Below are 57,671 nucleotides of genomic sequence, written 5' to 3' on the forward strand. Positions count from 1 at the left end.
TGCTACTTACTTAGGAACTACACCTGCGACATTCAGCCGTTGCTTAAAGTTACTGTTGCGTGAAAAGAAATAGTTTTTTACAAATACCCAAACCGGAAAAGTGCCAGCCCATACTTTCCCCTTCAAGCTCAAAAAAAATAGGGTGATTGCATCAAATTGTAAGTTGCGTTAAGAGTGTTACTAAAAAGTCATCATTTCTGGCTGCTCGTTTACGTTTTCTTCTCAGGCTCATTTTGGACGGTTCTCGTTGTAGTAAGGCAAGGGCCGTCTTTCGTATTGTTGTCAGGTTTCTTGGTGCATGATCCTGTCGACAGCTAGATCTGTCTTCGTAAAAAGTTAAGTCTAAGTGCCAGTGTTGCTGGTTTTCTATACCCCAATGGTTGCGTACATATTCCCCCATCTCCCTAGCAGTCTTCCCTGTTAAAGAGCTGATAAAGTACCTTTTATCGAACTGAATCTTTCCATGTATCCATCTTGTGGACGCCACACATACAACACTCTTTAAGCCCGTCCACTCCTCGTGCGCATCGATGAACCGTAAATTTTCATTTACCCACACTTCCCGCTTTTCTCCTCGCCCGTGCCCCATATCATGACTAATATCCGCTTCCAAATTCTTATGAATAAACTCAAACCAATCCTGCACTTGTAAATAAAGATCCGACTGGTTTTGCTTTAGCCCTATCAAATAATCCGCCTTTCGCTCAATAATCGTGTCAACAATCTTCTTTTGACAGCCTATCGCATCGATACTGATAATACTATCCTCTATATCAATAACTTGTAATAATTCTGGTATGGCATTTATTTCATTAGTTTTATCCGCTACTTGCTGTTGGCCCAGGCACAATCGATCCTTTTGTGCCCATACACTTACAATTTGAACATTGGCTTGCTTATTGCCTGCCTTGATTGTTCCCCGCAATTGTTTACCATCAACAGCCAACTGCTTTTTTGCCAAAAGTCCTATTATTTCAGAACCCCAGTCAGTTAAACATTTCTCTAATTCTGTTGGACAAATATGCCGAAACACGCGGTTAAGAGTGTCGTGGGAAGGAATACCGCCCGGTAAAGAAAGAAAAGTAGACAAAATCGCCTCCTTCTCACACGCATAGTCATATATATCCTCAAATGTATCACAATCAGCTAGATACCCACAAAGAACCAACATTATTATATCGCTTAAGTCGTGAAAACACCGGCCCTCTTCTCGATAATCATTAACCTCTCCAAAAAAATCTGACACATCCATCTCACAAAGATCGCTAACTTTATATTTGATGCAATCACCCTACAAAAAAAAGGATTTTACCGGGAAAGCTAAAAAAAGTTTGTATAACTCGACATATCTTGAGTTGAACGAAAAAGGGAAACAAAATAAAAAAAAAGGGAATGTTGTGCGAGCAACTAAATATTTAGTTGCTTTATTTTCTTTATAAAGCAATTGATGAAAGGTACAGTCTTTGAGAATTGAATGTTATAACTATTTTTCATAAATTTGAATCATTATTTTGTTAATGTTATAACATTATGAAAGCTAATATCATAAATATTGGAAATAGCCAGGGAATAATTATTCCTTCTACACTATTAAAAAAGTTGAATTTGTCATTTAAGTCGAGTGTTCAGCTGGAAGTGGAGAATGGGTCGATTGTTATCAAACCTGCTCCCCGGCAAGGTTGGGCAGAAGCGGCATTGGAAATGCATGCAGCTGGGGATGCATGCAGCTGGGGATGACAGGCCTTTATTGGATGAAAGTATGACTTCTTTTGATAAAGAAGAATGGACGTGGTAGTAAAGCAGTATGAGGTGTATTGGATTTCACTTGATCCGACACAGAGTAGTGAATTCTGTTCTGTGTCCTATGTTATTTTTATAAGCAGGAGTGAATTACGCTTTGAGATAATTCATTATTACTCTGAAAGTGTAAAGAACTGAATTTCAGTCAATTAGGTAGATGGCAAACACAAAAGAGTTTAGTAGACTTTATCACGACTTTTTTAATTTTGCAATCGGCAGTCGTACCTATCGGATTATCTTTGATCCGACTTCAGGAAATTAATTCCTCCGCAGTGGAGACGAACCCAGACGGCAGGCTCAGACCAAAGGCAGGCTTTGCTCCATCGCAAACCTTTAATACCAAGCAGGCAGTGATAGCCTCGGCATTGATTCCGACAGTACCCATCGGAGCAAGCAACGGAAAATCACCATAACCTGTTCGGCTGGATGCCAGCGTACCGCCAAATCGGAACTGGATGTGCTCCCCCAGGCACTGATCAGTATCACCTAATCTTATTTTGATGGCATTTCATAATTACGCAGGCTGGCGTAAACTTCATCTATTCGCCACAAAACGCCCCGAATTACTTCAGGGCTCTTTGCATGCCTCATTGGCTATGGGTTGTAAAAGGTCCCATCGATTTTTTGCACTTATCAATTTATCGATGTTATCGTCAAGGTTGCGATGGGTCTTTTGCAAGAAAGTTTAAAAGCAAATTCCCTGCTTAATCGACATATCCCTTGTCAAAACCAGAAAATATATACTAACTTTGATGCTTTAAAGAGTTCTTTTCTATATTTTCCAATTGGAAAAGGTTTTACTTTTTAGTGAATTAATAGGGAATCGTGTGAGAATCACGAACTGTCGCGCAACTGTAAGTAACCATTAAAGTTTAGATCGACATATATCCACTGTTTCAATCGAGATGGGAAGGATGATCTAAATGTTACAAGTCAGGAGACCTGCCTTTTTATATTGACCATGCTCTCGCGGAATGGAGTTGAGTCGGATTTGGAATAACCAGTGTATGGGCACAGCCCCTATACTGTCAGGGCCTTGCGTCCAGCTCCCAACCACTTACCTCCCCCGTTTGACATAGAAAATTTGTCTTGGACTTTTAACTCATTTAAAAAAAGTTAAAAGCAATGCAATTTATGACCTACCGATGCCCGCGAACTGGCACAGGTAAATTTATCGCTATGAACAACATTCGGCTTGTTGTTTTCTTTTCTATCTTTTTGTTACACAGTCATTTACTAATGGCCCATCATAAAGGTAAAGTTGTTGGGACTGTAGTGGATGAGTTTCAGGCACCTTTGGTGGGCTTGAGTATCCGGCTCATGGGGACAGATAAGTTGGCTACAACCAATGAGAAAGGTTTTTTTGCCATTCAAGGTTTGCCCGATGGAATATATGATCTGGAGGTGTCCGGTATAGGCTTTGACGCCACAAATGAGCGAATCGAAATCAAAGATGGCATTACAGTTATCCTGTCTTACCAGCTGCTTTCGAGCACACATCAACTCACGGAGGTAGTAGTAAGTATGCGGCCTTTGGAGGCTGTGATTTCTCTTAATAAATTAGATATTCCGTTGCGCAATCTACCGCTGTCTGCATCAATTGTTTCGGCCAAAATACTTCAAGAAAGAGGGGCTGACGATCTGGGAGATGCCCTTAAAAATGTAAGTGGTATTCGTGCCAATAATACCTACGGAGGTTTTCAGTATTTTACAATTCGTGGTTTCTCCAATTTTGTATTACTGGTGGATGGGGTACGCGATGAGCGGCACAATTTGTCTAATAGTGCGCCCAGTACCAATCTGGCCAATGTAGCTTCCGTTGAGGTATTAAAAGGCCCTGCATCTGTATTATATGGGCATTCGGCGTTGGGTGGTGTTATCAATATCATCAGGAAAAAGCCAACAGATGTCTTCGAAGCCGATTTTTCGGCCTCTTTTGGAAGTTTTCATACCAGGAGACTTAGGGCTGGTGCCGGAGGAGCCCTTTGTTCCAAACTTCGCTATCGGGTCGATTTTGGCCTTTCCCAAACGGAGGGGTACCGCCGTTCGGGATCGCAAACACAGAGTGCTTACTTATCTCTGGATTACAGGCCCACTGACAAGGATCAGATAGTATTATCATTTGGCGGTAATCAGGATTGGTATGATACAGATGCTGGAATTCCGATGCTCGAAGGTGGCAGATTAGTGCCGGGCATGAAGCCTGATAGTCGTTATAATGACCCTCAGGATTTTCTGAAGAATAATCAGTATAATTTCCAAATTCTTTATACGCATCAATTTAATAAGGGGCTCAAGCTGAGTAATCAACTCTCGTATTATGATGATAATATCGATTACTTTTCTACAGAGGAGCTCAGCTTTACAAGCCAGCAGGATTCATTAAAAAGGAGCTTCCCCTATTTTTTTAATCACCTTACAAAGCCTATACAGAACCAGTTGGAACTCAGTTTTTTAACCAAAACGGGTACAGTTGCCCATCGAATACTGGCTGGCTATTCTTTGGGGATTATGGGCCGGAAGACTTATAATGGGAAGGTGGTAGGCCCAGCGCTGCATGCGAGTGTGCCTGTTGTCTCTCCCCAATTAAATCAAGGCTTTTTAAGTTATGAAACCCAAAATTATAAGGCCACGGAGGAAAATGTTCATGGAATATATCTCCAAGATTTTGTTGAAATAAATCCATATTTAAAGGTCCTAATAGGTCTTCGTTACGACATTTTTGACGGAAACTATTATACCGATCGGGTGGATAAGGATAGAAAGGTCATAGAAAAGGGAGAGGTAACCAGTATTACAAGTGCAGCGCTTACCTATCGCCTTGGGCTCGTATATCAACCTTGGAATACTTTTTCGATTTATGGTTCTTATTCCACCTATTTTAAACCTACTCGCCGCTTTTCCAATAACGGACAGACCTTCGACCCGGAGACAGGTTTACAGGCAGAGTTGGGTGCAAAGGTAGAAGTGGGTCGTAAGTGGACGGGCACTGCTGCCCTGTATTATATGCGTAAAAATAACCAATTAGAATCTTTGCCCGGTGGGGTATTAATGCCTATTGGTTCGGCAAGTTCCAAGGGTTTCGAATTGGAGGTTCAGGGGCAACCGCTCCAGGGACTTCAGATTATGGCCGGCTATACATTCTCCAAAGCCACTTATCTGGACTATCGGGGCATTGAGAACAACCCGATTGCGGGCAATCAAGTTGCATTTGCTCCAAAACAATTGGCCAATCTGTGGGTTACCTACGAAATGTCCAGAGGCTTTCTCAGGAACTTCAGCCTCAGTCTAGGCGGTAATTATATGGACAAAACCTTTACCAGCACGAAGAATTCCTTCAATTTGCCTGCTTACACCTTGTTAGATGCGGCCTTAGCATATCGCTTTGGTAGAGTTGGGTTGAGGCTTAATGTCAATAATCTTTTGGATGAGAAATACTATGCCAATGCGATTTATACCAACCAGTTCTCAGCAGGGCCGGTAAGGAATTATTTGTTGACAATGAAATATACATACTAAGGTGAAAGTTTTGGTGCAAATATATCGCTTACTTGGAGTAAATATTGTGGTTGAGACCCTAGATCCGAATGTGATATTAGAATGGATACTTGCTATGCCAAAGGCCATAGGCATTGAGTCTAAGACGCTCCTCCAAACGTATGATGACTATCATTATGCGAAGGGTTACACCAGACAATTTCCAGCAAAACAAACTATAATATGACCAAGGCTCATTTTCTTATTTCCGCACCTTCCAGCAATTCGGGAAAGACCACCCTTACCTTGGGAATCCTACGTGCCTTACGACTAAAGGGGTTAGCGGTTCAGCCATTTAAATGCGGCCCTGACTATATAGATCCCTTGCACCATGAAGCAGCCTGTGGCCGTCAGAGTGTCAATTTAGACACTTTTATGGCTTCACAGGATCATGTACAGCAGGTATATCAGCGACTTGCCAAGTCAGCAGCGGTTTCGGTAACGGAAGGCGTTATGGGCTTGTTCGATGGGGCTGTCAAAATGGAAGGCAGCAGTGCTTCGATAGCGGAGTTACTTGGTCTGCCTGTGATATTGGTGGTAGATGCCCGTTCTATGGCTTATTCAGCGGCCCCTTTATTATATGGATATAATAATTTTTATAAGGGTATTAAGGTTGCCGGTGTAATTTTCAATTTTGTTAATACCCCATCTCATTATAGCTTTCTAGAGGATGCTTGTAAAGATGTGGGCGTGGAGGCTTTGGGCTATTTGCCTAAAACACCAGCATTTGCTATTCCTTCTCGTCATTTGGGATTACAACTACCGGAAGAAAGAGACTTTGATAAAGGTTTGGATCTATTGGCAGAGCAGATTTGCCAAACCATAGACCTGGATAGACTTTTGGAAATTACGAGTCTAAAGTTATCTGACGAAAGTGATGCTCTGGATGCTACCTGCATTCATACTACTAAGGATGCGGATTTAAATAGTCCTGTAAACCTTAGGATAGCAGTAGCCAGAGATGCTGCTTTTAGTTTTACTTACCAGCAAAATATAGAAGCACTGTCACGATTAGGAACCATATATTGGTTCAGTCCGCTGACAGATGACCGCCTGCCGGAGGTCGATTTTCTTTACTTACCAGGTGGATATCCCGAGCTTTACGCCAAGGAACTTTCTGAGAATCGATCTATGACCCAAAGTGTCTTTGATTATTGTGATGGAGGAGGTGTCGTTTGGGCCGAATGTGGGGGGATGATGTATTTGGGACAAAGCTTGGTCGATCAAGGGGGAGGCCTCTTTCCTATGTCTAGGGTCTTCAATTTTAGTACAAGCATGGAGCGAGCCAAACTAAGCCTGGGCTATCGTAAACTCGTAATGGAGGATATGCAGATAAGAGGGCATGAGTTCCATTATTCCAATCTAATAGAAGATATGGAGGAAGCTTCCAATGCCATGTTGGATCTGCAAGTTTTTACCGCCCGAGACAGGGAAGTCTCAACTTCTCTTTATCAGCACAAAAATACTTATGCAAGTTATTTACATCTCTACTGGGGCGAAAATGATGATTTTTTAAAATATCTAATTTCAAGGAGCAGCAGCACTCAGGTAGCTAGGAATTCCAAAACAATAACTACAGGATGAAGAGACAGCGAATCATACGCTCGGACGGGAAATCCATCAATTTGGTGCAACGAAGAGGACATTTATCTTATTGCTATAACGCTTGTTGCTGTGGCAGAGTCGACAGGGGCTATGCACCTGTGCCTGTGGAGCTATATAAAAATGAGTGGCTGAAAAGGAAATTACGCAATAAGGTTCATCTTACCAAAGGGGGATGTTTGGGGCCCTGTACCCTAGCCAACGTGGTAACCCTATTATTTGATGGACACTCCATATGGTTTCATTCCATCAATAGCGATTGGCAGATTATGGCCATTTTCGACTATATCGATAGTATGGTAGAAGCCGATTCTTATTTGGTTCCTCCGGCCGACTTGGCGGAGTATGTATTTCAGTTTTATACTTGGAAAGGCTCTGAAGCTGCTACAGAGGCTGGGGTAACCGCTTTACCTACCGATGGGATTGTTTTTTTAACGCACGCCGACACTGATTTGTTGGCCCTTAATCGCGCTATGGAGCTGCTGCCTGAGGGGTTTCCCAAGACTACAGGAATCAGTCTGTTGGCCATTAAGAGTGAGGCGCAGATGCAGCAACTGATGGGGAGAGAGCTTGCTGAGGCCAAAATTATTGTCATACGTATTCACGGCAGACTGAGCAGTATTCCAGGCTTTGGTGCATTCTTGCAAATGACCAAAGAGCGAAAGCAACACTTGGTGGTGGTGAGTGGAACAGGAGATCTCAATCCTGATTTTGCTGCCGTCTCCAGTGTGTCTGCAAGCATTCTTCAAGATACTTTAGCATACTTACAGGCGGGAGGTTTTGCCAATCTGAATTCCTTATTACGCTATCTATCCGATCATCTGTTGATGACTGGCTTTGGAGCAGATCCTGCTCAGGAGTTGCCCGATCATGGCATTTACCATCCCAATTTGCCCGAAGAAGCAGATTGGGATGACTGGAAACAGTATCAACAAAATAATCGGGCTACGATAGGCATTACCTTTTACAGGGCCCATTGGATCAGTGGCAACACGCGCTTTATTGACGCAATCATCACCGCCCTGGAAGAACGAGCGTTTAATGTCTTACCCATTTATACTTCTTCATTGAAGGCCGTAAATGCCGAAACCGGCCGTCCTTTTGCTTTTGACTATTTTATGGATGCGGGTATCGATGTCTTAATCAATACCATTTCTTTCGCCATAACGGATATACAGCCAGCAGGGGTCCCCGGAAAACCGGTGGCGTCTTTGATCAATCTGGATGTGCCTATACTACAGGCCATCAGCAGTGGCATGGGACTTGGGCCTTGGGAAAATAGTTCTCGCGGGCTCAATCCACTGGATACGGCCATGAATGTAGCCATTCCAGAGTTTGATGGACGGATTATAACGGTTCCTGTCTCCTTTAAGGAGAAGGGGAAAGAAGCCCGAGGGTATCAGCCTTTGGCCGACCGGGTGGAAAGGGTGGCAGGGATTGCACAGCGCTTTTCCCGGCTCAGGAGATTGGCAAATGCCGAAAAGAAAATAGCTTTCGTTTTTACTAATTCTAATACGAAAGCTGCACAGGTTGGTAATGCCGTAGGGTTGGATTCGCCCGCCTCACTAATGAATATTCTGTATGCCATGCAAGCAGAGGGCTATGTCATCAAGGACATGCCTCCATCAGGGGATGTTCTGATTCAGTCTCTGATCGATCGGTGCTCGTACGATGTCAATTATCTTACTCCAGAGCAGCTCAATCAGGCAGCTGGGAGGGTAGGGCTGTACCAATATGCTGCTTGGTTTGAAGAGCTTCCGATCCTAATAAAAGAAAAAATTACTAAACAATGGGGCCCAGCACCAGGGGAGACCTATGTTCATGGCGATCACATTGCGCTGGCAGGACTTCCCTTGGGCAATGTTTTTGTAGCCTTACAGCCACCACGCGGTTATGGGATGGATCCTGATGCCATATACCACCAGCCGGATCTTCCACCGACGCACCACTATTATGCATTTTATCGTTGGCTGCGTGATGAATGGGGGGCCGACGCAATCGTCCATGTAGGCAAGCACGGCACCTTGGAATGGTTGCCAGGCAAAGGAATAGGGCTATCGGAGAACTGTTTTCCGGATGCCTTGCTGGGTGATATCCCATTGTTTTATCCGTTTATCATCAACGATCCAGGAGAAGGTTCTCAGGCCAAACGCCGGGCGCATGCTGTGGTGGTCGATCACCTTACTCCGCCTATGACCTCTGCCGATACGTATGGCGAGCTGGCCCAACTCACACAACTCGTTGACGAGTACTATCAGGTGGAGAGTCTGGATCCTACTAAACTCCCCTTGTTACAAAGGCAAATTTGGGAGCTGATACAACAAACCAATTTAGATACTGATTTAGCTGCTATGCTAAGCCGGGACCATGGAGATCATAAGCATGATTGGGATGAGGAAATGACACCGGAAGGTGTGCCGGTGAGTCTTTCGGAAATGGACGGGAAAGACATAGCCCATCTTATTGAAGATATTGACGGTTATCTCTGCGAACTTGGAGCGGCTCAGATCCGGAATGGCCTTCATACACTCGGTGAGATGCCCGAGGGGAAGGCCCTAGTAGATATGTTACAAGCCCTTACAAGGCTTCCAAATGCGGGTCTGCCAGGTCTGCAGGACGAGTTAGGAAAGGTCTTTGATTTGAATGTCCAGATGCTTCATAAGGAAAAAGGACAAAGATTGAAAGAGTCGAACAAGTCACTTGAAATGCTTGTCGGCAGACCTATTATTACCCATTCCGATGCGCTGGAAGCGCTGGACGCTTTGGCCATAGCTATTTTTTCAGAACTTGAAAGTAGGCGTTTTATAATGGAGGCAATCGATTTTGCCATTTTTAAAGTCCTGAACCTTGATGCAGATGTCCTTGCAGGAAAAGGTGTAAAGAAGATACTGGACTACGTTTGCCTGCATTTGGTGCCCAATTTATGTCAAACGGAAAATGAAATCAACCACCTGTTGCATGGTTTGTCGGGAGGGTATATCCCTGCGGGCCCTAGTGGCGCTCCTACAAGAGGGATGGCTCATATTCTGCCTACAGGAAGAAATTTTTATGCGGTCGATCCACGACTGCTGCCTTCCAAAGCAGCTTGGGAAGTAGGTAAGCAGCTGGCCAGAGAGGTTCTAGATCGGCACATGAAAGAGACGGGAAGATATCCGGAAAGTGTTGGCATCAGCATCTGGGGGACCAGTGCAATGCGAACACACGGAGATGATGTGGCAGAAGTATTGGCCCTCTTAGGCGTGCGTCCTTTATGGCAGGCTGAGAGTCGGCGGATTACTGGCATAGAGGTCATCGGACTCGAGGAGTTGGGCAGGCCCCGTGTCGATGTAACAACCAGGATAAGTGGGTTTTTTAGGGATGCGTTCCCCCATTTAATTGAACTCATGGATGATGCCGTACAAGAAGTGATCGCACTGGATGAGCCTTTGGAGCAAAATTTTATCCGTAAACACTTTCTTCAAGAACTGCAAGCGTTGAATAAGAATCAGGAATTGTCGCCTGAACAAGCACATGAGAAAGCGTCATACCGAATTTTTGGTGCCGCTCCCGGCGCCTACGGAGCAGGCATTCTCCCGCTGATCGACGAGAAAAACTGGGAGACAGATGCTGACTTCGCTAGGGCGTATGTCAACTGGGGAGGTTATGCCTATTCGAGAACTGCACAGGGAGTAGATGCCCGAAAGGAGTTTGAACAATGTCTTTCAGGAGTAGAAATCGCCCTGCACAACCAGGATAATCGTGAGCATGATATTTTCGATAGTGACGATTATCTTCAGTTTCACGGGGGCATGATCGCTACCATCAGAAACCTTACTGGGCAGCAGCCCAAGCATTATTTCGGAGATTCTCAGAATCCAGCCAATCCAGTTGTTCGTGATCTTAAGGAGGAGACATTGAGAGTCTTTAGGTCTAGGGTAGTTAACCCCAAGTGGCTGGAAAGCATCAAGAAACATGGGTATAAAGGAGGGCTTGAGCTTACTGCTACGGTAGACTATCTGTTCGGTTATGACGCTACGGCAGGCAATGTCGATGATTGGATGTATGAACAGGTGGCACAGAATTATGCATTGGACGCCAATATGCAGACATTCTTTCAAACTAGTAATCCCTGGGCCATGCAAGCGATAACAGAACGTCTGCTGGAGGCAGTACAAAGAGGGATGTGGGCTGAGCCTTCTCCAGAGACCCTGGACGGATTACGGGCTCTGTACTTTCAAAGTGAAGCAATGATGGAAGTCCGATCGGAGTAACTAAGAAATGTAGAGGCCAGGTACTACATATTAAGTATTGCACCTAATTAAGAAAATTAACCCATGCATACCTATCCATTTTCGGCCATTGTGGGCCAAAATAAATTAAAGCAAGCACTACTTCTCTGTGCCATCAATCCTTCGATCGGTGGCTTGCTGATCCGAGGCGAAAAGGGAACGGCCAAAAGCACTGCTGTTAGAAGCTTATCAGCCTTGATGCCCGACCTGGAACGGGTCAACGGTTCCGTTTTTAATTTGTCACTAGAAGAATATACTAATAAATATGGGAAATATTCTTCCGCCGATACGGAGCAGATTCCGGTTCCTATGGTCAACCTGCCCCTGGGCGTATCCGAAGACCGGGTACTGGGGAGCCTGGACCTTGAGTCTATCCTGACAGAGAAAAAGAAGGTGCTTCTTCCTGGCCTTTTGGCTGAGGCCCATCGAGGGATATTATACATCGATGAGGTGAATTTATTGGCCGATCATCTGGTAGATGTACTGCTAGATGTATCCGCTTCAGGAGTGAATATCGTTCAGAGGGAGGGCTTATCAGAAGCGCATCCGGCCCGTTTTATATTGATCGGTACCATGAATCCAGAAGAAGGAAATTTGCGCCCTCAGTTTTTGGATAGGTTCGCTTTAATGGTGGAGGTAGAAGACCAAATGGAGGTCCAGGAGAGGACCGAAGTCGTTCGAAGGCGAATTGCATTCGAACAGGAGCCAAAAAGTTTTATCGAAAGCTATGCTGATACCCAGATCAGTATAAAAAACAAGATCATGAAGGCGCGTAAACTTTTGCCACATGTGGCATTACCGGAGGGTCTCTTGACGTTCATTAGTCAGTTATGTATCGACTGGTCAGTATCGAGTCTACGTGCGGATATTGTGCTCTATAAAACAGCTATTGCCTTGGCGGCATGGCATGGCCGAACATTAGTCCATGCAGATGATATCAGGCAAGCTGCGGAGCTGGTGCTGGTTCACCGTCAAGGAAAACCACGGAAAAATGCGAAAGCCCGGGAAAGCTCCGGGAATCAAGGTACTGGTACAGAGAATAATTCTTCGGATACGAAAAGTGAAGAAGATCATACGCCTCATTCAATACCACCGTCCGTTACTGAAAAACCCCTTGGACCTGAAGAAGAGGCAGAGACAAAAAATAACGATGAAATGGAAGTGCCGCTAAAGGCGACCTCGGGAAAATTTCAAGAGACAGTTTTTGCTTCCAAGGATATTTCCGCGCTACCCCTTATTCCTTCCGGAGCGATACCGAAAACGAAGCCTAAAATGATCGGGCGGAGACTGAAAATGGAAAACGCTCCCAGGGGAATGGAGGTTTCGGCCGGGAGTAACGAAATTGTTAAGTCCCTGGACATTTCGAATACAGTGCAGCAATCTTTAGTTCGCGATGCCGACGACCTTCATATCCGAGCAACTGACCTTCGGTTTAAGAAAAGAAATGGAAAAACGGGTCACTATATCCTTTTCGTCGTGGATGCCTCCGGGTCCATGGCGGCCCTCAAAAGAATGGAGATGGTGAAAGGTACGGTCTTGTCTTTATTGGAGGAGGCATATCAGAAAAGAGATCGGGTGGGGGTTATTTCCTTCAGGGGAGTTGAGGCAGAGTGGATATTAAAACCAACTTCTCAATATGACAAAGCCCTACAGGCATTAGTTGATCTGCCCACCGGTGGGCGAACCCCTTTGCCCCATGCACTTCATCTGGCCTATGATTCTTTATCGGCAAATACCAGTAAATCAGAGTCATTTTTAGTGTGTTTGAGTGATGGAAAAGCCAATGTAGCCCTTCCCGGAAGCATTGATGCCTGGGCCCAGGCATTAAATGCAGCCCGACAAATTGCATCCCTAAATATATCATCTTTGGTAATAGATACGGATCATGGCTATTTGAGAATGGGGAAAGCTAATCAATTAGCGCAGGCGCTTAATGCCGAATGCGTGTCTATTGATGCAATAGATGAATCAGGAATGCAGCAGCATATTCAACAGCTATTTAAACATAACGTTTGTTAATAAATGCATCTTAACATGCAACGATTAAAACCAATTATGCTGGTAGGAACTGGCTCCGATGTGGGGAAAAGCGTTCTGGCTGCTGGCCTCTGTCGGATATTCAAACAGGATGGGTATTGCCCAGCTCCATTTAAGGGGCAAAATATGTCTCTTAACAGCTATGTTACCGCAGAGGGGTTGGAAATGGGACGGGCACAGGTAGTACAGGCAGAGGCTGCGGGTGTGCCATGCCATACGGATATGAATCCTGTTTTACTTAAACCTACCAGCGATCAAGCTTCGCAAGTGATCGTCAATGGAAAAGCCATTGGCCAGCAATCAGCGCATGACTACTTTAAAGAGAATGATAGAAGTGCTCTGTTAGATACCGTTAAGCAGGCTTTCGACCGATTGAAGGTTTCTTACTCGCCAATCGTGATGGAAGGAGCTGGAAGTATTTCAGAGCTGAATCTGAAACACAGGGACATTACCAATATGCGTATGGCCATACATGCTGGTGCGGCGACTTACCTTGTAGCTGATATTGACAAGGGTGGTGTGTTCGGCAGTGTATATGGCACCATAGCCTTGCTAACCCCTGAAGAGAGGGCCTGCATGAAAGGGATAATTATCAATAAATTCCGGGGTGACGCCAGGCTCTTTATCGATGGTCGACGTATTTTAGAAGATCTGACAGGGCTGCCTGTGGTTGGCGTTATACCTTATTTTTCGAATATTTATATAGAGCAGGAAGATAGTGTTGCTTTGGAGTCCAAATTCCGGAAAGCTGCAGAGGGACGGGTTAACGTGGCTGTCGTTCGCCTCCGAAGATTATCTAACTTTACTGACTTCGATCGGCTCGAAAGCGACCCTCGCGTTAATCTTTATTATAGCAATGAGCCTTCTGAACTGGCACGGGCTGCTGTGATTCTTATACCAGGCAGTAAGAATACCTTGGCCGATATGCTCGATTTAAGAAATAATGGAGCGGCAAGGGCGATCGTACAGGCGCATAAGGCGGGGACAACAGTCGTGGGCATCTGCGGTGGTTACCAGATGATGGGTGAGACAATTGCCGATCCCCTAGGAGTAGAAGGTGATATTGAATCCATTCCAGGCCTGGGTCTCCTGCCTATCCAAACTACATTGCTGCCAGAGAAAACAACGAGACAACGAGCGTTTACATTTCGGGAGTTTCCTGAACCTTGTGAGGGCTATGAGATTCATATGGGCCAGACTGTTTTTACTGCTCCACCTTCCCCTGTAGCCATCATGGACGATCAGTCAATGGATGGTTATTGGTTAAATAATAATACCTGGGGAACCTACCTGCACGGGATTTTGGATAATGATCGGGTGATCAATTACTTACTGGCTCCATATGCTAATGCTACTTCGGCCAAGGACTTAAGTTTTTCTGAATTTAAATCCGCTCAGTTCGATCGGCTGGCAGAAATAATGAGAGAAAACCTGGATATTAAAACAATCTACCAAACTTTAAAATTCTGAATAATGCTACATGGTCATGGAAATGATGGGTATCAATATAGTCGGGAGATATGGGCAGACTTCAGTACCAATGTATGGTATGGAAAGGAGCCTGAGGGAATGAAGGAATATATTTTCGACCAATGGAATACGATTAATAGTTATCCGGAAGTTATTGGAGAATCTTTTGCAGACAAAATTTCCCGGCATTATGGACTGAACTCCCGGCAGGTTCTAGTGGTAAATGGAACAACAGAAAGTATTTATCTACTGGCTCAGCTATATGCAGGCAAGAAAACTACTATTCTAACCCCGACATTTTCAGAATATGAGGATGCTTGTATGGCATTTCACCACACGATTACTTATATGCCTTGGCCATCCGACCTGGCAAGTCAACCTTTGGATGCAGACTTGGTTTTTATTTGTAACCCTAATAATCCCACTGGCAAAATAATTTCCATATTACAGTTGGAAAAAACGATTCGAAAACATCCAAACTGTCTGTTTGCCATCGATGAGGCCTTCATAGAGTTTACTTTATTTAATGAGTCTGCCTTAAAGTTATTGAGCCGATATGATAATTTATTGATTATGCGCTCCATGACCAAAGCATATGCCATTCCTGGACTGCGATTAGGATATATTTTAGCAGGTGAGCAAAAGATGGAACGATTGAAAAGTATTAAACAACCCTGGACCATTAACACCATGGCTCTGGCGGCAGGTCATTTCGTATTCGACAATTTTCTAAAAGTTCACCCCCCCATTGAAGACTTACTTACCGATAAGGAACAGTTTGTTAATCAACTCAAATCCTTAGGCTTTGTCAATATATTTGAGAGTTGTACCCATTTCTTTCTCTGCCAAATAGTACATCCGGATGCCTATGACCTTAAACGTTTTTTGCTGGAAAGTTTTAGTATTTTAATAAGGGATGCCAGTAATTTTCGTGGCTTAGGCCCTGGATATTTCCGTCTAGCTACTCAGAGGCCCGAAAAGAATGGATTATTAATAAACGCGCTGAAAGAATGGAAAATGCTTTCTTATTAGTACTCCCATTACTGCTGGGTTACTTCCTGGACCTTTGCTTAGGAGATCCCGATGGTTGGCCGCATCCGGTTCGGGTGTTTGGATCTGCCATTCAGCAAGCGGAAAAAAAGTGGAATAATGGAAAATACAGGAAATTGAAAGGAAGTTTAGTGGCTTTTTGCCTGGTCTTAGCTACTTGCTTTTTCTTCTATACCATTCAGTTGGCGCTGGTGGGTACTCCAGCACTATGGCTTATTTTTAATGCGGTAATGGTGTATTATGGATTAGCGAACCGGGGTTTAATCGATGAAGGACGCAAGGTTTTTACAGCGTTAGAAAATAAAGGACTGGTAGATGCTAGGCAACAACTGTCAAGAATTGTCGGAAGGGATACAACTCAGCTCTCGGCTCAGCAGATTCGAATTGCCACACTTGAAACTTTATCTGAGAATTTAAGTGATGGGGTAGTGGCCCCCTTATTTTATTATCTGCTTGGTGGAGTTCCTGCCATGATGGCATATAAGATGATTAATACCCTGGATTCTATGATCGGGTATCGCAATGATCGCTACGAGTTGTTTGGGAAATTCGCTGCCCGTTTAGATGATGTAGCCAATTATATTCCCGCTCGACTTACGGCTCTTTTGATGGTATTGGCTTCCTTCAATAGCAGAGCGATCGTATTTATTCGGCTTTATGCTCATCAACATACGAGTCCAAATGCCGGTTATCCGGAAGCGGCTTTAGCAGGTATTCTTAATTGTCGATTCGGAGGACCCAATATCTATCATGGAGTCAGGAAAGAGAAGCCATTTATTGGTCGCTTCGAGAGAGAAATTCAGCCGCAGGAAATCCAAACAGTCATTCGGATCAATCATACCGTGTGTTTGGTCATGGTGCTATTGAATGTAATTATTTTATACATTTATCACTGGAATATAGGTTTATTATAGATGTCTAATACAAATACGAATCAAAGGATTATTATTACAGGAGGTCCCGGATCCGGGAAAACAAGTTTACTGGATGCCTTAATAGCTAAGGGCTATGCGGGAATGCCCGAAGTATCAAGGAGACTGATCCGTGAGCAGGTGTCCCTGCAGTCAGACGCCCTGCCCTGGCAGAACCTGCCAGCCTTCGCCAATCTTTGTTTAGAGGCCATGTTGGACGACTACCGAAAAGCAACAACCTGTGCTTTCTATGACCGGGCTATTCCTGATATATTGGGGTATCTCCGCGCAGCAGGAATAACTCCTGAACAAGATCTGAACTCGGCGGCAAGGGCTTTTCCTTACTGTCCTATGGTATTTATTGCTCCTCCCTGGAAAAATATTTACAGGCAAGATGAGGAGCGCTGGCAAACCTTTGAAGAATCTGCAATTCTGTACAGACATATACAGGGGGTATATGTTTCCTTAGGATATCGGTTGATTGAACTTCCATTCGCTTCAGTGGCCGACAGAATTTCTTTTGTCGAAGAGAAGATTAAGCGCTGGAAAGCCAAGTTAGAGGAGAATCTTTGTGGTGTATAGCGTTGCTCTCAATTATGTTCGTAGCTTTGTATTCATAATGGTTTGGGCCCGGATAATCTTAAATTTCTGGCCCGATGAAAAGGGAATACCGGTGAAAATCCGGAACAGTCTCCGCTGCTGTAACCTCTATATAATTGTTTTGGTCGATTAGCCACTGTTTGAATAAATGGGAAGGTGATCAAAATGAGGGGGAAGTCAGAAGACCTGCCATATTATTTTTTTTAATTCATTGCTTTCGGAAGAAAAGCTGAAAAAATTATGCATTCAGGAATCAAAAGACTTGGATCGGCGGTATGCCGCATCCGAACCTCAATTTTATTATCACATATTGTTCCTATTCTGTTGTATGGATCCCTAATTTCGGGCTGCAGCAGTACAGCGAGCCGTAAAGAGGGACCCGACAGACCTCTGTTCCATAATGACTTATTCGCTCATAAGACCAGCATTGATTATGCCAAGGGCTTTACTTTGAGCTATCATGGGAATTATAAGGTAATTCAGATATTTAATCCTTTCGAACAGACGGCCGATACGGCCACATTCGTCCTTTTACAGAGAGGCACCAAACGTCCCCCGGGCTTCGAAAGTGCCCAAGTCATCGATATTCCAATCCGTTCCCTTGTCACCATGTCCTCGATGCACGTAGGATTAGCAGGTTTCCTAGAAGCTGAAGATATTATTGTAGGTATGGGCAACCTGAAATATGTTTCCTCTCCCAAGGTTTTGGAAAAAATTGCTAAGAAGGAAATTGTTGAAGTTGGTAAGAATCAGATGCTCAATGAAGAACTCTTAATCAGTCTACATCCGGACCTTATTATGGCGATGGGGAGTCCTGTTTCTCCAATTAACCGGTACCCCGCACTTCAGGAGGCGAAAGTGCCTGTGCTGGTCAATTCGGAATGGGTGGAGACCAGCCCACTGGCCAGGGCCGAATGGGTAAAATTAATGGCCGTTTTATTAAATAAAGAAGAGCAGGTCAATGTCCGGTTTGGAAAAGTGGAGAGGGAATATAAACGACTCAAAGCCTTGACAAGTACCCTTACCATAAGACCTGAGGTGCTCTGTGGCCTTAATTCCAAGGATACCTGGTATGTGCCTAGCGGCGATGGCTATGTTCATAAATTTATTCAGGATGCTGGAGGAAGCTACCACTGGGCGGAAACTCGCTCTATCGGTAATCTTCCCTTAAACTTTGAACAGGTATATCCAGTAGGACTCCGGGCTGATTTCTGGATTAACCTTAACATGGGCGAGAGGGAAACCAAATCGGAGCTCCTGGCCAAAGATCAACGTTACTCCGATTTTAAAGCATTCCAGAAGGGGCAGGTTTACGCCTTTACCAAGCGGCTCAACCGGCAAGGCGCCAATGACTACTGGGAGTCCGGAGCTGTGAATCCTCAGGAGATACTAGCCGATCTCATCAGGATTCTCCACCCGGAACTATTGCCTAATCATGATTTGAAATATTATAAACCAATCCTGTAGAATCAGTGATTATCATCTCAATAAAAATTTATTAGCCATGAAAATTTACACTAAAAAGGGAGACAAAGGTACCACGGGTCTCTTTGGAGGAAGCCGCGTATCAAAAGATGACGTACGGATCGAATGCATAGGAACCCTGGATGAGGCCAATTCTACCATTGGTCTCATGCGAGTGAAACTTGGTGCCGATCATGTTTGGCAGCAAAACTTGCAAAAAGTACAGAAGGACCTGATGGACATGATGTCGCATTTGGCTCGTCCTTCGGATGCCAAAAAGGAAAATAAAAATCCAATGCCTGTTGATGGCGCAGTTTTCTGTGAGGAATGGATTGACAGTCTCGAACAGGAAATGACCTCTCCCTCCGATTATTTTCTGTTGCCTGGAGGCAACGAGGTGTCGGCTCTTTGCCATCTGGCACGCACGCAAATGCGCAGGGGAGAGAGGAGACTCGTCTCCCTGATGAAAATTGACACCGTTCATGAGGCCATACCCGCCTATATCAACCGATTGTCCGATTTGTTTTTTACCCTTGCCCGGGCCGAAATGGACAAAGCCGGGGTGGCTGAGGAGAAGTGGCAGCTGTTTCTGTACAAGCGATTCAAGCAACCTGAGGCATGATCATCTATATCAGTGGTGGGGCGCGAAGCGGTAAAAGTGCCCATGCTCAGACCCTTGCTTTGGCTCTGAGCCCGGCACCGGTCTACGTCGCCACGGCGCGAATCTGGGATGAAGATTTTGCAGAAAGGGTGATCCGGCATCGTCAGGAACGTGGTCCGGAATGGACCCTTTTCGAACAGGAAACGGATCTGCACACGCTCCCGCTGGCCGGCAGGGTGGTGGTGATCGACTGTGTTACCCTCTGGTTGACCAACCTGCTGATGCAGACTGAAGAAAATATCGATGCGTGCCTCCTGAAGTTTAAGGCGGAAATAGACGGATTATTGGCCCTAGAGGGTACCTATATCATCATTTCCAACGAGCTAGGAATGGGCATGCATCCGGAAACTTCCTTAGGGCGAAAATTTGTGGATCTGCAGGGCTGGGCTAATCAATATGTTGCCCAAAAGGCAGAGAAAGCCGTTTTTCTCGTTTCGGGTATTCCAATAACCATAAAATAGATTTCATTAAGATTGTTCATGCCATAATAAATTAAAACCATATGAATTCGCTAGCGCAACAACTACAGGACAAGATAGACCGTAAGACTAAGCCCCTGGGGTCTTTGGGTGTTCTGGAAACGGTGGCATTTCAGATTGCTTCGGTACAGAATAGCCTCGACCCCGAGCTGAAGAGTCCACATATTCTGGTTTTTGCAGGAAGTCATGGACTGGCGTCTTCCGCTATTAGTGCCTATCCAACGGAGGTAACTCCTCAAATGGTACTGAACTTTTTGAATGGAGGTGCAGCAATCAATGTCTTTTGCCGTCAACACGGAATTAGTTTGAAAATTATAGATGCAGGAGTCGATTTCGATTTTGGTTCCAGATCAAACCTGATAGATGCCAAAATAGCTATGGGGACCCGCAATAGCTTAATGGAGCAGGCCATGAGCAGCTGGGAATATGCCTTAGGCTTAAAGCGTGGTGCCGACCTGGTTTCCAAGGTAGCCTTGCAAGGCAGTAATGTGATCGGTTTTGGAGAAATGGGGATAGGCAATACCTCTGCTGCTGCATTAATAATGAGTAAATTATTAAACATCCCAATCGAGGAATGTGTGGGCCGAGGCACAGGTCTCTCCTCTCAGCAAATGAATGAGAAGGTTTCAATCCTACGAAGAGTAATCGGGAGACATCAAGCCGTGCCTGCCACCGCTCCAGAAGTAATGCAGGCCTTTGGAGGCTACGAAATGCTGATGATTTGTGGAGGTATGCTCGAGGCTGCCCGTCAGAATATGCTGATATTAGTAGACGGATTTATCTCCAGTGTTTCCTATTTATGTGCTCTGAATATCATGCCCGAGGTGGCCAATAATGCTATATTCTGTCATCAGTCCGACGAAAAAGGGCATAAGAGGTTATTGGAATACCTTCAGGCCACTCCCCTGTTGAACATGGGTATGCGGCTTGGCGAAGGTACGGGTTGTGCCATAGCGTACCCGCTACTTCAGAGTGCTGTGGCATTTATGAATGAGATGGCCAGCTTCGAAAGCGCTGGAGTAAGTACCCAGGTATCATGATTAGGAGGCAGCTGACCCTACTACTGGTAGCACTACAGTTTTACACACGAATTCCGGTTCCGGGATGGGTGCCCTATGCACCCGAATATCTAAGCAAGGCCACTCGCTTTCTTCCTCTAATTGGTTGGCTTATAGGACTCATTACGGCTGGAGTGTGGCTGGCGTTTGAGCCGATAACCAATGGCAGCGTGGCGGTTATCCTGGCCATGTGCGCTTCGGTGCTCACCACAGGAGCCTTTCATGAAGACGGTTTTGCCGATACCTGCGACGGTTTCGGTGGGGGCTGGACCCGCGACAAAATCCTGCTCATCATGAAAGATAGCCGGATCGGTACCTATGGGAGTGTGGGGCTGCTAATGGTGCTGGGGCTGAAATTTACTTCTTTACAATTGCTTGCTGAGCGGGTCGAAGGGAGTGCAACACTACTGCTGCTGGGTCTTATGTCGGCCCATGCTCTGAGCAGGCTCATGGCTGCCCTACTGATTTTTACCCTTCCTTACGCCAGAGATACCGACGACAGTAAGTCCAAGCCCGTAGCGGAGGCACTAGAGAGATCCACGATTTCGACAGCTGTGATTTTCGCTATACTTCCCCTCATGGGATTGTATTATTCCAGTGGGTTTGTTTGCGTTTTCGCCGTGCTGCCTTGCTTGGTTATCATTACACTGGCAATGGGCCGGTATTTTAAAAAGTGGATAGGGGGCTACAGTGGCGACTGCCTAGGGGCAGTACAGCAAGTCACCGAAGTCGTATTTTACTTGTTTATGATCGTTCTATGGAAATATATCTGATACGCCATACCCTGCCTAAGCTGACGCCAGGGCTCATCTATGGGCATCTGGATATCCCACTGGCCGAAGGCTACGCCGAAGAATTTGATCGTATCAAGGCCCTACTTCCCGAACGACTCCAGACAGTATATAGCAGTCCGTCGACCCGGTGCAGGCAGCTGGCTGAGCACCTGGATCCGCATTATCGCATCGACGAGCGCCTCCGTGAACTGCATTTCGGAGACTGGGAGGGGCAGACCTGGGACAGTGTGGATCAGGTTAAGCTCAAGATCTGGATGGACGACTTCGTAAACGAGCCCGTGCCCGGTGGAGAGCATCTGCTGGATCTGCAGAAAAGAGTGCTACAGTTCTGGAAGGAACTCCAGCTCCTAGAAACCCAAAATTCCATCGCCATCATCACCCACGCCGGGGTAATAAGGCTTCTGCTGGCCATGGAACGGCAAGTGGCATTAAAGGATATGTTTTCGATTTCGGTAGGGTATGGGGAGGTGGTGATGGTAGAGGGGAGCGATTATAATCAAAGAAATTAAATTGCGTTATATTTAGAAATGTGAAGAAACATGTAACTTTAACTATGAATAAGTAGTTTAAGCTTATGCTAGAAAGGGGGGAATTCCAGTAGCATTATAATGTTTGCGATGTCGGAATCATAAAAACGCCCTGGGAATGTTCCTAATAAAGAAACTATTAAGGTTATTAAAGAGCTTAAAGAGAGTAAGGAGTTGATTGCTAAATGGAGAGAATTTCATGGAAACTGAAGTGAGAAAAGTTTGGTTTCAGGATGATAGTATATTTATCCAAACCGTGTCTGGTGAAGAGCGTAGCCACCCTATGAAGTGGTTTCCAAGATGATTAAATGCTTCCAAAGACGAAAGAGAAAATTTCGAATTGTCACTATATGGTATTCACTGGATAGCGCTTGATGAAGACTTAAGCTTTGAAGGTTTCTTTTCCTTTTCGAAGCAGCATACTTAAAATAATCCTAAAGATAAGATCATGGAAACAATAATAGTTAAGGTAGAAGGGGAAAATTTAAGGGCGCTTAAGGCATTCTTGTCCGCTTTGAATATAAAATTTGAAAAGGATGACGAAACTTCTTATGAATTCTCGGAGGAGTTGGAAAATAAGATCAAAAAAGCCCGAGCGGAAAGGCAAAGGGGTGAGGTTATTACGGTAACGTCAGAGAATTTATGGGAAAGTATATAATTCAATTATCAAAGGACGCTAAGTTCGATTTGCAGGCAATTAAGCGATCTGGACGAAAATCAGATATTGAAAAAATAAGTATATTCTTTGGGGAACTTGAGAATGACCCAAGATCAGGAACGGGAATGCCTGAAAGACTGAAACATTACAATGGAGAGGTGTGGAGCCGCAGGATAAATAAGAAGGATAGGTTAATTTATGAAATTTTGGAGACCGAAATGCTGGTTTTAGTCGTATCCGTTCTTGCGCACTATTCTGATAAATAAGGCCCTAAATAGAAAATTTGAAATTTTATGAAAGAGTTATATTTTAGGACGTTATATAGTCTCTTGGAATCAGGGAATTACAGGCGCAGGATTGTAGGACGTTATTGGAACTTGCCAGATGTTGTTAACTCAATAAAACAAGAAAAATCGTTGAATGACAATAATGAGCGTTCCTCATTATTTTGCCAGTTTCTATCTAGTACTTCGGATCTTTTAGAATTGCAAGATGATTTTGATCAGAAACGGGTATTAGCTGATCAATATGATTTACTTGTCGATCATAATATGGAAGCTTGGAAAAATCTGAAGAAGATAGCAGATCAGGCGGAAGTTAAGTATATGATTGCACTTTTGGAAGCAAAGATAATAAGCGAATGATATTATACAGATCCAGAACGTGAGGTCAATAGCAAGTTAATGATTTATTGGGTAGAAAGGGGTGTCATGGCAGTTTAAAAGAGTTGTGGGCGATGGATATTCAGTTAACGAGTTCGAAGAAAACCCAGTAGTAATTAATAGGTATCAATTCCTGTAGTAATTACAGTCAAGCCATGATCTGCCTACTCAAGATCAAAATCTTTGTGCACCTCGTGGTTAAAACTTAACCAGAAAGGACACGGAGAAGGCAAAAAGGACGCTAGAGGATTTAATGGGTACTGCTTTTCAGTTTCTTCATAGCGAAATGATCAATTGTAAAAGCCGAGACATCTTATGACACTTTGGCTAAAACTAGCTAACCGTTATCTGGCAAATCCACATTTTCTCTCACAACCCCTCAGTAATTGACTGAGAGGGGATTGCGAGAAAAATGTTCGAGGCAACTTGGAAGATTTGGTGTTGACTAATTCCAACCTGTCCGACAAATCAAGTCTTGGCTAATTCAGATCAATGTAGAACGCAGTACCTCGATGCCTTGCCTTTCACAACCTTTTAGTTTCTAAATATTCTGCTATTGCCTGCAAATAGAGGCTGTTAAAACGTCTGCTCGAAAAGGGATTCTGGCTGGTAACTAAATTCCGATCCTTGATGGCATAATTTGCTTTCGGCAAGCCGCTTTTATATTTCAGTCCTAGCTTTTTTAATTGTTTGGCAATTTTTCTGTTTTTAGGTTGGCCTTTCATGATGAATCTTTCAATTACGAATTCTTCAAGAGGGGATACCGCATTCACTTTATATCCGATATACGGGTTTTCTCCGGGAGGAATTGATAAAATAAGGCTTGGTGCGTGGCATATAAGTCCCGTTGGCTTATGTGACCTGGCAAATTGTTTTAACAGTATAGGAATATTTTTATCTTCTATTAAATCGATCATTAGTCCTTGGCCTCCCGGAATAATGATTCCCAGATAGTTGTCGAAGTTCTCAATCGCTGATTCTAAGGTAAGTGGATGATTAAATGTCTTGTCCTCTTTGACAAATTTTAAGGCTTGATTCTTACTGTCCATATTGTCTTTCCAATAGCTATCCTGAATACTTTCAATATCGATTGTCGCGACCTTCCCGTTTGGTGTGGCAAATTCAACGCCATATCCATTTACTAAAACGGATTGATATGCCAGATAAAATTCATTCAAAAAGACTCCAGTCTGTCGTAGTTTATGACCGTTATCGAGCGCTAAAGTGTCTGCTGCGCTCAAAACGAATAGGATCTTTTTGTCTTGAGCAGATAGGGATAGGTTAGGGACCATGGCTATTGTGATCATGAATAGGATGTATTTCATTTTTTCGTTTTAATGAATCACAAAGGAAATACCGTTTATCTACCCAAACATTTACATATGTAAAGATATCTAGGTTTGACGGTTCTGCTTTCTGATGCGGCTGAGCTGAGTTGGGGTAATGCCCAGATAGGATGCTATATGGTATTGGGGGATTAAATTTTCTAATTGGGGGTACTCTTTTTGAAAGATTGCATACCGCTTATTTGCTTCTAATAATACAATTTCAACTTCCCGCTTTTCCTTCGCCACAAAATAATGCTCAGCGATCTTTCTCAAAAGTCGCTCTAAATCCTGATGTTCGTCTAATAAATCAATTATTTTTTGGTAGTCGCCAATCAGGATATGACAGTCTGTCAATGCCTGTTGGCAAATGGTATTCGGGAGCTTAGTTACCAGCGATGAATAGCCACCGACCATATTATTTTTTGTGAAAAAGTGCTTGTTGTATTCAACCCCTTCATCGGTTCGGTAAAAGGCTCTTATTACCCCTTCTTTGAGGAATCCGAACTCTTTAGCAATTATGCCCTCTTCAATAAAATACGCCCCTTTTTTTAAATATTGTTCCCTAAAGATATTTTTTAGCGCCTGCCAGGTGCTTTCTTTTAGGGGAGATATTGCATTAAAATAAAGTTGAAGTTGTTGCATATCATTTCAATTGGCTTTCATCGTTCTCTGTTCATTATTTTTAAGCCAAAGCAGTCATGCCGGCCCAGGCATCCTATTGACACACATGTAAATATACGGTAATGACGCTCGCACCGATATTTCCTTTGAATAAAGCAAGGTGAAATGTCGAAACTAAATCAGGTTCCTGGTTTTCCTTCTTCCGATTCTCTGCTATTGATTTCTATACCGTCCAGAGACCGATGGTTAAATATCGGGGGATTGATGCTTTTGAGTATTAAGGATATGACATCCGTTTCGTATATAGTGTCCGATTGCGTCATTCAAAACTTAATTTATGCATCTCAAACGACTTTTTTTGCTGTTTATTTTAGGAATGTCCCATTGGGCTGTTGCCCAGAAGCCAAACATTATTCTTATCATGGCCGATGACCTTGGGTATAGCGATATTGGCTGTTATGGCTCCGAAATTCGTACGCCTCATTTGGATGCGCTGGCATCGAACGGTGTGAAGTTTACGCAGTTCTACAATGCTGCGCGCTGTTGTCCCAGCAGGGCTTCGTTACTAACCGGCGTGTATCCGCATCAGGCGGGAATGGGGAAGATGGTGGTTACGTCTGCGATCACCAGCCGTGTCCCAGAAAAGGCGAATCAAGGCTGGCTGAGTCGGAATACGGTAACCATAGCCGAGGTTTTAAAGAAAGCGGGTTACCGGACTTATATGTCCGGGAAGTGGCATGTGGGAGAAGAACGCCCGGATTGGCCCCTTCAGCGTGGATTTGACAAGTATTTCGGTCTTATTAGCGGTGCTACTAGTTATTATGAACTACTGCCGGGGAGGTTAATTTTAGAAGACAACGAGCCCTACATCATACCAGAAGGATTCTATATGACCGATGCCATTTCTGAAAAAGCGGTGGATTACATTGATGCAGCGGCCGATAATCCCTTTTTTATGTATGTGGCCTATACGGCTCCCCATTGGCCACTCCATGCGCCTGACGAGGAGATAGCCCAATACAAAGGGCTGTATCTTAAGGGATGGGATCGTCTGAGAGATGCACGATTAAAGAAGCAGAAAGGAATGGGTTTGTTGCCGGTATCTCAATTGTTGTCGGAAAGAGACAGTACCATTTCGGCCTGGGAAGACGCCCCTGACAAGGACGAATGGGATCAGAAAATGGCGGCCTATGCCGCTATGGTCACCCGAATGGACAAGGGCATTGGCCAGATAGTGGCAAAACTGAAAGCCAATGGGCAACTTGATAATACCTTGATTATGTTTCTATCGGACAATGGAGCCTGTTCCGAAGAGCTGGTCAATCGAGCCAAAAGAGATCTGGGCGACCAGGCCTACGAAAGAAGCCTCACAATTCCCTCTGGGAAAAAGGGCTCTTATGACGCCTATGGCAAAGAATGGGCCAATCTTGGTAATGTTCCATTTCGCTTATACAAAAGTTTTACCCATGAAGGAGGGATATCTACACCCTTCATTATGCATTATCCTAAACTGGTGACGAAGGCCTTTCAAACCGACCAGGTTGGGCACATCATGGATATTATGCCTACTTGCCTGGAATTGGCAGGAGCGAAGTATCCTAAGACCTATAATGAACATGTGGTTAAGCCTGTAGAAGGCATGAGTTTACTCCCTATTTTAAAAGGAAACTCCCGTAAAAACCACGAATTTATCGCCTGGGAGCATTTCGATAGCCGTGCGATTCGGAAGGAAAATTGGAAGCTGGTATGGTCGCGCGAAAATAAGAAATGGGAATTATATGACTTAGCCCGAGATCGGGCTGAATTGAATGATTTGTCGGCTACCCATGCAGATAAGGTTAAGGAGTTGTCGCTCCTATATCAAAGCTGGAGTAAGCGGGTTGGGGTGGGCCAATGATATAGGTCGGCCCATTCTGACTCTATCCTTATTATTTTAAGATATTACGTGGTGCATTTCACAGTTATTCGTCTAGTCTAAAGAGCGATAGCCCCTAAAGTTAAAAGTTATACGACATGCGCAGCATTTTTATTAAATCTATTGGTCCCCTTATCGGACTGCTAATATTGTCAGGATTTGGATTCGACACATCGAGAACGGTCTATTTAGTTGGGGATTCTACCATGTCTGTTAAGGACGAGCGGTACTATCCTGAGACAGGGTGGGGAATGCCATTTAAGTACTTTTTTGATGAATCGGTTCGCATAGAAAATAGGGCAATGAACGGCCGCAGTACCCGAAGTTTTATTGAAGAAAAACGTTGGCAGCTGGTATCGGATAGCCTCAAGGCCGGCGATTATGTATTGATACAGTTTGGGCATAACGATGAGGTTGCAACGAAAAAAACCTATACTGACGAGGTTGGCTATCAGGCTAATCTGCATCGGTTTATAAAAGAAACCAAGGAAAAAGGTGCCTATCCCGTTTTGATTACTCCAGTCGCCAGACGCAGGTTCGATGCCAAGGGAAGCGTAGAAGGGACGCATGAAATATATTCGCAGCTGGTTCGAAAGGTAGCCATGGAAGCATCCGTGCCCTTAATAGACCTTGATCAACTTAGTCAGCGCCTTCTCCAAGAATTTGGTGAGGAGCGTTCAAAAGATCTTTATCTACACCTTGCTGCCGGAGAGCATCCGAACTATCCAGAGGGCAAAGTCGACGATACCCATTTCTCAGAGCTGGGAGCGCGTAAGATGGCGCAACTGGTTTTGCAGGAGATGAAACGACAACGGTTACCACTTATCCAACATATTGTTCAGCGATAATTTCAGAAAAGTGTATATTAGAATAAAGAGAATTCTAGCGGCCATGAAAAAATTCGGCCGCTAGAATTTGACACAAGACAGAAATAAGTTATTACTTCAAAATATGGTGACTCCAATATGCTCCACTGATATCAGATATTCTTAGGGTATATTTACCATCGGGCAAATTGCTAAGTAGCTCACCTTTGAGGCTTAGCTTCGCTTTGGCCCCTAACGGGACAATCAAACTATGCATTCCAGCCTTGACTTTCGCAATATAGTAATTGGAAATACTCTCTTCCGGCAACTTTGCCAACCCTGACTGATCCAGATTCCAGACGAGTTTTTGCTGGTCATCATAAAGTCCAATATTAATTACCCAAGAACCATATACATCTACACCCTCCGTACGATATACATTAAAACTTAGGGTATTGTTTTCGATTTTTCCTTGGCTGATTTCTAGTTTGGGTTTGACTGATTTATTATGTAGGGTTCCCCATAGCCCTCCATGAAAAACCTGGTTGGTCATAAGGGTCATGCCGAGGGTAAACAAGGAGCCTGTTAAAACTAATTTCGGAAATATTGCGTCTGAAATTGGCAATTCTCCGGACGCAATCCAAGAAAACCAGCTTTTTTGCGACAGATTCGTTCCCTGGTTGAGGAGAAAATAGTCCAAGGAGTACTTGCCGCTCCCCGTCAGGAACAGTACAAAACCGCTAGCTATGCCAAGGACGCCAATCTGCCATTCGTCTAGACAAGTAGTACCGATCCACCCCGAGCCAAGAAGGATGCCCATTGCGAGGAAAAACACTCCTATACTCATCAGTCTGGTAAAAAGTCCAAAAATTATTAAGAGACCTACTATGCCTTCTATAATTGTAAAAGTGACCATACTAAGCCATAATGTATCTGGGTTTTCAACCAGATGCTGGATCATAGGCTTTATACCCAGTGCATTGGGCAAAAAATGGTTGAATTTTTCACCAATATATCCCGAGACTTCAGGATCCAATTTGTTGGCAAGAATAGTTCTCCTCCAGAATGCAGAGAAATAGGTCCATCCTACGACCATTCTAAGGGAAAGTGTTAGGAGTCCTGCATCATTTTTTATACTATAATTCTTCATTGCTAAACTAAATAGTGATTGTTATAAATCCTTTTTTTGTGAGTTGGAATCCATATAATATCCCATTGTCAGTTATTTTTACCTGCTTAGGTAGTTGATCGGGAGATATCTGAAAGGCTTTTAGAGATATGCCGCATATGAAAACCTGGACATTCTGTTCTGCTGCCTCTTCCATCAATTTATTAAACTGCATATTACCTGGTATATCACTAACCGTTTTCCCGCAAATGACCATATAGAATTTGCCATACTTATCCCCGTCTTCACGAGCTAGGGCGGTGGAGGTTAATAACACGGGTGCCAGCTGATTAATGTTTTTGGAAATAACCAGGTAATTATTTTTTTTAGGTTCCTTTGGGTGGGCCTGAAGAGTGGAAATGCCAATTATGAATAGCAAAAAGGATATTAAGAAAACTGAATTTTTCATGTTGGTTTATAATTAAACTTCGCGCAGAAAGCCCTGCCATTGCATTTTCGTTTTGAACGATAACAATGGAAAAAGAACTAACGGCGTAAGTTGCAGGGGATAATATCTTAAATAGATTTTAGAAAAAGATTCCAGAATCGATGCCTAGGCCTGCATCAGGATGTAGCACCTTTCAAGATTATTGGAGACGGGAGTTTGGAGAGAGTTTAGCCTCGCAAGAAATGCTTGAAATTTTTATATAATATGTAATAGGGAACTGCTGAGGCAATATTTTTACGGCTGGCAGGGACAAATGTTAAATTCTGAGGCAAGCTATTAACGTCAAAAGAAAATAGCTCTGTGACTGGAAAAGGAAGTGCTTGCTGTGAATTAGATTTTTGTTCAGTTAATGTATTCAGTAAATTAACTGATGTAATACATTTTGATACCCTAATCCTGGATTGACTTTTGTTGGGCACTTTCGTTTGACCCACACCAAGTTCGTTTTGTATGAAGTTTCGGACCTTGCAGGGAGAAAGCAATAGCAGTATCACCATCCCTATGACGGGTAGGGAGTATTGAAGCTTATTAATGCATTTATTCTTCTTCAATTCTTTATTCTTTTACAAAGTTATAAGGAGGTTCGGTCCATGGAAAATATTTAACCCGCGCCCAGGATTCATCAGTCTGTTTGATCCTGGCTGTTGCTGTAGCATCCGATCCCTATATACAGAAAAGAGAACGACGAAAAGCTAAGTAACATTGTCTACAAAGACCTTATAAATCCAGCGATATTGCAGGAAAAGCCTCAGTCTTTTTAAAAGGGTTAGCAAATCTCCAAAGGTTGGCACGTCCCTACAGGTTCTTAAAATCATATTTTAGGTAGCCACCTGAGAAAAGAAACCAGGCAAATTCCAAAAAAAAATATGTTTATCTTTTGATTCGACCTATCCTAAAGGATTGGTCCAATACTTGAGAACTGACCTAAGGACACCAAGGTTTTTACAGTACTAAAAGGCGCATTGTTGCAAGTACTATTAAACACGTATATAGTTTAGCGTGATTCGTATAACCTATGTATATATATTGATTATTGTGCATAGAACGAGTTATAAGGCATATACTCTAGCTTACCCGAGGCTGCACAACAGCAAAGAAATGAAAAACCCGCTTAATTACATAATTAAGCGGGTTTTTATATCGTATGATATCGGGTGATATCTATTTTGTGCACCCGAAGGGATTCGAACCCCTATCGCTGGTACCGGAAACCAAAATTCTATCCATTGAACTACGGGTGCCTGACGGTATTGGGGTGCAAATATAAGGCCTATTTTGTTTATTTAAACATATTCGTAAAAAATGTTTTGAAAATGCCCAGCTTTATAATGTTTTCATAAGCTCCCAATCTTCTACTGCTTTGAGATACAGAAAGTTCAGTAGAATACCATTGCTATTGGTAATTAGTCGGTGGCCTTCTGAAAAAGGAACAACAAAGGTTTCTATGTATTCGTGGTCTGAAAGCATACCCTGACTTTTGTCATGGAACCCTTCTATCTCTGATTTACTCATGGTCAGTTCGCAATAAAAGAAGAACATAGCTTCATCGCTGGTGCCCGTGGATGGGTAAGAAGGCCCCTCTCGTAGAGGAATAAGCGATTTCTTGGCTATTTTGATACCAGTCTCTTCCCAAACTTCTTTCGCTGCTACAGCCGCTGCATCCTGCTCGCTATCCAACATCCCCGCCGGATGTTCATAGGTCATCGAACCGTCACAAATCCGACGCTGGCGAACTAGTAAAAGGTATTTTTCCGCTGTAAGTTCGTCGATCAGACAAATAAGCACACAAACTACTTCACCCTTAATAAAACAGATCGGAGGAATTTTATTTCCTTCGGGGGTAGTAGCATCCGTCATAACTAAAGAAAATAACACCTCACCATTGCCTACGCGACGGGAGTAAACTTCTTCAATTTTATGTATGTCCAGCCCATTCTTTAGTAATTTATTTTTCCATAGTTTAAACTTATGGGAGTCTTCTAATTTTTCCGGATGCATTGGTTTAGTTATAAAGTGGGAAGGTCAATCCTAGGTAAGGGTAATGATAATCGGTAGAAAAGCGAGTTTGTCCGTTATCCAATTTTTCGACAGAGGAATAAGACGTCTGCCCGAAATTATATCCTAATTTTACGCCAAAGCGATTGTTAAACCAAATGCGAGCATAAATTTCGGACTGACCGTTATTATTACTCAAAAGCAGTGGCAGGGCATTTAAGCTACTAGGACCAGCTTTTACATATGAATTATAAAATTCGGCTCCTTCACCGTCTAGGCTAGCAGAGGTATAGAGCGCACTCCTCTTGGTTCCAAATGCCAAGCCAATTAAATCCGTATTGGCACCGATTTCTACGGGTCCGAAAGAAACACTGGCACTGATCAGAAAGCTAATCCCATTGGTGCTGATTTTGCCTAGTGAAAGCGTGTCACCTGCACTGGCGCTCGCCTTAGGAGCCAGCTGTGAGGCACCTCCATAAATGCCATAGGTTCGGACACCCCAGCCCAGACGCATCCAGGGGAAATGTTTTAAGCTCAGGTCTTGGTGGTACATAATGGCAGGTGCCCATATTTTGTCGGTACCCTGATAGCCAAGTCCCAGGTCCAGTCCGGAGGTTACCCGCGAAAGACTTTGAGCCTGCAGTGAAGCGGAAAATAGGCAGAGAATGAGTAACGAAAAGAATTTATGTTTCATATTGAATCGTATTGTGTCTGGCAAAGGTAAAAAAATGCGCAAAAAAAAGGCAGAGGATTGCCCTCTGCCTAAAAATAATTAAAAGACGTGAATTTTACTTACCCGATTTTTTTGTTTTCAATTTTAAAATACTGGCTCCTAAAGGCGGGAGGTCGAGCTGAACAGATGCAAGGCGTCCATGCCATGCTTGTTCTTCCGAATGCAAAGGCTTTGAGTTAACACTACCACTTCCAAAAAATGCTTCGGCATCGGAGTTAAATACCTCTTCCCAAGCTCCAGGATTTAAAACTCCTACCCGGTACCCTGGCCGGGGAATGGGAGTTAGATTTAGAATGACGACCAAGCTTTCCGTTTCCTTGGTGCCCTTACGAGCATATATTAGCACGGAGTTTTCCCTGTCTTGTGTGTCTATCCATTCGAAACCCTCTGAGTTAAAGCTATGTTCATATAGGGCTGGCTCGTTCCGATATAGATTATTCAACGCTTTAACACAGGCTTTCATACCTTGATGTGGAGCAAATTCTAATAAGTGCCAGTCTAAGCTCTGTTCAAAATTCCACTCACTCGTTTGCCCAAACTCACCACCCATAAAGATAAGCTTAGTACCGGGGTGAGTAAACATAAAAGCGTACATCAGTCGAAGGTTTGCAAAGCGTTGCCACTCATCTCCTGGCATTTTCATTACCAGGGATTTCTTGCCATAAACGACCTCATCATGCGATAAGGGGAGCATGAAATTTTCTGAGAAAGCATATACTAAACTAAAGGTGAGCTGGTCCTGATGCCATTTTCTAAAAGCGCTATCCTTTTCGAAATACTTCAGCGTATCGTTCATCCATCCCATCATCCATTTCTGACCGAAACCTAATCCTCCTGTAAACACAGGTCGGGAGACACCTGGAAACGCAGTTGATTCTTCCGCAATAGTTTGAATATCGGGAAATTCGGAATAAGCGGCGATATTCATTTCTTTAAGCAGGGAGATCGCTTCTAAGTTTTCCCGACCTCCGAATTCATTTGGAATCCATTCTCCATGTTTGCGGGAATAGTCCAGATATAACATTGACGCCACAGCATCGACCCGAAGCCCATCGGTATGATAGCGGTCCAGCCAGAATATTGCGTTGCTTATCAAAAATGAGCGTACTTCATTACGACCATAATTGAAGATGTAACTTTTCCAGTCGGGATGATAGCCTTTGCGGGGGTCCTCATGCTCGTAAAGAGCCGTTCCATCGAAGCGGAAAAGTCCATGTGCGTCACCTGGGAAATGGGAGGGTACCCAGTCCATTAGAACGCCAATTCCAGCTTGATGTAGCTGATCAATCAGGTACATCAACTCTTGTGGGGTGCCCATACGGGAGGCAACGGAAAAATAACCTGTAATCTGATATCCCCAGGATGGGGGGTAGGGATGCTCCATGATAGGCATCAGCTCCACGTGGGTAAAGCCCATTTCCTGAACATAGGGAACTAGGGTCTCAGCAATTTCTTTAAACGTCAGAAAACGCTCAGGTTCGGAAGGATCCCGTTGCCAGGAGCCCAAATGAACTTCATATACCGACATGGGCGCATTGAGTTTATTTTTTTCCTTGCGCTGGGTCATCCAATCGGTATCTTTCCACTCATACCAGGTATCCCATACGATGGAAGCCGTACGAGGAGCCACCTCACACCAGAGGGCAAAAGGATCTGATTTTTCCAGGTGCTGGCCATCGTTAGATATGATAAAGTATTTATAAACTTCACCAACCCCAACGTCAGGGATCCAGCCTTCCCAGATTCCACTGCTATCCCAACGGGGGGAGAGGGCATGCTCCTCCTTACTCCATCCATTAAAGTTACCGATCACTGAAATGGAAGAGGCATTGGGCGCCCATACTGCAAAATAAGTGCCTACGACGCCGTTATGTTCCATGACATGCGAGCCAAGTTTTTCGTATAACTTATAATGCTTGCCTTGACGGAATAAATGTATATCAAAATCGGTGAACCGACTCACTTTCTCTACCGGCCCCAAATAGTGTCTTTGAGGTGCATCGCCAGTTTCTTCCTTATTCGTATCGGGTTTATCTATTTTCTTTTTGCTTGATTTGGCCATTTGGTATTCGAGTAATTGATTGGGTATTCACTATTCACATGTAATATTTGTAATTTTATTAAACAATTTCTCAAAATGGATATATTTTTTTTAAGCAATTTTCGAATACTCTGGCTTTCAATACCTATCAAAACTATAAAGATTTCGCTACTTTTTCGGCAGCGTCCAAGACTCTCAGCATATTGCCACTCCATATTTTTGCGATATCCTCCTCTGAATATCCTCTTTTAACCAACTCCTTGGTAATGGCTCCTATTTCACTTACGTCGTTCATGCCAAGTACCCGACCTCCTCCATCTAAATCCATGCCAATACCCACGTGGTCGATACTGGTCAGTTTAATTACATGCTCAATATGATCCACGGCATCTTCTACAGTAGGCATATCTTTCTCATATTTTTTATTGAGTGCTTTCATTTCTTCAAAGAGCTCTTTCTTATCTTCCGGACTTAAATCGGTCTGTCTGAACTGCAGCCGAATGGCTTTCATGGACAATTCCTGCTGCATAGAAGGTTTTTTTACAAAGCTTGGAACGAAGTTGATTTGTATTACCCCTCCATTTTTTGCCAGGGTCTTAATCATATCATCTGTCATATTCCGGGGTACGTCGCAAAGGGTCCGGCAAGAGGAGTGAGAAGCGATGAGTGGGGCTTTCGTAAGCTTGATTACGTCATAAAATGTGGAATCTGAAACGTGAGAAATATCTACCATCATACCGAGCTTATTCATTTCTGCAACCACTTTTTCTCCAAATGGGCTCAGTCCGTTGAATACAGGACCATCCGGGTCGGTAGAAGAATCGCAAATGTCATTATTTAAGGAATGCGAGAGGGTAATATATCGTAAGCCGAGATCGTAATATTTTTTTATATTTTCTATTTTATGATTGATAGGCCAGCCATTTTCCATTCCGATAAACACCGCCCGCTTACCTTCTTTTTGCAAGGCATAGGCATGGGCAGAGGTCGTTGCCAGGCCGGCCACTTCAGGATTGTCCCTTACCGCTTGATGTATTTTGTCAAAAATCGCTAATGCCTTATCTTCCGCAGCTTGGTCGGCTTCGGGAGAGCGTTTGCCCTGTCCCAGATAAACTGCAAAAAACATCCCGTCCATCCCCCCTTTTTTCATTCGTGGAAAATCAATTTGGGTTCCATCTTTCTGAAAGTCGTGCTCCACAGCGATGTCGAATCCATCTTTCATCATATTAATGGGCACATCCGCATGGGTGTCGATGGTCAATACCCTGTTATGTATGGCCGCTGCTTTTTTGCTTAGTTCGGCATCGTCGGCCTGTCCAAAGGCTAGTACTGGCAAGGCAAGGAGTAAAAGTGTTTTTTTCATCATAGGAGTAAAAAAAATTGATGCGATTATTAAATCATTTTTGGTATTTTACGAATATGAGAAAAATATTTCTGAGAATTTAATGAATCGCAAAAATCTGTTATCTTGAAATATTATTCTTCAAATTAATGATATTGTAAAATTATATAGTGCTATTATCTTTAACACGGTAATCCGTTTGCTCTGCCGCTATAGTTGGTGCCCCCTCCACGTGCTGCTGATTAAATCATTCCAGTTTTGTAACTTGCAGTATGATTTCAATAGTTATCTGTTCGGTCGATCCTGTTCAGCTCAGGGCTGTAAAAGCCAATATTTCTGCCACTATTGGTGTACCTTATGAACTCTTGGCATATGATAATCGCAATCAGCCGAGTGGGATTTGCGAGGTATACAATAAGGGTATAGCCTCCTGCCGGTACGCAATAGTCTGCCTGATGCATGAGGACGTTGCGATACAAACCCAAGATTGGGGTAAAATAGTATTAGACATCTTCGATGCACACCCCGGAGCTGGAATTCTTGGAGTAGCCGGGGGAGGGTATAAGTCCCTTACTCCGTCGGGATGGTACTGCTTGGACTTTCAGTTTGATGAAAAGTCATTTCAAAATATATTGCAGGGCTATAAATACGATAACAGGGAACCTTTGCATGCCTATCACAACCCATACCAGCAACGCTTGAGTGAAGTGGTTTGTGTGGACGGGGTGTGGATTTGTGTGCGCACGGCCTTAGCAAAGAAAAAACCTTTTGATAGCCAGCTTCTAAAGGGCTTTCATGGTTATGATATAGATTTTTGCCTTTCTCATTATGGCGACAGTCAAATCCTGGTTACCTATGACATATTGATGGTGCATGAGTCGGAGGGGAATTTTAACAAAAAATGGTTGGATGAGGTACTGAAAATTCATGAGAAATGGAGCAGTCAATTACCCTTAACTACGGCCAATATTTCTGAACGTGACTTATATTTTACTGAAAAAAGGGCTATTAAAAGATTGATCGAGCAGATGCTGCTTTGGGAGTATGACCTGCTCAGTATCAGTAAAATGATAATGGTCTTCGGGCGCAGCAAGCGTATTTCTTCCAAACTGGTTTTAAAGGCCTTCTTACACCTACTTTCCTTACAATTAGGTACGAAAAAGTTATCAGCGGATTAGTTTTACCAACTAAATAATGTCGCCCACAACCTTTTGGCTTTCAACCCCCATATCTGACGATAGATATAGCCCGATCTACTCGATTTTCTTTTCTTTTGAACGTAAAAAAGTCGGTCAAAATAAGTTTTTATAAACTGAGCATATGCAAATGAGAAAAAATCGTTTAGCCTAGCCTCAAATAACGAAACAAAGCTATTAATAAATTGCGGATCCCTATTACCGGAAAAATGTTGACATTTCTTAAGCCAGGTCAGCTCTTTTTTTAACTTATTAAGGTCTCTGTTTTCATGATATTTTTTATCGAGCTTCTTTCGACGGTTCAAAATATCGGTAGAGCTTGTTTGATGTTGGCGATAAGCCACCAGGCATTCTGGGAGGTAAGTTATACTGCCTAAGTTTGCCGCTACGTAAGCCGTCCAGTGGTCGTGGAAATGTTGGGGATCGAAGGGCAGAATATGTGGTAGTAATCTCCTATGAATCATCAGGCTATGCCCCGAGATAGAATTAAATAATAAGAAAGGCACCGGATCGGAACCCTGGATCATATTGATAATTTCCGACATTTTCTTATCCATATAGGTCCCGTCTTCCTGCATAAATTGGGAGTCATGATAGATCAAAAGACTATCTTGAATGCCCGCAACTTGTCTCTCTATTTTATCGGGAAACCAAATATCATCCTGATCACAAAAAGCGATATATTCCCCTTCACATAGATTGAGGGCAGCTTCAAAATTTTTGACATAACCTTTGTTTTCCCTGTTGGAGTAAACTCGAAAAGTGTCTGGAAACTTCGCCTTATATTGGTTTAAAATATGGAAACTCCCATCACTACTGCAGTCGTCCAAGGCGACAATTTCTATGTTTTTATAGCTTTGAGAAATAAGACTATCTAGTTGTTGAGCCAGGTATTTTTCTCCATTATAAACGCAAAGTGCTATGGATACCAAGGGCATTTTTGAGGAATTCATCGTAGGAATATCATAATAGTTTTTTCATGGGCACACCCCATCCTTTTCGAAGGCAATAAAAGAATTTACTCAGTGCATTCTTTTTGAGAATGGGGAGAAGTACAGAACGATTTCTCCAAATTTTCCAGGAATAAGAAAGATGAAGGAAATCCCTATTACGTTCGATACTAAGGCCGAAGAGCTGACCAGAAAGGCCAGAGTATCCGGTTTCTGAAGAGCTCGAGCATATACCCAGCCAGTTGCTTTCAGAGATCAGACCAGAAATTTTACTTTTTATTGATTTTACCTTTGATTTCCGTGAGAGTAAATCTGTCGCATTGGAATGATGCTGTCTATACTGAACCAGAGCCTCCTTCAAGTAGTCTATTGTGCCCAAACTGGTAGCTACATAGGCAAGCCATTGGTCGTAATGGCCCTCTTTGGGAAATGGTAAGGCCTTGGTAAGTACCGAGCGTTTTAGCATAATACTATGCCCAGATACACAATTAAGAAATAAGAAGGCCTCTGGAGAGGAGCCCTTATAAAAATTGAATTTTTCTGACATCCTGATATTCAACCTGTCTCCATGTTCATTTATCAATTCTGAGTCATGATATACCATTTGATTCCCTTCCATGGCCATAGCCTGCCTGGCAATCTTCTCTGGGTGCCATATGTCGTCCTGGTCACAGATGGCTATATAGTTGCCTCGGCATTTCTTTAATACGCGTTCGAAATTCCGGTTGTAGCCAATGTTAACATCGTTCTGATAGAGGCGAATACATGAATGCTCCGAGGCATATCGACGAAGTATTTCCCAGGTGTTATCGACCGAGGCGTCGTCAACGACCACAATTTCGAAATGCTCATAGGTTTGGTTTAGCAGTGAATTTAGCTGCTCTTCCAGGTGTTTTTCCCCATTATAGGTGCACAGGGCAATGGATACCAGAGTGGTCATTATTTGTCTGTAACTGTATCAATTTCACTAAACTGTTGCATATCAATAAGTCGGCGATACTGGCCGTCTTTGAGCATTAGTTGAGTATGAGTGCCTTGCTCTACGATTCGGCCTTCATCTAGTACAACGATAAGGTCGGCATTTTGAATGGTACTAAGGCGGTGGGCTATGACCAAGGAGGTGCGGTTTTGCATTAACTTCAATAAAGCATCCTGCACAAGTTTTTCTGACTCCGTATCCAATGCCGAGGTGGCCTCGTCTAATAATAGCAGAGGAGGATTTTTCAATACGGCTCTGGCAATACAAATCCGTTGTTTCTGGCCCCCGGAGAGTTTCGTTCCTCTATCACCTATATTACTTTCGTATCCCTTTGCAGTTGCTTGTATAAACTCATGTGCGTTGGCAATACGCGCTGCGGCCTCTATTTCCTGCTGGCTGGCTTCGGGCAGGCCAAAAGCGATGTTATTACGAATGGTATCGTTAAACAGGGTGGATTCCTGATTGACCATCCCAATTAAATCGCGCAAGGAGTCCATGGTAATATCACGGATATCATGGCCGTCTATGGAGATTTTTCCCGATTGAGGTTCTATAAAACGAGGGATAAGATCCATTAAAGTGGACTTGCCTCCTCCCGATGACCCAACCAATGCTACTGTCTTTCCTTTCGGAATGACGAGATTGATATCTTTCAGAATCGGTTTGTCTCCATAACTGAAATGTACATGCTCCAGAGTAATTTGTTTTTCAAAGGTATGCAAGGGTTTGGCATCACTACGATCGGTAATTTTAGGTTTTTCATCGATTAATGCAAGTACCCTTTCGCCTGCGGCAAGCCCTGCATGTATAGAGCTAAATGAGTCGGTCATCGCTTTGGCGGGGCGCATTACTTGAGAAAACAAGGCAATGTAGGCCACAAATTCAGATACACTTAAGTCTGACTGATTGTCTAGTATCAGGGATCCTCCGTAGAGTACAATGGCAGTAACCATGGTCACTCCTAAGGTTTCTGAAACGGGAGAGCTCAACTGTTGCCTGCGAGCCATTTTGCGTCCTATGTCCGAATAATGCTGGTTTTCATTATGAAATTTATCCTTAATATTTTCAGTAGCATTAAAGGCTTTAATAATTTTGATGCCTGACAGAGCCTCATCCAAATAGCTGATCATCATGCCGAAGGACTCCTGCGACTGTGTAGCTTGTTCCTTGAGTCTTTTTACAATTCTGGCTATGAGAATTGCGGAAATAGGAATAACCAATAAAGCAAACAGGGTTAGTTTAACGGAAGTGGCAAAGAGTAGAAAAACATAGGCCAGTAACTGTAAGGGTTCTTTAAAAATTATTTGCAGCGTATTGGTCACTGAAAACTGAACGACCTGTACATCAGATGCAATTTTGGAAATAATATCTCCTTTTCTTTGGTCATTAAAGTAACCTACATGCATATTCATGACATTATTAAATACCGATTTACGCAGGTTAAGCAGGGTATGTATACGAAGGTTTTCCATAATCCTCTGAGAGAGGTATCTGAAGATATTACTAAAAACTACCGAGGTTACGATAATTGCGCATACGAATTTCAGGGCATTAAAAGACCCATAGTATATCGATGCTTGCTGAGCATAGTAATTGAAGAATCCCAGTACGTCAGTCCATTCAGAAGGTCGGGCCAATAATGCAGCATCTGGACCAGCGTTATTGAACAAGGTCATTAGTAAGGGGGCTAATAACGCCAGATTTAAGGTGTTGAAGACCACTCCCAGAACTGCACATAAAATGTATGGTATTGCAAATTTGGAGATCGGCTTCGCGTAAGACAGTAGTCTAAAATAGGTATTCATATTTTATGGTCAGAACTTTTATATAACGACAAAATCAAGCCCATTATTTTGGACTTGATTGTCATGCGGCATTTACGTTAACTATAGCCTGATTGCCTCCTTATAATCCAACCTTAATCGTATATTTCGGATAATATCTAAAATACCAATGGTAGATTTATAGGTTTTCATCTGGGAATCAAAGTCATTTTTCTTTCTGGCCAGTTCCTTAAGGTTTTTTAAAACGTCAAAGTAGGCGAGGGCCTTATAGAACTGGAATGTAAAAATACAAGGAATGACATCACACAAACAAATTTGTAGGTGATATAAGCTCAAATCTAAACCGTGCAGATGCAAATGGTGTATGTAATATCGATTTCTGAAGTACATCCGTTTGATGCCCAGCTTAGCTTTATGACTCTTGGTGGAAGCCGAAACTTCATGTCGACATACGGCATTATGTTCATAATAACATTTCCAGCCCAGCCTCCAGGCCCTGATTGAAAGTTCCTGATCTTCACCGTAATATGGACTAAACATTTCATTAAAGCCATTCATGGCTTTCAACTTCTTGGTGTCCATCAGGGCTATAGCACCGGAAAGATAATAGGTTGGCGTAAGTCGCCTGTCGTCGGTAAGGTAATAAAAATGACTTGGTTGAATCTTGCGCCCCATGATTTTAGGTGACCGGGCTGCGTCTAAAATGGTATCGTCATTCATGCCGATAATTCGGCCCATCACTCCAAAGGTGTCGCTAAACTCAAAATACTTATAAAGTTTTTCGAAATAGCCAGGCTCAATGATCACATCTGTATTCAACAAAAACAGTAACTCGTTGCTGGCCCGCTCAATCCCTACATTGCAGGTTTCGGAAAATCCAGAGTTATATGGCTTTACGATCAATGTTATACCCTCGGGATAATGTGTCCGTAAATAGTCCACCGAGTCATCAGTTGAAGCATCATCCACAATAATAATTTCTACATCCGATCCAAGGTTCCGTAGTAGGTTTATATTATGGTCCAGATACTTCTCGAAGAGACTTTTGCCATTATAATTTGGAATAACTACTGATATACTTTTCATCAATTGTCACGGTTAAAGTGTGATGTATACGCTGCTTTCAATCGGATTGAGTTTATTGAGTGAGTAAACAATTTATAATTAAATGCATACCAAAATGTTTGCCACCATTCCCTGGACTCATAAATTCTTATATTTTCTCTTGTTCCTATCGGTTACCAATACGTAAGTTCATGCTTTTATGCTGCATGGCCAACCTAGGCTTAATGCAATTTTTATCCTTTTGTGTCCGGGAAAAAAATATGAATTTAAGAGGCTATTAGAGATAAGTATTAGAAAAGTACTAATTGGCAAACATAACAAAATGATCTCAAATGGGAACCATATTGTTTAAATATTCCAGTAAATTCACCCTAATCGGCGATAGTTTATAAAAAACATGGCTAACAAATAATTTTGATTAAGCATTCAAACTAGGTTATGTACTGCTTTTCATCATAGAGGCGTTTACGTAGCAAATGGTTGTAATTAATTGGCAAAAAAAATGCCATTTTGATCTTTTTCCTGTCAATGGATACATAGATGTCTGATAATTAGCGACATGATTCCGGGTTATCTATGTCTTTTTTTTCCTACTATCTGGGATTTATTGCTACACTATGTAGCCGAATGGGCTCATATATGGCTCCCTCAAACTTATATTTTTTTCAATCCTTGGGATAGCGGTTCAACTTTTTTTCTTTGAGAGGTGTTGCATATTTAAAGGGCAAAACTCTTGAGAAGCCTTTTCAAAGGATAAATTTTCGATAGGAGGACCAAATACATGACATTAAATAGCATTATTGAGCAACATCTGGGGGATAATGTTCCGTTTTCAACCTATCAGGCGGCACGTGGAATAGCAGGAGCGGTAGAAGCGCATTTTAGACACCATCATGAAATTTCTGAGATTAAAGATGGATATCTGCGAGCTCCAGCTCCAGATGCCAAGGTTATAGAAACCTTACTGGATACTACTTTTTGGGCTAGTCTGAGAAGGGAAGAAGGGTATTCCCCCAAAATTTCCATTGCCTTTCTCCCTCCCAACCAGGCAGGAGAACCCCTGATCCTCGGGAGGCATCTGCCCTTTACTCCCCATAGTCTTACAAAACTGGCACCCGCTGTGGAGCGCTCAGGTATACACCTAGGCGTGTGGCGCGACGGTGACAACCTATATATATGGGGCACCACACGAATCATACCCTCTTTATGTTTTGTTCTGGAGGTAATAGAGCCTGGCGTTCTGGTAATCAAACACAGACGTGGAACAGGATTTGGTAAGTTTGTCAATGTTGCCGTATTATCTGGCGACCAGGTAAAGCTTATTGACGAGCGTTCTTCTCGATTGCCCGACTGCCCGTCGCTGATTCATTCCCTAATGGGAAACCAGTCTCCTGAGCTCTGGAATGATTCGATGAATACTTTGGTTTTACTTTCTGCCTCCATGAGGGCTCATGGTCGGGGAGGAATTCTACTCGTACTACCTGTTACCAATACCGACTGGAAGGAGTCTATCGTTCATCCTATTACCTATCCGGTTGAGCCGTCGTTTAGTGCCCTGGCTCAACTGACAGATCAGCAAATGCCCGATCATTCCGATTGGCAGAATAGTATGTCGAAGGCGATAAGTAGCCTGGCAGGACTTACCGCGGTGGATGGGGCAACCATTATCAATGAGCAATACGAACTGATGGCTTTTGGTGCTAAAATCGCCAGAGGCAAGGGTAGGCCCCATATCGAAGAGATATTAATTACAGAACCAATTAGGGGAAGCTCAGGTCGACGGGTCTCTTCAGCCCAGATAGGCGGTACTCGCCATCTTTCTGCTGCTCAGTTTGTTTTCGATCAAAAAGACGCCATGGCACTTGTTGCCTCACAGGATGGACGTTTCACTATTTTTTCCTGGTCCAGTTGCGAGGAAATAGTACAGGCACATCGGGTAGATGTTCTATTGATGTAGGCTTTTCAAGAATCGAAAAGGTCTAGCTGGTTTGGGTCCGGATACTTCCTTCGCTTAGGCTGAAGTTCTTCGAAATTGGAAAGGGAGATCCCTAATAAACGAATTCCTTTCCCATCAATATCTATACGTTCTAATAGGGAACTAGATATTTTCAATATATCAATTGACTCGAATATGACCGCAGGGCGAGAATAATTGCGGGTAATTTGAGTAAAGTCATCGTATTTGACTTTTAAAGTCAGGGTGCGTCCTTGTAAATTTTTCTGCTCCAGGCGCTTTGCCACTTTCTCTGCTAAAAGTGCTAATTCTTCCTGCAGCTCTTCCAATTCGGTTAAGTCCTTCTCAAACGTCTCTTCAGCGCCCAGCGATTTCGTTGGTCGGGTAGGTTGAACGGCACGATCATCATTTCCTCTGATTACTGCATGCAGGAACTTCCCAAGCTTTCCGAAATGATGTGTAAGGTCATCGAGACTATGTTGTCTAAGGTCATGGCCATTGAAAATCTGCATACGCTTCATTTTCTGGGCTGTGACCTGGCCCACTCCATAAAATTTTTCGATGGGCAACTGATCCAGAAATCCCGATATTTTGGAAGGGCCTATAAAAGTGAGCCCATCGGGCTTTTGTACATCGGAAGCAATTTTTGCTACAAATTTATTCGTCGATATGCCGGCGGAGGCCGTAAGGTTTAGTTCAGAATATATAGCCGTCTTAATGTCTTTAGCTATTTGTATCGCCGAACCAATTCCGAGCTTGTCATGTGTAACATCCAAATAAGCTTCATCCAGTGACAATGGTTCTATAAGATCTGTATATCGCAAAAAGATATTCCTGATATCCTGTGAAACTTTTTTATAAGCTTCAAATCGCGGTTTTACAAACTGAATATGAGGGCAAAGCCTGATGGCTCTGGCGGAGGGCATAGCCGAACGTACGCCAAATTTTCGGGCCTCATAGCTCGCTGCTGCCACCACTCCTCGTCCTGATGGAGAGCCTCCAACGGCTATTGGTTTTCCTCTCAGCTCCGGATGGTCTCGTTGCTCCACTGAGGCAAAAAAAGCATCCATATCTATATGTATGATCTTTCTGTATTCCTTTATATCTGCTGTTTCCACGCTCCTGACTTGCAGTTTACTTTTAAGCTGTCGCTTACCTCTGCTGCTTATAAAATTAAAAACTATATCCGGTGCATCAAAATCTTGACTTAAAACGTATGTAATAGGTGGGTTTTGTCAGATATGGGTACCTTTCATATTATTTCATGTATAAGCCATATGAGCGTGTTCTGGTAGCGCTGGCCAATTTTAGAAAATACAAAAGAATTCGAATTACATGTGGTTTAAATTTTATCAAAAATATTTGTTGCGTTTACTGATCGTATGGGCTTTCGTTCTATATTTTCAGGCTGCCCATGGTCAGAGATGCGCCACCATGCCTATTTTGGAGAATAAGTTCGAAAAGCAGCCTTCATTAAGGTCAAGTTATGAGTTGCAACGTCAGAGTCTGACTATCCGTAGCCGGGCAGGACTAAGGCAGACCGCAGGGGAACAAGCCGCTGATATTTATAGTATACCTGTCGTAGTTCATGTAGTTGTCAACGGAAACACGGTTTCAGATGCGGCAATTCTTGCACAACTCGATACGTTAAACAAAGATTTCAATTTGCAGAATGCGGGTCTTGCTCAGGTGTTACCCGCCTTTCAAAAATTATCGGGCAATGCAGGAGTGCGGTTCTGTTTGGCACAAAAGGATCCGAATGGGCAGCCTACCTCCGGAATCGTGCGTTATAGTACTCCTGTATCGCGTTTCAACTACTTAACAGAAGATGTTAAATATGCTTCTCGAGGTGGAGCCGATGCCTGGGATACCGATCGCTATCTTAATATCTGGATCTGTGGACTGTCTAATAATATTCTGGGCTATGCCTCTTTTCCCGGTATTGGGCCCGCGCGTGAGCAAGGCGTAGTAGTCGATTATGCCAGTTTGCCAGGTGGAGGAACCAGTCTCTATAGCGGGGGAAAAACACTTACACATGAAATGGGCCATTTCTTTTCTTTATTCCACATTTGGGGTGATGATGATGGAGGTTGCAACGGATCGGATGATGTCGATGACACCCCCAACCAGGCCAATAGCACGAGTAGCTGTAAACAGGGTGAATTTTACGATATATGTAATAAGTCCTCTCCAGGTATCATGTACCAAAATTTTATGGACTATAGTCCAGATGTCTGTCTTTCCTTATTTACCCTAGGTCAGGTAAATCGTATGCGGCAGTCCATCCTCGATCACCGCATGAGTCTGGTTCAATCAGATGCCTGTACTCCTCCTCAAGTTTATGGTAATGATGCTTCATTAGAAGAAATTATTAGACCTGCACAACGGCTCTGCAGTCCGAACTTTACCCCCCAGATAAGAATTAAAAATAAAGGTTCCAATTTACTGCAATCCCTTCAGATTTACCTTCAGATCGATGAAGAGGTGCCGACTTTAGCCCTTAATTGGGAGGGAAGTCTAAGATATTTTGAAGAAGAGCTGATCGATCTTCCCCCGCTTACCTTAAGGCAGGGCGACCATATTCTTAAAATTTCACTTGAAAAGCCAAATAATCTGGCTGACGGGAATACCAGTAATGATGAGAGAATTTTACCTATTATATACTATGAGCCCTTTGATGCTCCTATAATGGAGGGATTTGAGACTTCGTTTCTCTCGGCTGGTTGGGATATTGTCAATAAGGATCAGGGGCCGACTTGGGAGCTTACTTCAACTGCGGCTAAATCGGGGTTGTGGTCGGTGAGAATGCAAAATTTTAATTATTCGTCAACGGGACAGGCCGATCTGTTGAGGACCCCATCCATAAAGGTTGCAGGGGTTGATTCAGCCTTTGTAGCCTTCGACTTCGCCAGTTCCAATCTGATTAATACCCTTCGATCCTCAGTGGGCCCCGATACGCTTTCCGTTTTGGTCAGTGCCGATTGTGGACTTACCTACCAAACCATTTACAAGCGTTGGAGTACTGGCAATGTAACCAGGAGTGCCAATGCTGGTACTTATTCGCCTCAGGCGGGCGACTGGAAGCATATTGAGCTTGATCTTGCGGATTTTATAAGCCAGGAATCCATTCTGGTGGCATTTAAGAATTCGAACGGTTCGGGTCAGGATATATATCTGGATAATATAAATCTTCGGACGGTAGTCGTAAATCCAAATTTAAAGGAAGAGGGATTTTTAGTAACGCCCAACCCTGTGGATCAGGACGTAGAAATCAGTTTTTATCCGCATCCTGAACAGTTACAAGCCTTGGAGATTTATGGAGTAAACGGAAAAAAATTAAAGGTCTTCGAAATTAGCAAGCCAGTCAATAGCAATGTATATCGTCTGAACATGGAGTCATGGCCAACAGGTGTTTACATTGTGCGAGCCATGTTCACCAACCGGGTGTTGACCCGTAAACTCCTCAAAAGATAATCAAAAGAGACAGCTGTTTCCACGGCTGTCTCTTTTGATTATAACTGATATTTTCTATAATACGCGTTTAACTACGACTTTACTGTTAGTTTGTGTAATGGCATATTCCTTGGCGTTTTCATTTTCCGGAACCATAAATAACTGTTTCTTTTTTTTGCCATCCGTATGCACCCAATTAGCTGAGTAGATCTCAGGCAGAGGGCCTGCATAAATGGGACGGTTGTCGTTATGCATAAAAACTTCCTCTTCTTCGTAAGCCGTTTCCAGATTACTACCTTCTATTACGTCGGCAATGATTTTTATCGTTCCAAAGTTTTCGTCGAGTCCCTTGATTCTTGCTTTACCGTAGAATGGATCCTCTTCAAACTCCCAACGTGTATAAAACTCAATAATATTTCCTGTTTGAGAATCGATATAATCAACGGTCAGCAACTGTTCCTTCATGGTGATTTGTTTTTCTGGCACTCCTTTGTTTGGTACAGATTTAAAAACCCGGAGATTTAGGTGTTTTGACAAATGTAATCGCAAACATGATTTTTCCAAAAATAATTGATAAAGTATTTGAAAATTTATTCGATTTAAACTATAAGAATGTTCACATTATCAGGTCTGGAATCAGGGAATTGACATTTTTTTGTCCCTATAAATGGAAATTGATATAAATGAAAATTTTCTACAGCCCTTGCTCTTCTGAAAATGAGGACACTAGGCTTTTAGCATCTGTTCGAAGATCCGGCGCTGAGCTATGAGAGCTTTCACTTTATCTTCCGGGTCGGTACGGCACTCCAGCAATATCCAGCCATCATATTTATTTTTCTTAAACAGTTTAATGAGTTGTTGGTAGGGGTAGGAGGGGTCATCGAGCTCCCTAACATGAACGGTATCACCAAACCGATCTTTAACCAAATTAAAATTAGCCTCCAGCCCTTGTCCGATTAAATCCTCAGGGTTGCAATTCCAGCAAACAGTAGCATTACGATTAGGAGCAGCTTCCATAATCTTACGAATATTGGGTAGCTCCTGGGTCACTTTTCCATGAACTTCAAGCCTGATTTGCTGACCAAAATCTTTTGCATAAGCTCCAAGCTCATCTAAAGCCCGACCGATTTGTTCCAAGGTTTTGTCAGGATCTACCCCCGCATGAAGCTGATTCGGTTTGACTTTTACCCCAGAACCACCGACATCGGCACTAAGCCTGATAAATTCTTTTGTTCTCTCAATGGATTTTTTAAGTATCATCGGGTCCGGAGAGTCGTACTGTTCGTTGGTCCCGAGTCCGATTATTTTTACAGGACTGTCTTCGAACTGTTTTTTTACTGTGAGCCTGGCGGCATGACTGAGATTGGGCATGACCATATGTGCATGATCAACCCGCAGTTCGACACCATGTATTTCCGCCTTACTGCAATTTTGTATTAATGTGGGTACATCCCAGTCCTTTCCCCATAAATAAGTGACCAGGCCCAGCTTCATGCCTGACTGGATATAACCATTTCCACTAGAAAGGCCGGGGTTGGTTAGCAGGGTAAGTCCAGCCATTGCCCCTAAACTACTGAGAAATTCTTTTCTGTTCATATGTTATATTTATTTTAGGTATCTAAAAATCCAGACGAGCTTAAAAATCAGTTTTCGGTATATTCACTGGTTCATCTTATACTGGTGTATACCAAAGAATGGAATAATCTGAAGTTACTAACGCATGGTTAGTTTTTTCTATAAGTCTTCTCATATTTAGCAGAATTTTCTAATGTTTTACTTCTGGAGGGGTATATTTCAATTTTTCACTACTTTCTGAACTCAGTTCTTACACCATTCTAATTTGTAACGAAACTGTTTAATTGGAATTCACCTCATTAAAAACAACTTGATTATGAGTCAAACAGATATCAGTCGTAGAGAATTTCTTGGCGCTAGTTCCTTGCTGGCTACAGGTCTGGCGCTATTTTCAGGGTCTTCCTTCGGCATGCCAGCTTATATCCCCCATTTAGGCAAACCCAATTCTCGTTTTAGGGGTGTTCAGATAGGCGTAATAAGCTATTCATGGAGAAGCATGCCCAGTAGTGCAGAGCAGATTCTGCAATATTGTGTCGATTCTAATATAAGTGCAATCGAGCTTATGGGCCCGGCAGCGGAGGAGTTTGCTGGTGCTCCGGAGGCTCCAGCCCGTGTACCCCGGGGTCAAACAGCTACGCCTGAGCAAAAGAGAGAGCAAGTCGAATACCTGGCCAAGCTAGCCCAATGGAGATCGGCAGTTCCGATGAAACGTTTTGAACAGCTGGGCAAAATATATAAGAAGGCAGGGGTAGATATTTATGCTTATAAGCCGTCGGCCCTGGGAGAAAAAAATTCCGATGCGGAGGTGGATTATGCATTTCGTGCAGCTAAGGCCCTGGGAGCCAATCAAGCCAATGTGGAGAAGCCGAATTTATCCTCGGAAACGAAGCGTCTTGGGACAATTGCAGCCAGAAATAAAATATATGTGGGTTATCATGGTCATTTGCAACAGACGGCGGACTGGTGGGATGAAGCCTTATCGCAATCAGATTATAATGCCATGAATTTTGATATGGGTCATTATGTAGCAGCAGGATTTGATCCCATTGCATTGCTGGAAAACAAACACCAGCATATTGTCAGCATGCACACGAAGGATCGTAAGAATAAGGCCAATGGGGGAGCCAATATGCCTTGGGGAGAGGGAGATACACCTGTAGTGGAAGTGCTACAAATGATGCGCGATAACAAATATAAATTTCCAGCGACAATAGAGTTGGAATACGAGGTGCCTGCGGGCTCCGATGCGGTAAAGGAAACGGCGAAATGTGTAGAGTTTGCTAGGAAAGCCCTGGAATCATAAAATGGATGTTCAACTTAATTTTTAGAAGATTATATTTGACCTTTAGCCGAATTCAAATATTTATATAATCCATTAAGGAAGATAATAACTGGCCCTGGACTATCTTTGTGGCCAGTTATATCACTCCTATATGTTTCGTAACAGCAAAGCATTTTATCTGATTGGATTTATTGGTCTGGCAGGAATCGGAGGCTGTCAGAAGTCTCACCACATTGTCAGGACCGATTATCATCAATTCGAGGTTACAGATTCACTGCCCGTGGATTCTAGCCTGGTGCGCTATTATCTTCCTTATAAATATAAGATGGAATCCGAAATGTCCCGTGTTATCGGGCGGTCAGTAGTCGCTATTACAGGAGGAAAGGGTCCTGAAACGCTGCTGGGTAATTTTTTTTCAGATGCTTTATTAAATCGTGGCCAGCAACTGGAATCGAAAATAGACTTCACCTTTTCTACTCGTGGAGGACTTCGGAATGCTTTACCCAAGGGCAATTTGACCATCGGGAATATCTTCGAGCTCATGCCTTTCGAAAATGAAATTCTACTGCTTAAGCTTTCGGGCCAAACAACAGCCAAGTTGTTGAACTATATTGCCAATAGTGAAGGTCAACCGGTCTCGGGCCTTCGGATGGTGGTAGACAACCATCAACCTAAAGAAGTATTAATAGGCGGGGAAGCGTTTGATTCAAGCAGAGATTACTATGTATTGACTTACGATTATCTTTACAATAGTGGGGGCGATCTTGCATTTTTATCCGAAGCTTTAGAAAGCAGGACGGTAGGCAAGCGGCTCAGAGAAGCCATTATAGAATACATCGAAGACCAAACCAGGGCTGGAAATGAAATTGAAGTTCAACTTGACGGAAGAATCCGCCTCCATGAAAACTAGCAGAAGAGATTTTTTAAAAATGTCAGCCAGTTCCTTTGGCCTGGCAGGACTAACGACATTACCCTACCATGTACTGGCCCGGCCAGAAATAATACAACTGACGATATTGCATACCAACGATGTGCATAGTCGGATTGAGCCTTTCCCCATGGATGGATCTCGCAACCAAGGGCTAGGTGGCGTCGCCAGGCGAGCGACCCTTATCAACAGTATTCGAAAACAACAGGATAATGTCTTACTCCTGGATGCCGGAGATATCTTTCAGGGAACTCCTTATTTCAATCTTTTTGGAGGAGAGCTGGAAATGAAGCTGATGACCGATATGGGCTATGATGCCGCTACAATGGGTAATCACGACTTTGATAATGGATTGCAGGGATTTTTAAAACAGCTTCCTCATGCTAAATTTCCATTCCTGACCAGCAACTATGATTTTTCTGATACTATTTTGAAGGGCAAAACTCAAGACTATCAGGTTTTTGTGAAACAAGGTTTGCGCATAGGTGTCTTTGGTTTGGGCATTGAGCTGGAAGGGCTGGTCGATAAGAAAAACTATTTAAATACCCTGTATCTGGATCCCCTGAAAAAGGCTAACGAAATGTCTGACTTGTTGAAGCATGATTTGCGATGCGACCTGATCATTTGTTTATCTCACTTGGGATATAAATACAGGGAGCAAAAAATATCTGACGTTCAGCTAGCTGCTTTGACCAGGAATATTGACCTTATTATTGGTGGGCATACGCATACTTTTTTAAAACAGCCTGAGGATATCGTGAATACCGATGGTAAAATTACTACTGTTAACCAGGTTGGTTTTGCTGGAATTAATCTCGGTAGGATTGATTATTATTTTAATAGGGAAAAGAGAGAAAAAAGTCGTGTGGCAAGGACCTATCCCGTCGGACCCGAGATTTCCGAAACCTTTAATTCTAAGGCCTGAACAGAAGGGAAACTCCAGCAAGCAGAATATATCCAATACCCAGGATTAAGTTTTTACGGCAACTGGCTTCCTTATTTTAACATATTTATGCAAATTAATGAGTAACACACTGCTCAGGATAGTCAAAAGCCCAGTAAGTTGAAGAGTAGAAACCGATTCGTTTGCCAGAAAGATGCCCAACATGACCGCCACCAAGGGGTTGACATAGGCATAGGTACTTACTTTGGTAACCGGTTGCATTTTCAGTAGCCATACATATGCCCCAAATCCTAGAATAGAACCAAATATGGTAAGATATAGTAGGGATAGGGAGGCAGAAAGACTTACCGCATTAATATCGAAAAGCTGCCATTCCTGATGGATCATACTGGAGATAAGAAATGCCAGTCCTGCTGCCATCATCTGCCAGGTTGTGTTGACTGCAGGGCTATTGCCTCCCGATCTGTATTTGGAATATAATGATCCACCGGCCCATACAGCAGAGCCAAGTAGCAGGAGGCCCATGGGTAAGAAGTCGCCAAGTGTGAAATGACCTTTCATCCCTCCAGAAAGTTTATCATAAAACAATAAAATCACCCCGGCAAAACCTACTAGTAATCCAATAATCGCTGTTTTATTACTGAAGTTTTCCCGCCACATAGGTCGATCCATAATTACGAACCAGATAGGAGACGAGGAAACAAAAATCGCCACCATGGCACTTGGAAGGCTTTGCTGTACCCATATTACGATTCCGTTTCCTACGAAAAGTAAAAGTAATCCTGTCACGACTGGAACGATTAACCTACGGCCGGTAAACATTTTTTCACCCTGCAGAATACCCCAGGTAAGCATCAGTATACCGGCAGATATAAAGCGTATAGCCCCAAGTATGAAAGGAGGAAAACTTACCAGGGCCTTCTGAATGAAGAAATACGTAGAACCCCATACAATATATACGATTGCAAAAGCCAGGACAACCTTCAATTGAGAAGGTGCAGATGTACTCTCCACTACAGTTTTCATAACAATTATGCGTTCATTTTCGCAATGCAAAATTATCGATTTAGTTGTGATAACAACTGTTTTTTTTGAATAGTGAAATATTCCTTTTTAGAATGTTTTTAAAGGTGCCCAATTTCCTGGTATTATTATTATATCTACTTTTGATTATGCATGATTTTTGGAATACCCTACGGCTATTACGCCTTCCTTTTTCGTTTTTATTGATGCCTGTTTTCCTTTTCGCCCTCAGTCAGGTTGAACATCTGAGCTGGAGTCGTGCATTATGGACATTTCTGATACTGCACCTGCTGGTGTATCCTGCCAGCAATGGTTATAATAGTTATGTGGACAAAGATGAGGGCAGTATTGGAGGGTTGGAGAAACCGCCTCTGCCCACAGATTTTCTTTTTTTTGTGACTCTTTTCCTCGATTTATTGGCACTAATTTTAGCCTATTTCTTGTTAGGTATTTCGTTTATGCTATGCCTGCTGCTATATATTGTGGCCTCCAGGGCCTATAGCTCCCGCATGATTCGCCTGAAAAAATATCCTATAGGTGGATTTTTAGTTGTCATGATTTTTCAAGGAGGCTTTACCTATTATCTGTCACTTATGGGATTAACGGCCGATAGGATAAACTTTGATGCCTCCTTGTCCTGGGTTTTATTGGCATGCAGCTTTCAGATTGCTGGTGTTTATCCCCTCACTCAAATTTATCAGCATCAGCAGGACCTAGCCGACGGTGTGGTAACCCTCAGTTATCGCCTCGGTTACCGGGGAACCTTCGTTTTCTCTGCGGTAATGTTTGCCCTCAGCAACCTATTTTATTATCAATATTTTGCGAGTCGATCCGATGGAATGGTTTTTTATTACTTACAATTATTCTTTTTGCCGATTATAGGTTATTTTGGATATTGGATGCTTTTGGTCTGGAGAAATTCTGAGCAGGCCAATTTTAAACATACCATGCGGATGAACCTGATAGCGGCCTTGAGTTTAAACAGCTTTTTTATATACCTTATTATTTTACGCCATTATCTTTGAGTTATATTTCACAAATTTCTACCGCTGTACCAGCAAATTGTTATTCTCAAAAGCAATTGGCCGAGTATTATGCCGATCTATCGTCAGACCCTATTCATAAAAGGAAATTAAAAGTAATAGCAGAAAAGTCCGGTATTGATACTAGGTACTCTGTTCTACCCGATTTCTCGTCTAATGGAAATGAAGCCGTGCTGTTTTCAAAAGACAAGGGTACTGCAGGACTGTCAGACCGAATGAGCGTATTCCAAAAGGAAGCCATTGGGCTTTCGCTTCAGGCCATAAAGGGGCTTTCGGATTTTGATGAACAAAAAAATACCCTTACGCACCTGATTACCGTCACTTGTACTGGTCTTTTTGCTCCTGGCTTGGATATAGAACTGATCAGGGCTCTTGAATTAGCTCCGAATATTCACCGTACTTCCATTAATTTTATGGGTTGTAATGCGGCTATTCTGGCCCTTAAACAAGCCGATCAGATCTGTCGAAGTATGGAGAATGCAAAGGTACTGGTGGTATGTACAGAACTTTGTACCCTGCATTTCCAACCACGTTTCGATGACGATTATTTATTATCCAATTTACTATTTGCAGACGGGGCTGCGGCGGTTATTATATCTTCCAATTCTGAATCCAAATATGCAGTTACGGCAAAGATGGGAGACTTTCACTCCATGATCTTACATTCGGGGTATCAAGATATGGCTTGGCAGTTATCTGAACAAGGATTTTTGATGAATTTGAGTTCCTATGTTCCACGACTTATCAAGGATAATATGAAGGAGATGATGAATCTTATAGGTCTGGAATGTGGTTCAGTAGATCATTGGGCCGTGCATCCTGGAGGTAAAAAAATTGTAGATGATTTTCGAAATGCATTAGAATTAGAGTCTCATCAGCTATCTACATCATACGAAATTTTACGCCGATATGGCAATATGTCTTCTCCGACGGTCCTATTCGTTCTGGCAGAAATACTTAGCGTTTCTCAGACTTCGCAGCGGGGGCAGCGTGTCTTTGGGGCTGCCTTCGGACCAGGGATCAGTATCGAAACCTTACAGCTAACCTATGTTTAAAATAAGGAGTACGCAACAGGAACTTCTAGATGCGGAGGCGATTCCCTCGGCAGACTTGTTTCGAAATCTAAAGGAGTTAGATATAATCAATCATTGGCTTGGAGGGTATCAGGTTACATTCGATGCGCTTAATAAACTATTAGACTATCGATCGCCTAAGACCATGGTAGATCTAGGGAGTGGGGGAGGGGATACACTGAATCGAATTTATGACTGGACGGCAAGGAAAGGCTTCCCCATCAATTTGGTAGGTATCGATCTGAAATCCGACTGCGTGGAATATGCCATTCAGAACCGGGGTGATCGGTCGATACGATATATCTGTGACGATTACCAACATTTGGACCGGTATTTGGAAGGAATAGATATCCTGCATGCCAGCTTATTTTGCCACCATCTAACTCACTCTCAGCTCGTTGCTCTCGTTAAATATGCCCTTTCTAAGCGGTGCATCTTAATTATCAATGACCTGGAGCGGACCCCTTTGGCATATTATGGCATATTAGGACTTACCAGCTTGTTTTCTAAATCATATCTGGTTCAAAATGACGCTCCTTTATCGGTGCTTAGAGGGTTTAAGAGTAAGGAATGGAAGCAAATTCTGGATCTGGCGGGCGCCCGACGTTATACTATTCGAAATAAATGGGCCTTCAGGCATCAAATAATAGTATATGGAAACTGAACATACTATTTATGACTGTGCGGTAATAGGAGGTGGATTGGCGGGTTTATGTACCGCTATTCAGCTTGCTCGTAGGGGAAAGGAAGTGATTCTTTTCGAAAAGAATATGTATCCTTTTCATAAGGTATGTGGGGAGTATGTATCGATGGAGAGCTGGGATTTCCTGATTTCCTTGGGCGTGCCCCTCAATGACTGGTCTCTACCTCGTATTCAGAGTCTGAGGATAAGTTCACCCTCAGGATTCACGCTAGACCATCGGTTGAGGTTGGGAGGGTTTGGACTTAGCCGATTCAAGCTAGACGCCTACTTATACCAGCTGGCTATTGAAAATGGGGTAAAAGTTATTCAGCAATGTAAGGTTAATGATGTGACAGATACGGGAGCAAATTTTCTAGTAAAGAGTTCGCAGGGAGTAGTTGCAGCAAGGGTGGTTTGTGGTGCTTATGGCAAATACATTCCGAGTTTTGTACAGACCTGGGACGACCATTCTGAGAAGATAATCGATCAGGATAATTATATTGCTGTCAAATATCACTTAAGAACCGATGTCCCTGCCGATCGAATAGAACTTCATAATTTCAAGGGGGGGTATTGCGGTGTTTCTCAGGTAGAAGATGGTATTTTCTGTCTCTGCTATCTTACTAAAGCCAAAAATCTGAAAGCAAATCAAAATAATATTGCGCAGATGGAGGCTACTATTCTCGATGAAAATCCTTATCTCAGCAAGCTTTTTTCCAATTCGGACTTTCTTTACGAGCAACCTCTGGTTGTTAGTAATATAAAGTTTCACAAGAGGCAAGCAGCAGTAGGAGCCCTATTTCAGGCAGGGGATGCAGCCGGGACAATATCGCCCTTATGCGGGAATGGAATGAGCATGGCGATGCGCTCCAGCAAAATATTAGTGGCGCATCTGCTCAGTTCTCTTGATGGCCCCCACTCACTCCGTCAGTCGAAGGAAGCCTATCAGGCAGAATGGAATAGAATATTTGGGTCAAGAATTCAAACGGGAATATGGCTGCAGCGTTTATTTGGCAAACCTCTTTTGACGGAAATAGCCGTCCGTTCTCTATCGCTAATGCCTTCTCTGGTTAGTAAGTTGGTCCGGAAGACTCATGGTCTCCCTTTTTGAAGATAATTAATAGGAAGCTTAAAGCGGGCCATCAGTGTTTCAAAAATGGCCACATTCATTAATAGCATCAACATACCGTAAAAAACATCTTCCACGGGAATGGTCAAAATTCGTATGCCCATATTTTCCATGTTGTTATACCATACCACCTCATTTTCAATGCCGGTGCCCGTAAGTACCCCATTAACAATCAGAAAAGGTAGGACTAAGAACATATGGGAATAATAGAATAATCCCAACCAGGAAGGTTTTAAATAATACTGCAGGTAAATAAGGCATATGGCGAGTCCTATGAAGGTCCATCCGGTATAGTACTTTTCGCCATTGGTTACGAGTCCAATAGCCAGAATAATTAAAATGATCAGGGTTACTCTCCTTTCGTGTTTTATCTGAAAATGAGGTGGGAGGTAAATTTTAAAACAGTAGTAGGTATATAGACAGGCATAAGGAATGCATACAAAAAACATGACTTCCTCTATAGGCAATCCCAGAATATACTGCCCAGAAATATAGATGGGATTAAACCCCCAAATTCCTAAATGCGTAAAATAGATATCCCATAACACGAATGGAATTAACGTTATCATTATGGCGGGCCATAAAGCTGTCCATTTTCGATAAAGTTTAACCTTAGGATGAAAGGAAACGAGCATTGGCACGGAGATGGACAAGATATTTATCCATAAATATAAAA

Annotated in this window: 51 protein-coding genes, 1 tRNA gene, 1 pseudogene and 2 riboswitches (2 of these 55 only partly in view); of the genes and pseudogenes, 33 read left to right on the plus strand and 20 right to left on the minus strand. The window is 43.1% G+C overall.

Going from position 1 to position 57,671, the window contains the following annotated elements; all coding sequences use genetic code 11:
* Positions 1–73, plus strand: the final stretch of a protein-coding gene (locus tag X939_RS0101195) for a Crp/Fnr family transcriptional regulator (RefSeq protein WP_025761426.1). 518 nt of this gene lie to the left of the window's left edge; the window shows 73 of its 591 coding nt (coding positions 519–591); the start codon falls outside the window, past its left edge; its stop codon occupies positions 71–73.
* A 78-nt stretch (positions 74–151) separates the two neighbouring features.
* On the opposite strand, the gene X939_RS0101200 is transcribed toward X939_RS0101195, so the two are convergent.
* Positions 152–1,252 carry an ISAs1 family transposase gene (locus X939_RS0101200; protein ID WP_025761427.1) on the minus strand — a complete coding sequence of 367 codons (1,101 nt, stop codon included), beginning with the start codon at positions 1,250–1,252 and terminating at the stop codon, positions 152–154.
* A 278-nt stretch (positions 1,253–1,530) separates the two neighbouring features.
* Here X939_RS0101200 and X939_RS21945 point away from each other — a divergent pair, with 278 nt between their 5' ends.
* From X939_RS21945 to X939_RS0101305, 20 genes and pseudogenes are all read left to right on the plus strand, one after another.
* Positions 1,531–1,737 carry an AbrB/MazE/SpoVT family DNA-binding domain-containing protein gene (locus X939_RS21945; protein ID WP_044198162.1) on the plus strand — a complete coding sequence of 69 codons (207 nt, stop codon included), beginning with the start codon at positions 1,531–1,533 and terminating at the stop codon, positions 1,735–1,737.
* A 335-nt stretch (positions 1,738–2,072) separates the two neighbouring features.
* Complete coding sequence (locus X939_RS23540; RefSeq protein WP_157493009.1) at positions 2,073–2,213, plus strand: hypothetical protein; 141 nt, start codon at positions 2,073–2,075, stop codon at positions 2,211–2,213.
* A gap of 362 nt (positions 2,214–2,575) precedes the next feature.
* Positions 2,576–2,764, plus strand: a riboswitch (cobalamin riboswitch).
* Between the two features lie 275 nt (positions 2,765–3,039).
* Positions 3,040–5,319 (plus strand): TonB-dependent receptor, encoded by a 2,280-nt coding sequence (locus X939_RS0101220; protein WP_025761428.1) that lies wholly within the window; start codon positions 3,040–3,042, stop codon positions 5,317–5,319.
* Between the two features lie 201 nt (positions 5,320–5,520).
* Positions 5,521–6,921: a cobyrinic acid a,c-diamide synthase CobB gene (locus X939_RS0101230; protein WP_025761430.1), complete on the plus strand. Its 1,401-nt coding sequence runs from the start codon at positions 5,521–5,523 to the stop codon at positions 6,919–6,921.
* The gene (gene cobN, locus X939_RS0101235; protein ID WP_025761431.1) at positions 6,918–11,189 is read left to right on the plus strand and encodes a cobaltochelatase subunit CobN; all 4,272 of its coding nucleotides are present in this window, start codon (positions 6,918–6,920) and stop codon (positions 11,187–11,189) included. Before X939_RS0101230 ends, cobN begins: the two co-directional genes overlap by 4 nt.
* 63 nt (positions 11,190–11,252) lie before the next feature.
* Entirely contained in the window at positions 11,253–13,226 is a 1,974-nt protein-coding gene (locus X939_RS0101240) for a magnesium chelatase subunit D family protein (RefSeq protein WP_025761433.1), read from the plus strand.
* Positions 13,227–13,241: 15 nt separating this feature from the next.
* Entirely contained in the window at positions 13,242–14,714 is a 1,473-nt protein-coding gene (locus X939_RS0101245; RefSeq protein WP_025761434.1) for a cobyric acid synthase, read from the plus strand.
* Positions 14,715–14,717: 3 nt separating this feature from the next.
* Complete coding sequence (locus tag X939_RS0101250; protein WP_025761436.1) at positions 14,718–15,746, plus strand: pyridoxal phosphate-dependent aminotransferase; 1,029 nt, start codon at positions 14,718–14,720, stop codon at positions 15,744–15,746.
* Positions 15,725–16,678, plus strand: coding sequence for an adenosylcobinamide-phosphate synthase CbiB (gene cbiB, locus X939_RS0101255; protein ID WP_025761437.1), 954 nt, complete (start codon positions 15,725–15,727; stop codon positions 16,676–16,678). Before X939_RS0101250 ends, cbiB begins: the two co-directional genes overlap by 22 nt.
* A complete protein-coding gene (locus X939_RS0101260; RefSeq protein WP_025761438.1) occupies positions 16,679–17,257 on the plus strand; it encodes an AAA family ATPase in 579 nt (192 codons plus the stop codon).
* 21 nt (positions 17,258–17,278) lie between these two features.
* Positions 17,279–17,483, plus strand: a riboswitch (cobalamin riboswitch).
* A gap of 32 nt (positions 17,484–17,515) precedes the next feature.
* On the plus strand, positions 17,516–18,742 hold the full coding sequence (locus X939_RS0101265; RefSeq protein ID WP_025761439.1) for an ABC transporter substrate-binding protein: 1,227 nt from the start codon (positions 17,516–17,518) through the stop codon (positions 18,740–18,742).
* A 37-nt stretch (positions 18,743–18,779) separates the two neighbouring features.
* Positions 18,780–19,361, plus strand: coding sequence for a cob(I)yrinic acid a,c-diamide adenosyltransferase (locus X939_RS0101270; protein WP_025761440.1), 582 nt, complete (start codon positions 18,780–18,782; stop codon positions 19,359–19,361).
* The gene (locus X939_RS0101275; protein WP_025761441.1) at positions 19,358–19,861 is read left to right on the plus strand and encodes a bifunctional adenosylcobinamide kinase/adenosylcobinamide-phosphate guanylyltransferase; all 504 of its coding nucleotides are present in this window, start codon (positions 19,358–19,360) and stop codon (positions 19,859–19,861) included. The genes X939_RS0101270 and X939_RS0101275 overlap by 4 nt, the downstream gene beginning before the upstream one ends.
* Before the next feature lie 41 nt (positions 19,862–19,902).
* Positions 19,903–20,919 (plus strand): nicotinate-nucleotide--dimethylbenzimidazole phosphoribosyltransferase, encoded by a 1,017-nt coding sequence (gene cobT / locus X939_RS0101280; RefSeq protein ID WP_025761443.1) that lies wholly within the window; start codon positions 19,903–19,905, stop codon positions 20,917–20,919.
* Positions 20,916–21,710: an adenosylcobinamide-GDP ribazoletransferase gene (locus X939_RS0101285; RefSeq protein ID WP_052353390.1), complete on the plus strand. Its 795-nt coding sequence runs from the start codon at positions 20,916–20,918 to the stop codon at positions 21,708–21,710. Before cobT ends, X939_RS0101285 begins: the two co-directional genes overlap by 4 nt.
* Positions 21,695–22,240, plus strand: coding sequence for an alpha-ribazole phosphatase (cobC, locus tag X939_RS0101290; protein ID WP_025761446.1), 546 nt, complete (start codon positions 21,695–21,697; stop codon positions 22,238–22,240). The genes X939_RS0101285 and cobC overlap by 16 nt, the downstream gene beginning before the upstream one ends.
* A 337-nt stretch (positions 22,241–22,577) precedes the next feature.
* A pseudogene (locus tag X939_RS24095) lies at positions 22,578–22,685 on the plus strand (DUF2442 domain-containing protein); the annotation flags it as partial.
* A gap of 21 nt (positions 22,686–22,706) precedes the next feature.
* Positions 22,707–22,916 (plus strand): DUF2683 family protein, encoded by a 210-nt coding sequence (locus tag X939_RS0101295; RefSeq protein ID WP_025761447.1) that lies wholly within the window; start codon positions 22,707–22,709, stop codon positions 22,914–22,916.
* The gene (locus X939_RS0101300) at positions 22,901–23,182 is read left to right on the plus strand and encodes a Txe/YoeB family addiction module toxin (RefSeq protein WP_025761448.1); all 282 of its coding nucleotides are present in this window, start codon (positions 22,901–22,903) and stop codon (positions 23,180–23,182) included. Before X939_RS0101295 ends, X939_RS0101300 begins: the two co-directional genes overlap by 16 nt.
* Before the next feature lie 27 nt (positions 23,183–23,209).
* Positions 23,210–23,560: a hypothetical protein gene (locus X939_RS0101305; protein WP_025761449.1), complete on the plus strand. Its 351-nt coding sequence runs from the start codon at positions 23,210–23,212 to the stop codon at positions 23,558–23,560.
* 542 nt (positions 23,561–24,102) lie between these two features.
* Here the strand turns inward: X939_RS0101305 and X939_RS0101310 are convergent.
* The 3 genes from X939_RS0101310 to X939_RS23545 form a co-directional block, all read right to left on the minus strand.
* Positions 24,103–24,903 carry a type 1 glutamine amidotransferase domain-containing protein gene (locus X939_RS0101310; protein WP_025761451.1) on the minus strand — a complete coding sequence of 267 codons (801 nt, stop codon included), beginning with the start codon at positions 24,901–24,903 and terminating at the stop codon, positions 24,103–24,105.
* Positions 24,904–24,972: 69 nt separating this feature from the next.
* A complete protein-coding gene (locus tag X939_RS0101315) occupies positions 24,973–25,548 on the minus strand; it encodes a Crp/Fnr family transcriptional regulator (protein ID WP_025761452.1) in 576 nt (191 codons plus the stop codon).
* Positions 25,549–25,706: 158 nt separating this feature from the next.
* A complete protein-coding gene (locus tag X939_RS23545; RefSeq protein WP_157493010.1) occupies positions 25,707–25,850 on the minus strand; it encodes a hypothetical protein in 144 nt (47 codons plus the stop codon).
* Positions 25,851–25,864: 14 nt separating this feature from the next.
* Here X939_RS23545 and X939_RS0101325 point away from each other — a divergent pair, with 14 nt between their 5' ends.
* Positions 25,865–27,424 carry an arylsulfatase gene (locus tag X939_RS0101325; RefSeq protein ID WP_025761453.1) on the plus strand — a complete coding sequence of 520 codons (1,560 nt, stop codon included), beginning with the start codon at positions 25,865–25,867 and terminating at the stop codon, positions 27,422–27,424.
* A 116-nt stretch (positions 27,425–27,540) separates the two neighbouring features.
* A complete protein-coding gene (locus X939_RS0101330; protein WP_044198169.1) occupies positions 27,541–28,290 on the plus strand; it encodes a rhamnogalacturonan acetylesterase in 750 nt (249 codons plus the stop codon).
* Positions 28,291–28,381: 91 nt separating this feature from the next.
* On the opposite strand, the gene X939_RS0101335 is transcribed toward X939_RS0101330, so the two are convergent.
* The 7 genes from X939_RS0101335 to X939_RS0101370 all read right to left on the minus strand — a co-directional run bounded on the left by X939_RS0101335 (position 28,382) and on the right by X939_RS0101370 (position 35,996).
* Complete coding sequence (locus tag X939_RS0101335) at positions 28,382–29,398, minus strand: TQO small subunit DoxD (RefSeq protein ID WP_025761455.1); 1,017 nt, start codon at positions 29,396–29,398, stop codon at positions 28,382–28,384.
* 7 nt (positions 29,399–29,405) lie between these two features.
* The gene (locus X939_RS0101340) at positions 29,406–29,825 is read right to left on the minus strand and encodes a DsrE family protein (RefSeq protein WP_025761456.1); all 420 of its coding nucleotides are present in this window, start codon (positions 29,823–29,825) and stop codon (positions 29,406–29,408) included.
* A 1,208-nt stretch (positions 29,826–31,033) separates the two neighbouring features.
* Positions 31,034–31,105 (minus strand) — tRNA-Arg (locus X939_RS0101350).
* Between the two features lie 82 nt (positions 31,106–31,187).
* The gene (locus tag X939_RS0101355; RefSeq protein ID WP_025761458.1) at positions 31,188–31,862 is read right to left on the minus strand and encodes an NUDIX hydrolase; all 675 of its coding nucleotides are present in this window, start codon (positions 31,860–31,862) and stop codon (positions 31,188–31,190) included.
* A gap of 4 nt (positions 31,863–31,866) precedes the next feature.
* Entirely contained in the window at positions 31,867–32,553 is a 687-nt protein-coding gene (locus tag X939_RS21950; RefSeq protein WP_025761459.1) for a hypothetical protein, read from the minus strand.
* Between the two features lie 94 nt (positions 32,554–32,647).
* Positions 32,648–34,654: a 1,4-alpha-glucan branching protein GlgB gene (gene glgB, locus X939_RS0101365; protein WP_025761460.1), complete on the minus strand. Its 2,007-nt coding sequence runs from the start codon at positions 34,652–34,654 to the stop codon at positions 32,648–32,650.
* A gap of 133 nt (positions 34,655–34,787) precedes the next feature.
* The gene (locus X939_RS0101370) at positions 34,788–35,996 is read right to left on the minus strand and encodes a dipeptidase (protein ID WP_025761461.1); all 1,209 of its coding nucleotides are present in this window, start codon (positions 35,994–35,996) and stop codon (positions 34,788–34,790) included.
* A 251-nt stretch (positions 35,997–36,247) separates the two neighbouring features.
* On the opposite strand from X939_RS0101370, the gene X939_RS0101375 reads away from it, so the two are divergent.
* Positions 36,248–37,153, plus strand: a complete 906-nt coding sequence (locus X939_RS0101375) for a glycosyltransferase (protein ID WP_025761462.1) — start codon at positions 36,248–36,250, stop codon at positions 37,151–37,153.
* A gap of 2 nt (positions 37,154–37,155) precedes the next feature.
* Here the strand turns inward: X939_RS0101375 and X939_RS0101380 are convergent, their stop codons facing one another.
* From X939_RS0101380 to X939_RS0101395, 4 genes are all read right to left on the minus strand, one after another.
* A complete protein-coding gene (locus tag X939_RS0101380; RefSeq protein ID WP_025761463.1) occupies positions 37,156–38,124 on the minus strand; it encodes a glycosyltransferase family 2 protein in 969 nt (322 codons plus the stop codon).
* Between the two features lie 10 nt (positions 38,125–38,134).
* A complete protein-coding gene (locus X939_RS0101385) occupies positions 38,135–39,061 on the minus strand; it encodes a glycosyltransferase family 2 protein (protein WP_044198171.1) in 927 nt (308 codons plus the stop codon).
* On the minus strand, positions 39,061–40,905 hold the full coding sequence (locus X939_RS0101390) for an ABC transporter ATP-binding protein (protein ID WP_025761465.1): 1,845 nt from the start codon (positions 40,903–40,905) through the stop codon (positions 39,061–39,063). Before X939_RS0101390 ends, X939_RS0101385 begins: the two co-directional genes overlap by 1 nt.
* Positions 40,906–40,986: 81 nt before the next feature.
* Complete coding sequence (locus X939_RS0101395; RefSeq protein WP_025761466.1) at positions 40,987–41,970, minus strand: glycosyltransferase family 2 protein; 984 nt, start codon at positions 41,968–41,970, stop codon at positions 40,987–40,989.
* A gap of 760 nt (positions 41,971–42,730) precedes the next feature.
* Here X939_RS0101395 and X939_RS0101400 point away from each other — a divergent pair.
* Positions 42,731–43,906, plus strand: coding sequence for a putative sensor domain DACNV-containing protein (locus X939_RS0101400; protein WP_025761467.1), 1,176 nt, complete (start codon positions 42,731–42,733; stop codon positions 43,904–43,906).
* Between the two features lie 5 nt (positions 43,907–43,911).
* On the opposite strand, the gene dinB is transcribed toward X939_RS0101400, so the two are convergent.
* Positions 43,912–45,021 carry a DNA polymerase IV gene (gene dinB / locus X939_RS0101405; RefSeq protein ID WP_025761468.1) on the minus strand — a complete coding sequence of 370 codons (1,110 nt, stop codon included), beginning with the start codon at positions 45,019–45,021 and terminating at the stop codon, positions 43,912–43,914.
* Positions 45,022–45,238: 217 nt separating this feature from the next.
* On the opposite strand from dinB, the gene X939_RS0101410 reads away from it, so the two are divergent.
* Positions 45,239–47,377: a M43 family zinc metalloprotease gene (locus X939_RS0101410; protein ID WP_025761469.1), complete on the plus strand. Its 2,139-nt coding sequence runs from the start codon at positions 45,239–45,241 to the stop codon at positions 47,375–47,377.
* A gap of 54 nt (positions 47,378–47,431) precedes the next feature.
* Here the strand turns inward: X939_RS0101410 and X939_RS0101415 are convergent, their stop codons facing one another.
* A complete protein-coding gene (locus X939_RS0101415) occupies positions 47,432–47,821 on the minus strand; it encodes a hypothetical protein (protein WP_044198323.1) in 390 nt (129 codons plus the stop codon).
* A 261-nt stretch (positions 47,822–48,082) separates the two neighbouring features.
* Entirely contained in the window at positions 48,083–48,952 is an 870-nt protein-coding gene (locus X939_RS21955; protein WP_044198177.1) for a sugar phosphate isomerase/epimerase family protein, read from the minus strand.
* A 295-nt stretch (positions 48,953–49,247) separates the two neighbouring features.
* Here X939_RS21955 and X939_RS0101425 point away from each other — a divergent pair, with 295 nt between their 5' ends.
* The 3 genes from X939_RS0101425 to X939_RS0101435 all read left to right on the plus strand — a co-directional run bounded on the left by X939_RS0101425 (position 49,248) and on the right by X939_RS0101435 (position 52,066).
* On the plus strand, positions 49,248–50,234 hold the full coding sequence (locus X939_RS0101425; protein WP_025761471.1) for a sugar phosphate isomerase/epimerase family protein: 987 nt from the start codon (positions 49,248–49,250) through the stop codon (positions 50,232–50,234).
* A 130-nt stretch (positions 50,235–50,364) separates the two neighbouring features.
* The gene (locus X939_RS0101430) at positions 50,365–51,123 is read left to right on the plus strand and encodes a 5'-nucleotidase C-terminal domain-containing protein (protein WP_025761472.1); all 759 of its coding nucleotides are present in this window, start codon (positions 50,365–50,367) and stop codon (positions 51,121–51,123) included.
* A complete protein-coding gene (locus X939_RS0101435; RefSeq protein WP_084299276.1) occupies positions 51,074–52,066 on the plus strand; it encodes a bifunctional metallophosphatase/5'-nucleotidase in 993 nt (330 codons plus the stop codon). The genes X939_RS0101430 and X939_RS0101435 overlap by 50 nt, the downstream gene beginning before the upstream one ends.
* Positions 52,067–52,111: 45 nt before the next feature.
* Here the strand turns inward: X939_RS0101435 and X939_RS0101440 are convergent, their stop codons facing one another.
* Positions 52,112–53,071 (minus strand): EamA family transporter, encoded by a 960-nt coding sequence (locus tag X939_RS0101440; protein ID WP_025761474.1) that lies wholly within the window; start codon positions 53,069–53,071, stop codon positions 52,112–52,114.
* A gap of 146 nt (positions 53,072–53,217) precedes the next feature.
* On the opposite strand from X939_RS0101440, the gene X939_RS23880 reads away from it, so the two are divergent.
* From X939_RS23880 to X939_RS0101460, 4 genes are read left to right on the plus strand one after another with little or no spacing between them, the layout of a single operon-like run.
* Positions 53,218–54,093: a UbiA family prenyltransferase gene (locus X939_RS23880; protein ID WP_044198327.1), complete on the plus strand. Its 876-nt coding sequence runs from the start codon at positions 53,218–53,220 to the stop codon at positions 54,091–54,093.
* Positions 54,090–55,166: a type III polyketide synthase gene (locus X939_RS23885; protein ID WP_025761476.1), complete on the plus strand. Its 1,077-nt coding sequence runs from the start codon at positions 54,090–54,092 to the stop codon at positions 55,164–55,166. Before X939_RS23880 ends, X939_RS23885 begins: the two co-directional genes overlap by 4 nt.
* Positions 55,159–55,848 (plus strand): methyltransferase domain-containing protein, encoded by a 690-nt coding sequence (locus tag X939_RS0101455; protein ID WP_025761478.1) that lies wholly within the window; start codon positions 55,159–55,161, stop codon positions 55,846–55,848. The genes X939_RS23885 and X939_RS0101455 overlap by 8 nt, the downstream gene beginning before the upstream one ends.
* On the plus strand, positions 55,838–56,977 hold the full coding sequence (locus tag X939_RS0101460) for an NAD(P)/FAD-dependent oxidoreductase (RefSeq protein ID WP_025761479.1): 1,140 nt from the start codon (positions 55,838–55,840) through the stop codon (positions 56,975–56,977). The genes X939_RS0101455 and X939_RS0101460 overlap by 11 nt, the downstream gene beginning before the upstream one ends.
* Here X939_RS0101460 and X939_RS0101465 read toward each other — a convergent pair.
* Positions 56,959–57,671, minus strand: the 3' portion of a protein-coding gene (locus tag X939_RS0101465; RefSeq protein WP_374754292.1) for a lycopene cyclase domain-containing protein. The gene runs 55 nt beyond the window's last position; only the last 713 of its 768 coding nucleotides appear in the window; its start codon lies off the right edge, out of view; its stop codon occupies positions 56,959–56,961. The genes X939_RS0101460 and X939_RS0101465 overlap by 19 nt on opposite strands.

This window comes from Dyadobacter tibetensis Y620-1, assembly GCF_000566685.1.
Lineage (GTDB): Bacteria > Bacteroidota > Bacteroidia > Cytophagales > Spirosomataceae > Dyadobacter > Dyadobacter tibetensis.

Excerpts from the sequence above, each read along its gene's own strand:
- X939_RS0101200 (WP_025761427.1), bottom strand. The coding sequence starts at position 1,252 with ATGGATGTGTCAGATTTTTTTGGAGAGGTTAATGATTATCGAGAAGAG.
- X939_RS21945 (WP_044198162.1), top strand. The coding sequence starts at position 1,531 with ATGAAAGCTAATATCATAAATATTGGAAATAGCCAGGGAATAATTATT.
- X939_RS0101220 (WP_025761428.1), top strand. The coding sequence starts at position 3,040 with ATGGCCCATCATAAAGGTAAAGTTGTTGGGACTGTAGTGGATGAGTTT.
- X939_RS0101230 (WP_025761430.1), top strand. The coding sequence starts at position 5,521 with ATGACCAAGGCTCATTTTCTTATTTCCGCACCTTCCAGCAATTCGGGA.
- cobN (WP_025761431.1), top strand. The coding sequence starts at position 6,918 with ATGAAGAGACAGCGAATCATACGCTCGGACGGGAAATCCATCAATTTG.
- X939_RS0101240 (WP_025761433.1), top strand. The coding sequence starts at position 11,253 with ATGCATACCTATCCATTTTCGGCCATTGTGGGCCAAAATAAATTAAAG.
- X939_RS0101245 (WP_025761434.1), top strand. The coding sequence starts at position 13,242 with ATGCAACGATTAAAACCAATTATGCTGGTAGGAACTGGCTCCGATGTG.
- X939_RS0101250 (WP_025761436.1), top strand. The coding sequence starts at position 14,718 with ATGCTACATGGTCATGGAAATGATGGGTATCAATATAGTCGGGAGATA.
- cbiB (WP_025761437.1), top strand. The coding sequence starts at position 15,725 with ATGGAAAATGCTTTCTTATTAGTACTCCCATTACTGCTGGGTTACTTC.
- X939_RS0101260 (WP_025761438.1), top strand. The coding sequence starts at position 16,679 with ATGTCTAATACAAATACGAATCAAAGGATTATTATTACAGGAGGTCCC.
- X939_RS0101265 (WP_025761439.1), top strand. The coding sequence starts at position 17,516 with ATGCATTCAGGAATCAAAAGACTTGGATCGGCGGTATGCCGCATCCGA.
- X939_RS0101270 (WP_025761440.1), top strand. The coding sequence starts at position 18,780 with ATGAAAATTTACACTAAAAAGGGAGACAAAGGTACCACGGGTCTCTTT.
- X939_RS0101275 (WP_025761441.1), top strand. The coding sequence starts at position 19,358 with ATGATCATCTATATCAGTGGTGGGGCGCGAAGCGGTAAAAGTGCCCAT.
- cobT (WP_025761443.1), top strand. The coding sequence starts at position 19,903 with ATGAATTCGCTAGCGCAACAACTACAGGACAAGATAGACCGTAAGACT.
- X939_RS0101285 (WP_052353390.1), top strand. The coding sequence starts at position 20,916 with ATGATTAGGAGGCAGCTGACCCTACTACTGGTAGCACTACAGTTTTAC.
- cobC (WP_025761446.1), top strand. The coding sequence starts at position 21,695 with ATGGAAATATATCTGATACGCCATACCCTGCCTAAGCTGACGCCAGGG.
- X939_RS0101295 (WP_025761447.1), top strand. The coding sequence starts at position 22,707 with ATGGAAACAATAATAGTTAAGGTAGAAGGGGAAAATTTAAGGGCGCTT.
- X939_RS0101300 (WP_025761448.1), top strand. The coding sequence starts at position 22,901 with ATGGGAAAGTATATAATTCAATTATCAAAGGACGCTAAGTTCGATTTG.
- X939_RS0101305 (WP_025761449.1), top strand. The coding sequence starts at position 23,210 with ATGAAAGAGTTATATTTTAGGACGTTATATAGTCTCTTGGAATCAGGG.
- X939_RS0101310 (WP_025761451.1), bottom strand. The coding sequence starts at position 24,903 with ATGAAATACATCCTATTCATGATCACAATAGCCATGGTCCCTAACCTA.
- X939_RS0101315 (WP_025761452.1), bottom strand. The coding sequence starts at position 25,548 with ATGCAACAACTTCAACTTTATTTTAATGCAATATCTCCCCTAAAAGAA.
- X939_RS23545 (WP_157493010.1), bottom strand. The coding sequence starts at position 25,850 with ATGACGCAATCGGACACTATATACGAAACGGATGTCATATCCTTAATA.
- X939_RS0101325 (WP_025761453.1), top strand. The coding sequence starts at position 25,865 with ATGCATCTCAAACGACTTTTTTTGCTGTTTATTTTAGGAATGTCCCAT.
- X939_RS0101330 (WP_044198169.1), top strand. The coding sequence starts at position 27,541 with ATGCGCAGCATTTTTATTAAATCTATTGGTCCCCTTATCGGACTGCTA.
- X939_RS0101335 (WP_025761455.1), bottom strand. The coding sequence starts at position 29,398 with ATGAAGAATTATAGTATAAAAAATGATGCAGGACTCCTAACACTTTCC.
- X939_RS0101340 (WP_025761456.1), bottom strand. The coding sequence starts at position 29,825 with ATGAAAAATTCAGTTTTCTTAATATCCTTTTTGCTATTCATAATTGGC.
- X939_RS0101355 (WP_025761458.1), bottom strand. The coding sequence starts at position 31,862 with ATGCATCCGGAAAAATTAGAAGACTCCCATAAGTTTAAACTATGGAAA.
- X939_RS21950 (WP_025761459.1), bottom strand. The coding sequence starts at position 32,553 with ATGAAACATAAATTCTTTTCGTTACTCATTCTCTGCCTATTTTCCGCT.
- glgB (WP_025761460.1), bottom strand. The coding sequence starts at position 34,654 with ATGGCCAAATCAAGCAAAAAGAAAATAGATAAACCCGATACGAATAAG.
- X939_RS0101370 (WP_025761461.1), bottom strand. The coding sequence starts at position 35,996 with ATGAAAAAAACACTTTTACTCCTTGCCTTGCCAGTACTAGCCTTTGGA.
- X939_RS0101375 (WP_025761462.1), top strand. The coding sequence starts at position 36,248 with ATGATTTCAATAGTTATCTGTTCGGTCGATCCTGTTCAGCTCAGGGCT.
- X939_RS0101380 (WP_025761463.1), bottom strand. The coding sequence starts at position 38,124 with ATGAATTCCTCAAAAATGCCCTTGGTATCCATAGCACTTTGCGTTTAT.
- X939_RS0101385 (WP_044198171.1), bottom strand. The coding sequence starts at position 39,061 with ATGACCACTCTGGTATCCATTGCCCTGTGCACCTATAATGGGGAAAAA.
- X939_RS0101390 (WP_025761465.1), bottom strand. The coding sequence starts at position 40,905 with ATGAATACCTATTTTAGACTACTGTCTTACGCGAAGCCGATCTCCAAA.
- X939_RS0101395 (WP_025761466.1), bottom strand. The coding sequence starts at position 41,970 with ATGAAAAGTATATCAGTAGTTATTCCAAATTATAATGGCAAAAGTCTC.
- X939_RS0101400 (WP_025761467.1), top strand. The coding sequence starts at position 42,731 with ATGACATTAAATAGCATTATTGAGCAACATCTGGGGGATAATGTTCCG.
- X939_RS0101410 (WP_025761469.1), top strand. The coding sequence starts at position 45,239 with ATGTGGTTTAAATTTTATCAAAAATATTTGTTGCGTTTACTGATCGTA.
- X939_RS0101415 (WP_044198323.1), bottom strand. The coding sequence starts at position 47,821 with ATGAAGGAACAGTTGCTGACCGTTGATTATATCGATTCTCAAACAGGA.
- X939_RS21955 (WP_044198177.1), bottom strand. The coding sequence starts at position 48,952 with ATGAACAGAAAAGAATTTCTCAGTAGTTTAGGGGCAATGGCTGGACTT.
- X939_RS0101425 (WP_025761471.1), top strand. The coding sequence starts at position 49,248 with ATGAGTCAAACAGATATCAGTCGTAGAGAATTTCTTGGCGCTAGTTCC.
- X939_RS0101430 (WP_025761472.1), top strand. The coding sequence starts at position 50,365 with ATGTTTCGTAACAGCAAAGCATTTTATCTGATTGGATTTATTGGTCTG.
- X939_RS0101435 (WP_084299276.1), top strand. The coding sequence starts at position 51,074 with ATGAAATTGAAGTTCAACTTGACGGAAGAATCCGCCTCCATGAAAACT.
- X939_RS0101440 (WP_025761474.1), bottom strand. The coding sequence starts at position 53,071 with ATGAAAACTGTAGTGGAGAGTACATCTGCACCTTCTCAATTGAAGGTT.
- X939_RS23880 (WP_044198327.1), top strand. The coding sequence starts at position 53,218 with ATGCATGATTTTTGGAATACCCTACGGCTATTACGCCTTCCTTTTTCG.
- X939_RS0101455 (WP_025761478.1), top strand. The coding sequence starts at position 55,159 with ATGTTTAAAATAAGGAGTACGCAACAGGAACTTCTAGATGCGGAGGCG.
- X939_RS0101460 (WP_025761479.1), top strand. The coding sequence starts at position 55,838 with ATGGAAACTGAACATACTATTTATGACTGTGCGGTAATAGGAGGTGGA.